Genomic DNA, 56,412 nt, shown 5'->3' on the forward strand with positions numbered 1-56,412 from the left:
GTCGTAGACATTAGCACCCGGATCGGCGTGAGGAAAAATCGAATTCCGGGCCACCGGCGAGGGCGCCGACCTGGTCACCCGCACACAGGCCCAGAGCAGTACGTCGGGGCCAGGCAGCCAGGGGCTACGGGTGTCGGGGGCGACCAGCCAGCGGGGTCCGGGCGTGGTGGAGGTGCAGGTCAGGGGTGGGACGGTCACCGCGTCCCCGGTGCCGTGACAGATCAGCGGCGGGACCTTGCCGTCGGTGTCCTCGCCGGCGGCCCCCGGGCCCATGGCGGCTCTCGGCCCGGGGCCGCCGCCCCACTCCTCCCAGTCGAGCAGCGAGGGGAGCCGCTGGGCGGTGCCGGGCGAGGCGAACAGCAGCATCCGTCCGCGGTGCGTGGCCACCGGGCCGGATCCGGGGCCGTCGGACCACAGGTGTTCCAGCATCCGACGCCCGAAGAGAGTGGGCACGTTCACCACGTCGAAGGCCGATCCGCACGGCAGGACCCCGGGCAAGGAGGGATGGGCCTCCCACTGGGCCAGCGTGCTGCGCGGATACGCGGCGGCGCCGGCGAGCCAGGCGGCGCCGGCCGCCGTGACGTGCGCCGTCTGGTTCGCGGCCTGGTTCCGCAGAACGGCGAAGAGGCCGGTGTCCTGGCGGACGTCGCCGTGGTGCAGGGTCGATTCGTCTGGCAGCCATGCGGTCATGCCGACATATCTACCGGGAGTGATCGACCGGGTTCCGAGAGTTGCCGGAAACCGGGACAGGGCGGGGTCAGGAGGAGTATCTTGCGCTCGGGCATATGCCAGTGGTTCTGCCCGGAGTGCGGGACCGGCTCTCAGGGAGCGGCACCGCCCAGCAGGCTCCGGCCGAACTCCACCATCTTCTTGGCGTAGTCCTCGGTCCACTGCGCACGCTGCGCGATGTCCGCGGTCGTGAGCCGGTCGAACCGGCGCGGATCGGCGAGCTGGGCGGCCGCGATCGCCTGGAACTCGGCCGCGCGGTCGGTCGCGGCACGGAACGCCAGGGTCAGTTCGGTGGCGCGGGACAGCAGCTCCTTCGGATCTTCCATCGACTCCAGGTCGAAGAAGTGCTCCGGATCGGCGACCGCCTCCGACGGCTCGAAGAGCAGGGGCGCGGGGCGCAGCCGCTGCTGCCCGTTCCGCTCGGGTTGTGCCATGTGGTGTTGCCTCCTTGGGTCGGCCCGATGACCACCCTCCATTGTCCAACGTCGCGCAAGGGGGCCGGGCGCACGGCAGCCGTCACCCCGGCCACCGCACCCGGTGCTCCGCCAGATGCGCCAGCACCGCGTGGTTCGCCTCCCAGCCGTCCGGGAATTTCACCGTGACACCCAACTGCACCGGCTCCGTCGACGGGTGCTCGTCCAGCAGCTCGGTGACGCCCGCCCGGCACACCACGATGCAGGCGTGCCGGTGGCGCGAGGCCAGCACGCAGAGCCGGCCCGTCTCCAGGTGGAAGGCCGTGGCGTCGGGGCGGCCGGAGAGCGGGTGCAGGACCACCGTCACATCGAACTCGCGGCCCTGGAGCCGGTTCGCCGTGTCCACCGCGACGCCCGTCACACCCAGCTCCGCGAGCGCCGCCCGCACCGCCGCGGCCTGGTCGCGATGGGCGGTGCCGACCGCGACGCGGTCCGCCGTCACCGGCACCGGGTCCGGCGAACGCTCGCTGGTCGCCGCGCCGCCGCGGTCCAGCAGCCGACGGACGACCAGGGCCACCGCGCGCACCGCCTCCGGGTCGGTGCGCGGGGTGTGCCGGGCCGGGAGCTCCAGCAGCCCCCAGCCGGAATCCGCGGCCTCGTCCAGCACCCGGTCCGGGGCCGAGCCGTCGGATGCCACACCGAAGGACAGCCGCCGGTCGCCGTGGTCCGTGCCGCTGCGGAACGGGGTGTACGGGTAGAACGCGTCCGAGACCAGCGGCGCGGCGGAGGCGGGCAGCCGCCAGGACACCGGCAGCCGGTGCTGCGGCAGCCGGGGATTGTGCGCGAGCAGCGTGGAGACGGCGCTCGCCGACGGGTCGTACGAGAGCCCCGCCCACTGGTCCGCGCCGACGATCGAGAACGGGTCCAACTGGCCCGGATCGCCGACGAACAGCGCCCGCTCGAAGAGCCCCGCGACGGCCAGCAGCGCGTCCGAACGCATCTGGTACGCCTCGTCGACGATCGCGTGGCCCCACGGCTCGACGTTCTTCACGTGCGCCCACTTCGCGGCCGTCGAGATGACGACGTCGAGCCCGGCGAGATCGGACGCCTTGGCCGACTTCCGTACGTTGGCCAGCCCGTCCAGCACCTTGTCGTACGGGTCGGTGTCGTTGCTGTGCAGCCGGCCGACCGGCAGCCCCGGATCCTTCTCGGCCAGCCGCACCACCAGGTCGTCGACCTGGGCGTTGGTCTGCGCGACCACCATCAGCGGATGCCCGGCCGCCGCGAGTTCGAGCGCGGCGCGCACCACGAGCGTCGACTTGCCCGCGCCCGGCGGGGAGTCCACCACGATGCCGCGCTCCGTACCGCCCAGGGTGTCGGCGAGGATCGCGTCGGTCGCCCGCGCGGCCTGGGCGCCCGGGTCGAATACGGCCGTCACAGAAGGTCCTCCGCGGTCACGGGGTCGGGGCTCTCGGTATGCCCGGCCGCACCCGGCGGGCCGCCGTGCGTCCAGGGCGTCTGCTCCGGGTCCGGCAGCTTCGGGCCGCCGCGCTGATCGTGCTCGAAGAGCGTCCAGACGATCCGGTCGCCCGGCTCCGGCACCGAGCCCGGGGCCGGTTCCTTGCTCCGGCCCATCCGGTCGAGGATCCGCAGCACCAGAAGGGGCGGCCCCCCGTCCTCCGGCTCGGCGTACCCTGCGAACTCGGCGGTCTGCGGCCTGCCCTCCAGCGAGCGGTACACCTTGGTGCGCTCGCCGAGATGCGGGTGCTCGTCCGTGCGGACCGTGACCAGCGGGCGCGGCGAGGGGCGCTTGGACTCGCTGTACGCCATCACCACCTCCGTCACCCCGGCGACGAACGCCTCACCGGCCAGCCGCCGCCCGGCCAGCACCAGCGGATCGTCCAGCGCCTCCTGGGCCTCCAGCTGGGCCTGTGCCGTCTCCCGCGAGGCAAGCTTCTGCGCCGCCGTCACCGCGTCGTCCCGGCGCGGCTGCGGCGGCTCGCCCGAGCGCACCCGGTCCCGATGGCCGGTGAACGACCAGCGGTCCCTGGTCCAGCGGTCCTCGGCCCTGGCACCTTCGGGAAGCTCCCTCAGCAGGTCGAGCCCGCGCCACACCGCGTCCCACGTCGGCCGGGTCACGTCGGCCAGCAGGGCTCTGATCTCCCGCTCGGCCGCAGTCAGTTCGGCGAGCCGGGCGTCGGCCGCCAGGCCGTCCTCGGCGGCCGCGAGCGAGGTGCGCGCCCGGTCGTACTTCTCGATGGCGGGCGCCAGCAGCCGGTTGTCGAACGCCGGGTCCGTGGCCGGACCGGCCGGCGGGCACAGCAGCTGTCCCTCGCCGTCGCGCTCCAGCTCCGCGCGGAGCGCGGCCGAGGCGCCCGACTCGCCCGCCGGGGCGTCGATCCAGGCCAGCAGCGCGCCCAGGTGCTGGTCCTCCAGACTGCTCTGGCCGGTCGCCCAGTGCCGGTTCAGCAGATCGGTCGCGGCGAGCAGCAGCGAGGAGCCGGGCACCCTGGCCCGCTCCCCGTAGTGCGTCAGCCAGCGGCCCAGCAGCGGGACCCGGGCGGGCGCGGGGTACGGGGTGTCGGGGTCCTCCTCGGCCGTGCGGCGGAACCGCATGGAGCGGCCCAGCAGCCGGACGAACTCGATGCCGGCCCGGCTCGGCACGATCAGCTGCGGCGCGTCCGCGCACAGCTCGACCTCGACCCTGGTCCTCTTCCCGGTCTCCGGATCGGTCTCGTTGCGCTCGGCCGGCTCGACGACGTCCTCGTACGCCTCCATGTGCGGCAGCACCGCCTCGGCCAGCTCGGCGAGGAACGCGAACCGCAGGTCCCGGTCGCGCGGCTGGGAGACCGTCAGCAGCCGGGGCGCCTCCCGGTCGGTCCCGACGAGCGCGCCCAGCGGGGCGCCCGCCTCACCGGCCGTGGTCAGCGGAACCAGGACGAGGGGCCGGTCGGTGAGATGGCGGTGCAGGACCGTGGCCGTCGGCCGGGCGCGGCCGCTCTCCACGGCCTCCAGCCGGGCCAGGGTGCTGATCAGCGACATGCCGGACCGCCCGCCAGCGCCTCGGCGCGCAGGGCCGCCGCGCGCCGCAGGGCCGCGACCGTCGGGTCCGCCGGGTCGCCCTCCTTGCCCGCGGCGGCCGCCAGCACCTCGCCCACCGTGGTCAGCCCGCCGAGCTCGCCGCGCACACTGCGCCCCAGCGTCTCCACCGCACCGGCCTCGCGCGCCTTCGCCCGGCAGTGGAAGGCCAGCTCGCAGGCGGCCAGGCACTCCGGGGCGTACGCCGCGCCGACCGATTCGACCGCGGCGTCGAGCTGCTGCCGGGGGCACTGAGGGTCGAAGGTGGTGCCCTCGGGCAGGGCTGCCGCGATCTCCTCGATCCGGGTCAGCCTGGTCAGCTGGCGGCGGGTGACCGCGCGCTGCTTGCGTACGTCGACGACCGAGGCGGTGGGCAGGTTGGAGAAGTCCTTCGGGCAGACCAGCAGCACCCGGTGGCCCACCTCGGCGCCCTCGGTCAGCTCCGCGATCCGTTCCAGCGCCAGTACGTAGACGGCGGACTGCCGGGCCGCCGCGCCGACCTTCGCCGCGTCGGCCGAGCCGTCGACCGTGGGGAAGGACTTGATCTCGACGACCGTCCAGGTGCCGTCGGGGTGCACCGCCACCGCGTCCGGCTCCAGGTAGGCGGGGGAGCCCGCCACCTCCAGGGCCAGCATCGGGTGGTCCAGCAGCGCCCAGCCGCCCGCCTCGGTCGCCTCCCGCAGCGCCAGCGCCGTACGCGCGGCGCGGCCCTCTGGGCCTGCCGCCGTCAGATCGGGCACCGAGACCTCGCGCGGCGCCCCGGCATCGCCGCCGAGGCGCTCGTACAGCAGCCGCATCAGCTCCGTGCCCCCGTCGGCCTTGACCTTGGCCTCGAAGGCGTTGCCCCGGACGAGGGCGAACTGGGACTGGCCGAAGGGGGCCGGTGAACCGAGCGCCGCGGCCAGCGCGGCCTTGTCCACCCCGGCGCCGTCGAGCAGGGCGCGGCGACGGCAGCCGGGGTTGGCGGCGAGGGCGGCCAGCGCGCGGGCGTCCAGCGGGCGGGGCGGGACGGCCGGTCCCCGCAGCTCAGCGAGCCGCTGCCGGAGTGTCGTCCCCCGCGGCTCCCGCTCCTGCGGGGGCGGCGGTGTCGGCCCGGGTTGCGCGACCGGCCGAGGCGTCTGCGTCGGCCGCTGCTGCGGCATCGGTGGAGTCTGCGGAGGTGGTCCGCTGGCCAGGGATTCGCTCACCCGCGGAAGTCTTGCATCCGGCACTGACAATCGGGGACTCCGCGGCCGGGGCGACCCGTGGGAAGCGTGCTCCGACCCGGTCCCTGATCCGGTCCGCCAGCCGCATCACGGGCCGGGTCAGCAGGGCTCCGACACCCATCACGGCGACGCCCGCGACCGCGTCGAGGAAGTAGTGGTTGGCCGTGCCCATCACCACGAAGGTGGTGATCAGGGGGTAGGCGACGCCCGCGGCCCGGATGTACGGGTTCTTGCTGTGGCGCCACAGCAGGATGCCGCACCAGAGTGCCCAGCCGACGTGCAGGCTCGGCATCGCCGCGTACTGGTTGGTCATCCCGCCCATACCGCGCGGGGCGCTGGCCTCCGTGCCCCACCAGCCGTACGAGCTGTACTGCGCCATCGTGTCCACGAAGCCGTATCGGGCCTCAAGCAGCCTGGGCGGGCAGGTCGGCAGCAGCATGAAGCCGATCAGGCCGAGCAGCGTGGAGGTCATCAGCCAGGTGCGGGCCCTGCGGTAGACCTCCTGGCGGCGGCGGAAGAGCCAGACCAGGACGGCCGGGGTGACGAGGTAGTGCAGGGACGCGTATATGAAGTCGGAGGGTATGCCTATCGTGGGGTGCGCGGTGAGCAGCCGGTTGAGCGGATGCTCCAGGTTGATGTGGAGCGTCTTCTCCAGGCTCAGGATGCTCAGGCCGTGGTCGACGGCGGTGGACACGTCGCCGCGCGCCAGCAGGCGGCCCGCCGAATAGGCCCCGTACACGAGGGCCAGCAGCGGCAGCTCGGTCCACCAACGGGGCCGCGGGCGCGGCACGGGCGCGGTGCTGGCATGCTGCATCCGGAAGCTCTCCATCATGTGTTCATGCGACCGACGGCGGGCGTTCAACCGTACGGTGCGGTTCGGTCGCGGTTCCTCCGGGGTCCTTTTCGGAGCCCCGTGCGCGCGCAGATTTCTCCGCTCAGAGTGTTGACGTCGGTCCGGGCCGGGAGGTTGCCTCGCGATCACGTGCGCGATGATGGGAAAACCGGATGATCCATATCGTCTTGATCGCCGGCCTCAGATCTCAGTTCAGGGAGAGCCGTCATGGCACCGCGTATCCTGCTCGCCCGGCACGGCCAGACGGAATGGTCCGTCAAGGGCAATCACACCGGCAGGACGGACATCCCGCTGCTCGACACCGGCCGGGCGGGCGCGAAGCTCCTCGGCGAGCGGCTGCGGCGCGGGCCGTGGGCCGGGCTGCCGCGCCTGGAAGTGCGCACCAGCCCGTTGCAGCGGGCCAGGGAGACCTGCGAGATCGCGGGATTCGCGGACCGGGCCGAGCCGTGGGACGCGCTCATGGAGTGGGACTACGGGGCGTACGAGGGGATGACTCCGGCCGAGATCCAGGCGATCCGGCCCGGCTGGCTCATCTGGCGCGACGGGGTGCCGGAGGGGGAGACCCCGGCCGAGCTGTCCGCCCGCGCCGACGAGATCGTGGCGTGGGCCCGCTCGGCCGACCGCGATGTGCTGGTCTTCGCCCACGGGCACATCCTGCGGGCGCTGGGGGCGCGGTGGCTCGGTGAGGACGTGTCGTTCGCGGCGCGGATCCGGCTCGACCCGACCTCGCTCTCGGTGCTGGGCTGGGCGTACGGAGCCCCCGCGATCGAACGCTGGAACGACACGGGCCACCTGGATCGTTAGGGCCGGACAGGTCCTACGCGGAGGCCGCGGCCTCCGCGTGCCGCTCCAGGAACTCCCGCACCTCCGCAACGCCCCGCCGGGGCGTCAGGACCCCCACCGCCTGCGCCAGCATCGCCCGGATGCGGGTCGACCGGACACGGACCAGCAGGTCGAGCACCTGATGGCCGGCCGCCGCCGCCTCCACGGCCCGGTCCGCGCGGGCGAGGTCCCAGGTCAGCTCGGCCCGGTACAGCGCCTGGTTCCGGGTGAAGTGCGGGTCCTGGAGCCGGGTGGCCCGCAGCGCGTGCCGGGCGGCCCGCGACCAGTCACCCAGCGCCGACCAGCACTGCGCCTCCAGCATCTCCAGCTCCGCCTCCCGGAAGAAGGTCATCCACTCCGGATCGGCGTCGCACGGACCGCGCCCGAACGCGGTGTGCGCCCGGCCGAGGGCCCGCTCGCAGCCCGCACGGTCCCCGAGCCCTGCCCGGCCCCCCGCCTCCCGCAGCGCGAGCAGCGCCAGCAGCCGGGGCGAGCCCAGCGGCTTCGCCGCCCGCTGCGCGGCCTCCGCCGCCCGTACCGACTCGCGGGGCCGCCCGATATCCCGGGCCAGGAACGACGTGTTGCAGAAGGCATGTGCCTCCAGCGCCGGATCAACGGCTACCCGGGCCGTGGCGAGCGCCTCCGCGTAGTGCGAGCGGGCCTCCTCGAACCGGCCCGAGTCATGGGCCAGCCAGCCCACCGAGATGGCCAGTTCGCCCGCCCCGGCATGCAGTCTGTCGGCGGTGGTGCGCTTGGTGGTGGTACCGGAGTCGAGCAGCGCGTACGCCGCCCGCAGCGGCTGGAACGCCTTGCCGTACAGGCCGTCGCCGCCGTGCCGGTCGTCGAGCAGCCGGATCTGCCGCACCGCCTTCTCGACGGCGCTCACCTCGGTCTCGCCGACCCGGCGCGGGTCGGGCGGGGTGGCGGCAGCGGCGGACGCGGAGCCGGGGCCCAGGCCCAGGGCCGCGGCCGCCATCGTGGTGGTGCCGCTCGTCATGAATACGCGACGCAGCACGTCGCTCTCCTCGTCGGGGTTGCTGTGGAGCGTGGGGGACGGTGGGGTTTCGGCGGTGGTCCGTGCCCCCCGGCCGCGTACGGTTTCGCGCGGCGAGAAGCCCAGGTCCGCCAGGGTCGCCCCGGGGAACATGTGCAGGAAGACCCGTTCGTACGCGTAGTTGGGGCAGCGGATCTCCCCCGACTCCACGCGTCCGATGTACCGGGCGTCGCACGCGACCTGCTCGCCGATCTCGCGGGCCGATCTGCGTACCGCGGCAGCGAACTCCCCGGCGGAGCGCCGACCGCGCAGCCGCCGGAAGGTGAGGTTGGGTACTGCCCCTGTCGACACCATGGGCGGGGACCTCTCTTCTGCAGCTCTTCTGCAGCCGGGCTTCCTGCTTCCGGTGTCCCGGCGGAGCAAGAACGTACCCGCTGTGACGAGGTACACACGGAACGTTTAAGAGCAAAGCGGGGCATCTCGCCCGCGATCTGCCATGAACTGCCACCCTTTGCGGCGGCGTGGCACCGTAGCCCTTGACGCCGTCGGCGCGTTGGTCCTTGCGGAGACGGAATCCGGCTCCGCCCGGCGATGAGAGGAGAGGTCCCTTGTTGCACCCCGGCACGGAGACCGAATCGCGGATGACAGCGACGACCCCGGCCGCGACGGGGGCCCCGGCGCCCACCACTGCCGCGGACGACCACGGCGGCGAACCCTGTGAACTGGTGACCGTCCCGGCCCGCCAGGGGCTGGAGGCCGTGGACATCCTGCGCCGGGACGCCGAGCAGGACGTCGGCCCGGTCGTACACGACGGCGCCTGTGACACCCTCGGCTTCCTGGTGCCGCCGGGGACCGCCGAGGCGTGGGACGTACCGGGCAGCGCCTGTACGCAGACCGCCGGCCGCGGACTGCGCATCCCCGCCGAGCCGCCCGGCACCGGCAGTGGCTGGCTGCTGCCGCCCGAGGCCGACGCCCCGGTCACCGACCCGGCGGTGCTGCGGGCCGCACTCGACCAGGCGGCCCGGCTGATCGAGGCGGCCGACAACTGCCGCTGACCGCAGCCTCCTCGCAGGCGCGCCCATAATGGGCAGGTGGGCGGGATTCCCCGGCACGGCCGGTTCCCCACCGGTCCGGAGCGAAGAGCAGTGAGCGGGCACGAGCAGCGGTGGCACGTCGAGGAGGGTCGAGCGGAGGTGCGGGCGCCCGTAAGCGGTCCGACCGCAAGACCGGGAGCAGGGCCGGGAGCACGGCCGAGGACGGGACCGGTGGCAGGGCCGAACGCGGTGCCGGGCGCGGCGGGCGCAGGGCGGAGCGCCTCGCCGAACCGGTGGACGGTTCCGTCGCCGAGCTGGTCCCCGACCGGGAGCGGCCGCGCGCCTGGACGCTGACGCTGGACGGCGCCCCGCAGTCCCATGTGGATCTCGACGACCCCACGTTCCTGTCCTTCGAGTACCAGCGCAGGATCGGTCACATCGCCGATCTCGTCGCACCCCCCGGGCAGCCCCTGCACGTGGTGCACCTGGGCGGCGGCGCCTTCACGCTCGCCCGCTACATCGCCGCTACCCGGCCCCGCTCCACCCAGCAGATCGTGGAGGTGGACGCCGCGCTCGTCCAACTCGTCCGCCGGGAGCTGCCGCTGGACCCGCAGGCCAGGATCCGGGTCAGGGCCACCGACGCCCGCGCCGGGCTGGGGAAGATCCAGGACGGCTGGGCCGATCTCGTCATCGCCGATGTGTTCAGCGGAGCCCGTACCCCCGCGCACCTCACCAGCACCGAGTTCCTCGCCGAGGTCCGCCGGGTCCTGAAGCCCGGCGGGAGTTACGTCGCCAACCTGGCGGACGGGCCGCCGCTGACCCATCTGCGCGGACAGATCGCCACCGCGGCCGCCCTCTTCCCCGAACTGGCCCTCGCCGCCGACCCGGCCGTGTGGCGAGGCCGCCGCTTCGGCAACGCCGTGCTGCTCGCCTCGGACCTGCCGCTGAAGGTCGCGGAGCTGACCCGTCGGATCGCGACCGATCCGCACCCCGGACGCGTCGAACACGGGCGGGCGCTGGCCGACTTCACCGGCGGCGCGGCGCCGGTGAGCGACGCGGACGCCAGGCCGTCCCCGGCGCCGCCCCCCTCGGTCTTCGGGTAGGCGTCGACGGCCGGTACCGGCCTGCGGCGGATGGCCGTTCCGGGCGCGGAGGGCCGACACCGGCGTACCGCCGTCCCCGGCCGTACGAGCCGGCCGATCGAGGAGCTGGGCCGCACAATGGCCCGCGTCCTGCTGAAGGAGATCGCGAGCATCAGGAGCGCCCGCAGATCGTGCTTCCTACCGAACTGGTCGTCCGTGACTCGTCGTGACGACCGTCACACGGCTGCCTGCTGAAGGAGGCTCAGACACGGGAAGGGCCCCGGTCCGAAGACCGGGGCCCTTCCTTCAGGGTGAGTAACGGGACTCGAACCCGCGACATCCTGGACCACAACCAGGTGCTCTACCATCTGAGCTATACCCACCATGCCCGGTCTTTTTCTGACCGGCCGAGAAAAAGTGTACAGGGTCCGAGAGGGTGCTCGCTCCCCTGTTGTTCAGCCGCTGATCCCACCCCCCGAAAGGGCTATGACCAGCGGCTTCACAAGGTCCTACGGTGCGGGCGGCGCGACATGCGCCGCGATGGCCTTCGCGCGCTCCGAGTCCGGGCCGGGCTGCGGCACGAAGACCGCCTCGCGGTAGTAGCGGAGCTCGGTGATCGAGTCGCGGATGTCAGCGAGCGCCCGGTGGTTGCCGTTCTTGGCCGGACTGTTGAAGTACGCCCGCGGGTACCAGCGGCGCGCCAGCTCCTTGATCGAGGAGACATCGACGATCCGGTAGTGGAGGTAGCCCTCCAGGGCCGCCATGTCCCGCGCCAGGAAACCGCGGTCGGTGGAGACGGAGTTCCCGCAGAGCGGGGCCTTGCCGGGCTCCTTCACATGCTCACGGACGTAGTTCAGCACCTGGGCCTCGGCGTCGGCCAGGGTCGTGCCCCCGGCCAGCTCGTCGAGGAGGCCCGAGGCGGTGTGCATCTGCCGCACCACCTCGGGCATGGTCTCCAGGGCCGAGTCCGGCGGGCGGATCACGATGTCCACCCCTTCGCCGAGCACGTTCAGCTCCGAGTCGGTGACCAGCGCGGCCACCTCGATGAGTGCGTCTTCCGTCAACGAGAGCCCGGTCATCTCGCAGTCGATCCACACCATGCGATCGTTCATGGTTCCACCCTACGGGGCACTCCGTTGCCCCGGCAGGGTCGGGCGGCCGGTCGTGTACGCGTCGGGGCCGGGTTTCCCCTGCTCCGACTGGACCGGGCCGGCCGTCGGCGCCGTGATGACATGCGGGCCCGGCGGTGCGGCCGTGGCCGCGGCGCGCCGGATCGCCCCGTTGCCCTGCGCGGGCACCACGGGCTCGGTCACCGCGGTCACGGGCTCCGCGCCACCGCCCTGCGGACGGCGGGCCCGGTAGGCGGCCCGGTACGCGGCGGGGGAGGAGCCCAGCTGACGCCGGAAGTGTCCGCGCAGCGCGACCGGCGAGCGGAAGCCGCAGCGGCCCGCCACCTCGTCGACCGAGTACTCGGACGTCTCCAGCAGCCGCTGCGCCTGCAGTACCCGCTGGGTGATCAGCCACTGGAGCGGTGCGCTGCCGGTGAGCGAGCGGAACCTGCGGTCGAAGGTCCGCCTGCTCATGTAGGCGCGAGCGGCCAGCGTCTCCACGTCGAACTGCTCGTGCAGATGCTCCAGTGCCCAGGCCACGACCTCGGCGAGCGGGTCGGAGCCGATCTCCTCAGGTAAAGACCTGTCGAGATAGCGCTCCTGGCCGCCACTGCGCCGCTGCGGCACGACGAGCCGACGGGCCAGTGCCCCGGCGGCCTCCGTGCCGTGGTCCGTGCGGACGATGTGCAGACAGAGGTCGATGCCTGCCGCTGTCCCGGCGGAGGTGAGCACGTCGCCGTCGTCGACGAAGAGCTCACGCGGATCGACGTGGACCGACGGGTAGCGCTTGGCCAGCGTCGGTGCGTACATCCAGTGCGTGGTCGCCGGTCGGCCGTCCAGCAGGCCGGCGGCGGCGAGCACGAACGCGCCGGTGCACAGACCGACGATGCGGGCGCCCTCCTCGTGGGCGCGGCGCAGCGCCTCCAATGCCTCGGCGGGCGGTGGCGAGGTGATCGAACGCCAGGCGGGCACCACGACGGTGCCGGCCCTGCTGATCGCCTCCAGCCCGTAGGGCGCGGTGAGTTCGAGTCCCCCTGTGGTCCGCAGGGGCCCTTCCTCCCCGCCGCAGACGAGGAGTCGGTAACGCGGAACTCCCGCGTCCTGGCGGTCGATTCCGAACACGGAGAGCGGGATCGAGCTCTCGAAGATGGGGCCGCCGCTGAACAGCAGCACGGCGACGACTTCTCGTCGTCGACGACCGCTGAGCTTCCGTACAGCCTCCGTCACGGCGGCGGAGTCCTGGCTCATGACGCTAAGCCCCCCTCGGTGTTCGCGTCTCCCTGGTCCTTACGGGCCTGTCGCACTGCACTGTTCCCCTCGGTCCTGCACGGGCTCCCCAGACTTCGATGCCCAAGATCGAATCTACTGCGTCCTGTGGTGCCGGCGTGACAAGTTCACCAACCGGCGTTATGTCGACAAGGCAACTTGGCGGGAAGCATTCGATCACGAAGCGTTTCATCCGACAGGCGTGCAGGGAAGTGCGCCTGGCGTTCATGGCCCGTCCCCATTGGGTGGAAGCGTACCGCGCGGTCTCTTCCTGCCTGGCGACAAGGGGGTTGATCGGCCAATTCGGCAAGGAATGGGTAGGGGTATGAAGTTGGCTGAAAATAGATGGTTGTGCATACGTGATTCAGTCATTGAACCGGCGCACAACCCGGGTGATCAACCGCTTCTTTGCGCCCCCTGGGCAGGTCGGACGGCTGATCGTACGGAACGGCGCGTCGGCAACCGGCAGCGACCGGATTCCGCCCGGCGGGCCGGTGTCGGTCCCCTGTCGAAAGGGATCGCCGGGAGCGGGGCGGACGGTCCGGAGCGGGTGTGGTGTGACTCCGGGGACCGGGGGGCCGGGATGCCGGCCCGGCGGTTGGTGACGGGCCGGTGATCCACTCCACGGCCGCCCCGGGGAGCCGGGCCGCGCATGCGGCCCGCAGCGGGACGGATCCGGCTCCGTCCGGTCACCGAGGGCGGCCGTGCGGGCCCGGCGGCGTCGGTGTACGGCACAAGCGGCATTGCCATACGGGTCCGCCTCGGGCATGCTCCGTGAAACGTCGCGTGCGCTTTACGCGGGTCTGGGCAGTGGAGGAGTGGCGCCGTACCCTTGGGGGTAAGGGGTTGGGAAGATGATTCCCGGACACCGCAACACCGCCCGCTGACGCACCTTCCCCAAGTCGCTCTCCTCACGAGGACTCTCTTCGCCGAGACACCGATGGCCGGTCATGAAATCCCCGAACCCGCCGACCGCAAGCAGGTAGCCGATCCCATGTCGGACCCGCAGACGGTCGAAGAAACACGTCACTCCTGCGATCCCGCGTTCCGCCACGGGGTCGTCGTCGGCTTCGACGGCTCGACCTCCAGCGAACGCGCCCTCGCCTATGCCATCGGGATGGCCCGAAGATCGGGTTCCGGCCTGATCATCGTCCATGTCGCCAACCGGCTGCCGACCACGGTCTGGGCAGGCTGCGAGCCGCCCGTCTTCGTGGACGTGCCCGACCACCGGACCGAGGTGCTCGGCCTGGAGCTCGCCTGCGCGGACTACCTCTCCGAGGTGCCCTGGGTCCTCGTCGAGCGGGGCGGGGACATCTGCCACGAGCTGGAGGAGGTCGGCCGGGAGTACTCGGCCGACGCCATTGTCGTCGGCTCCACGCACGGCATCGTCGGCCGCATCTTCGGCTCGGTGGCGGGCCGCCTTGCGCGGCGTGCGCAGCGCCCCGTCGTCGTCATCCCCTGAGAGCCTGTCGGGTGACCCTCGTTCGAAGTGGCGTCAACTCGCCTGCATAAACCGGCAATTGATGCCCTCGGTGGCGGGTTCGGGGCGCCCCGCGCACGCCGGGAAAGCGTTCCGCGCGCAGGGCCGCCCCGTACACGGGCCTACTCGACGGTGACGGACTTCGCCAGGTTGCGCGGCTTGTCGATGTCGCGGCCCATGGCCAGCGCCGTGTGGTAGGCGAAGAGCTGGAGCGGGATGCCCATCAGGATCGGGTCCAGCTCGTTCTCGTTCTTCGGCACGACGATGGTGTGGTCGGCCTTCTCCTGCACCTGGTGGGCGACGGCGAGGATCCGGCCGCTGCGGGCCTTGATCTCCTCCATCGCGGCGCGGTTCTTCTCCAGCAGGTCGTCGTCCGGCACGATCGCGACCGTCGGCATCGCGGGCTCGATCAGCGCCAGCGGCCCGTGCTTCAGCTCGGAGGCCGGGTACGCCTCGGCGTGGATGTACGAGACCTCCTTGAGCTTCAGCGAGGCCTCACGGGCGACGGGATAGCCGCGCACCCGGCCGATGAACATCATCGACTTGGCGTCCGCGTACTCGGCCGCCATCTTCTTGATCTCGTCCTCGTTCGCCAGGATCTCGCTGATCTGGGCGGGCAGCCTGCGCAGCCCCTCGATGATCCGCTTGCCGTCGGCGACCGACAGATCACGGATCCGGCCCAGGTGCAGGGCGAGCAGCGCGAACGCGACGACCGTGTTGGTGAAGCACTTGGTGGAGACGACGCAGACCTCGGGACCGGCGTGGACGTACGTACCGCCGTCCGCCTCCCGGGCGATCGCCGAACCCACCACGTTGACGACACCGAGCACCCGGGCGCCCTTGCGCTTGAGCTCCTGGACGGCGGCCAGCACGTCGTACGTCTCGCCGGACTGGGAGACCGCGACGTACAGCGTGTCCGGGTCGACGACCGGGTTGCGGTAGCGGAACTCGGAGGCGGGCTCGGCGTCCGCGGGAATGCGGGCGAGCTCCTCGATCAGCTGGGCGCCGATCTGGCCCGCGTGGTACGAGGTGCCGCAGCCCAGGATCTTGATCCGGCGGACCCCGCGCGCCTCCCGGGCGTCCAGGTTGAGGCCGCCCAGGTGCACGGTGGCGAAGCGGTCGTCGATCCGGCCGCGCAGCACCCGGTCGACCGCGTCGGCCTGCTCGGAGATCTCCTTGTGCATGTACGTGTCGTGGCCGCCCATGTCGTACGACTCGGCCTCCCACTCCACGGTGGTCGGCGTGGCCGTCGTGGACGAGCCCTCCGTGGTGTACGTACGGAAGTCGTCGGCCTTGAGGGTGGCCATCTCGCCGTCGTCCAGGGTGACGACCTGGCGCGTGTGGGCGACCAGCGCGGCGACGTCCGAGGCGACGAACATCTCCTTCTCGCCGATGCCGAGCACCACCGGGGAACCGTTGCGGGCGACCACGATGCGGTCGTTGAAGTCGGCGTGCATGACGGCGATGCCGTACGTGCCCTCGACCGAGCGCAGCGCCTCGCGGACCTTCTCCTCCAGAGTGTCCGCCTGGGCGCGGGCGATCAGGTGGACCAGCACCTCGGTGTCGGTCTCGGAGAGGAAGACGACACCGTCGGCGACGAGCTTCGCACGGAGCTCGGAGGCGTTGTCGATGATGCCGTTGTGGACGACGGCGACCTTGTTCTCGGCGTCCAGGTGCGGGTGCGCGTTCTCGTCGCTCGGGGCGCCGTGGGTGGCCCAGCGGGTGTGGGCGATACCGGTGGTGCCGGTGAAGCGCTTGGGGACGCGGGCCTCCAGCTCGCGGACCCGGCCCTTCGCCTTGACCATCCGCAGGGTGGCGGGCTTGCCGGCCGATGCCTTGCCGGTGATGACGATGCCCGCGGAGTCGTAACCCCGGTACTCCAGCCGCTGCAGCCCCTCCAGCAGCAGCGGAGCCACATCACGCTTCCCGATGTATCCGACGATTCCGCACATGAGTTCTCTGCCCCTCCATCGACGTACCTGTGGTGCTCGTTGCTCAGCCGTAGACGATGCGGCGCAGCTGGCGGAGCGAGAGCTCCGGCGGCGCGACCGCCCGGTGCGGCAGCTCGGCCGCGATCCGTTCGAAGATCTCCGCGTTGACCAGGCCGCCGGACTGCAGTTCGCGGTGGCGGCGGCGGACGAAGTCGTCGGTCGTCTCGTCGAAGTACGCCAGCACGTCGAGGATCACCCGGGCGGCTTCACCGCGCTGGAGCGCGGTGCTGCGCACCAGGTGTTCGATGAGGTCGTCATGCGACGGGCGGCGTTCGAGCACTCGTTGATATTGCGGTGGTGAGGGCGCTTACGCAACAATTCTGCCCGATATCGGGCAGGCTCGGGTGTGATTGCGGTCTCGGTCGCCTACAGGCGCTTGAGGACGGCCTGCTTGGCGGCGGTGAACTCGTCGTCGGTGAGGACCCCGGACCGGTGCAGTTCGCCGAGCTCGCGCAGTCGGCGCAGCAGTGTGTCGTGATCGTCGCCGGCCGGTGCGGGCGCCGGGGCGGGGGCCGCGATCCCGGCGGGCGCGATGCTCGCGGGGGCCGGGCCCGGTGCGTCGGGCAGCCGCACCAGGACCGCCGCCGCGACCAGGACCGCCGTGTACTCCTTCTTGGACAGCCCCCACAGGTCCAGTGAGTACGGGTCGTGCTCGGCCGCCGGGGTCGGGCCCTTGCCCCGTACGAAGCGCAGGTGCCCGTTCTCCAGACCGATGGAGGGCAGCCACCGCACGTCGGTCACCTCCGACACCGGGAATGCGACCGGACCGCCCGAGATCTTGGCCTCATTGGCCTTCCAGTTCCAGGTGAGGCGGACGGTCTCCCCGTCGAACGAGGCCGTGCCGTCCCCGCCGCCACCGGCGACCGGCACCGCGGGCCCCGGCAGCAGGAAGCCGTCCACCGCGTCGGTGGGCACCTGCTCGACCAGCAGAGCGCCGCGCACCTCGTCGACGAAGTACTCCGCCACCCCGTTCCGGTCCTTCTCCACCACCAGCTGGTAGGGGTCCGAGGCGCCCTTGAGCCGGCCGTCGGCCGCGCGCAGGACCGGGCACGCGCCGTCGCGCAGCCGCAGTCGCAGCCGACCGCCCTTGCGGTCCGGTTCGAAGGAGATGCCCGCCAATGCCCGCAGCGGGACCACGCATTCACCCAGCTCCTGCCGGAGCGGATGGATCCCCTTGCCCCGGCCCGGCACGATCCGCACCGCTTCGCCGTCGAAGGTCCAGGTCCCGTCGCGCTGGATTATTTCTGCCATGCGGCAGATTCTCTCAGCCGCAGAACGGGGGAGTGGTCTACACCTTGACCATCCGTGAGACGCGCGATACGCATGGTGATGGTTCGGTTGCTCAGGAGATCCACAGGTGTGAACCCGTCGAAAGGGACCCGGCTTGTGAGACTGCACAGGACACAGCGCACCGCACTGCCCCGCCTTCTCGGCTCGCTGCTGCTCGTCACGGCGGCCGGGATCTCCGGTGTCGGCGCGGCCCCGGGGGGAGCGGCGGCGAACAGCGGCCCCGCCGCCCCGCCCCGTCCGCTCGGCCGGCTCGTCCCCGCCCCTGCCGAGGCGAAGCCGGGCGGCTCCCCGTACACCATCACCGCGGACACCAGGATCCGCGTCGACGGTTCCCGCGAGGCCCGGAAGGTCGGCGACTACCTCGCGGGCGTGCTGCGCCCGTCCACCGGATACCCGCTGCCCGTCACCGGCGACGCAGGCAACGGCATCCGGCTGCGCCTCGACCCCCGCAACGGCGGACTGGGCGCCGAGGGCTACAGACTGAAGTCGGGCCGGGGCTCCGTCACCATCACCGCGGGCGCCCCCGCGGGACTCTTCCACGGCGTTCAGACGCTCCGTCAGCTGCTCCCGGCCGACGTGGAGAAGAAGAGCCCGCAGAAGGGCCCGTGGACGGTCGCGGGCGGCACGGTCACGGACGCGCCGCGCTACGCGTACCGCAGCGCGATGCTCGATGTCTCCCGGCACTTCTTCTCCGTCGCCGAGGTCAAGCGCTACATCGACCAGCTCGCCCTCTACAAGATGAACAAGCTCCATCTGCATCTCTCCGACGACCAGGGCTGGCGGATCGCCATCGACTCCTGGCCGCGGCTCGCCACGTACGGCGGGCAGACGGAGGTCGGCGGCGGCCCCGGCGGCTACTACACCAAGAGCGACTACAAGGAGATCGTCCGGTACGCGGCCTCCCGCTATCTGGAGGTCGTGCCGGAGATCGACCTGCCCGGCCACACCAACGCGGCACTCGCCTCGTACGCGGAGCTGAACTGCAACGGGGTCGCGCCGCCGCTGTACACCGGCACCGACGTCGGCTTCAGCTCGCTCTGCGTCCCGAAGGCCGTCACGTACGACTTCGTGGACGACGTGGTCCGTGAGCTCGCCGCGCTCACCCCCGGCAAGTACCTCCACATCGGCGGCGACGAGGCGCACTCCACCAGCCACGAGGACTACGTGGCCTTCATGGACAAGGCGCAGGCCGTCGTCGGCAAGTACGGCAAGACCGTGGTGGGCTGGCACCAGCTGACCGGGGGCACCCCGGTGAAGGGCGCCGTCGCCCAGTACTGGGGCTACGACCAAACGGGCGCTGCCGAGCGCCAGCAGGTCGCGGACGCCGCCGCGCACGGCACGAAGCTGGTGCTGTCCCCGGCCGACCGCAGCTACCTCGACATGAAGTACGACAAGGACACCGAGTTGGGCCTGGCCTGGGCCGGTTACGTCCCGGTCCAGCGCTCGTACGACTGGAACCCGGCGACGTACCTGGCCGGCGTCCCGGAGGACTCGGTCCTCGGTGTCGAGGCGCCGCTCTGGTCGGAGACCCTGACCGACAACGACGAGATCGAGCAGATGGCGTTCCCCCGGCTGCCCGGGGTCGCGGAGCTCGGCTGGTCGCCCGCGGCCACGCACGACTGGGACGCGTACAAGGTGCGGCTGGGCGCGCAGGGCCCGAGGCTCTCCGCGCTGGGCGTCAACTACTACCGGGCGCCGCAGGTCCCCTGGGCCGCCGAGTGAACCGACCGGGCCCGTCCCGGCGACCGCGCGCCTCCGGCCGCCGGACGGCCCCGGTGCTCGCGCTCCACCCTGCCCCGGCCGCCGCTCACCAGACCAGGACTCCGCCGCCCACCGATCGGGCCCGCAGCGCGGCACGGGTGATGTTGACGAGCCGGGCCGCCACGTAGTCCTCCCGGTAGCCGCTGTGTGCGGCGAGCTCCGCCGTGTGTCCGCGCAGCAGTTGGCACTCGGCGAGGAAGTCCTCGACGTCCTCCGGCTGTACGTGGAGGTCGGCGGTGGCCAGTTCGGGAAGGAACCGGGCCCCGAGCGTCCGTGCGCACTCCGAGCCCCAGAGCCTGGTCCGGCTGTTCTCGAACCCGGCCATGTCGCTGCCGTCATCGGGGTCGTCGAGAAGCTGCCGATTGCCCTGCTCGTCGTGGACGAAGGTGTGCACGAGCAGGGTCATGCCCCGAACTCCTCCCGGCAGTAGTCGAGTCCCTCGACGGTGACCTCGACGCTCCGGCACTCCTCCCAGCGCGCACGGTCCATCCGCAGCCGTTGCAGGGTGACGGGTGCTCCCCGCACGGCGGCGACCTCGATGCCGTCGGGCAGATAGCCGAGCCGGCGCGAGACGCCCAGCGAGCGCGCGTTGTCGGTCATCGCCGACGACACCGCGGACCGGGCCCCGAGGCCGTCGAAGGCGAGGTGCAGGGCGGCGGCCCGCATCTCGGTGCCGATGCCCCGGCCCTGGTGGGCGAGGCCCAGCCACGACCCGGTGGCGACCTGGCCGGTCACGGCGAAGTCCTTCGCCGTGAGGTCCTGCCGCCCGACCACCCGGCCCTCGTACAGCACGGCGAGGCTCAACGCCCAGTCCTGGACCGACCAGTCGGCGACGGTGGACAGCACGTGCTGGAACACCGCCCTGCCGCGCTCCTCGGGCGGTACGGCGGTCCAGGGGACCGTGAACGGCATCTCGCCCGGCGCGTGCACCCCGTCGGCGGCGACCGACGCGAGGTCGTTCAGCAACTCCAGGTCGGGGAGGCGGAGTTCCAGGCGGGGCGTGCGGAGGCGGAGCCCGTACAGGGGCCAGTGCTGCGGCTTCATGGACGGACTCTGCCGGGCGGTGCGGCGCGCTGTCGAACGGATTCTCCGGTCGGCCGCACCGCGGACGTCGTGGCGCCGCGGTCGTGCCGGCCGGGCACGGGCCAGGTGCCGCGAACGGTCAGGGGCGCGGCCAGGGGCGGCCGCCCAGGCGCTCGATGTCGGTGTTGAAGCGCCTCAGGTAGGCGGCGAAGCCGGAGATGTCCTCGTCCGACCAGTCGGCCATGACCCGTTCCAGGGAGCGGACGAGACCCTCGCGTTCCGCGTCGAGCATGCGGGCGCCCTCGTCGGTGATCCGGAACTTGCGGGCCATGCCGCCTTCGGGGTCCGGGATGCGTTCCACGAGTCCGGCGCGCATGGCCGCCGCGGTCTGCCGGTTGAGGGTGGAGGCGTCGAGCCCGAAGGCGTCGCTGAGCTCACCGATCGACATCGGCCCCTGGGCACGGGGACCGAAGTTCACCCTGGTGTGCGGCATCCTGGTCATCGCGGTCGGCTACGGCCTGGCGCTGGTGCTCATGGGCTCCGCGTGGGGCCTGATGGTGGTCGGCATGGTGACCAGCAGCGGTGTCGGCCTGGCGTACGGTGCGATGCCCGCACTGATCATGGGCTCGGTCCCGCTGTCCGAGACCGCCGCCGCCAACGGCTTCAACACGCTCATGCGCTCCCTCGGCACGTCGATCGGCGCTGCCGTGATCGGCGTGGTCCTCTCACAGATGACCGTCACCATGGGCGACCACACCGTCACCTCCGAGAACGGCTTCCGTACCGGCCTCCTGGCCGGCTGCGGCGTCGCCCTGGTCGCCGCGGTGATCGCCGCCGCCATCCCGGCCGCGCGCCGAGTCGAGGCCGACGCCGACGCCGACGCCACTCAGGAACAGGCCGCGGTCAAAGCCTGACCTGCCGGTCCGCGTGACGCCTTCCCTGCCCGTACCGCCCGCGCGCGGCCCCGTGGCGGCCGACGGGGGACTCAGACGGTGACCCGTGGTTGTGCCGGGCCGAGGTGGTGCACCGCGGTCCGTTCGGCGTGCGGGGCGAGCAGGCCCTGCAACTCCCCGGCCGCGGACGTGAGGAGATGGCCGTCACGGGCGGCGTGGAGGGTTTCGAGGATGAAGGCGACGCGGGTGGAGTCCTCGGTGACGCGGGTGCGGTGGGCGTCGCGGTGGTTCCAGTGGCGGGTCAGGACATCGGTGGTGTCCGCGTAGACGATCTCGCCGGGCTTCGGGTGCTCGGTGGTGTCCGGTTCGCCGAGCGGGGTGAAGGACTCCGTGCCGTCCGCCCGGCGGATGACGACCTCGCCGGTGACCCGGTCCAGGTCGAAGGCCCCGGCGGGCAGGCCGTGCCGGACGGAGACGACGTTGTAGGAGTCGACGGCCGGGTTGATGCGCGGCAGGGCGCCCTTCTTGGCGAGGCGTCGGCCGAGCGCGTCGACGCTGGGGCGGATGCGGCGCGGGTTGGTGCCGAAGGAGCGGTAGGCGGTGTGCCACGCCTCGATCCGGGGGTCGGTCTCGTCGGCGGGCTGCCAGCCCCCGTCGGCGAGCCGCTGCTCCAGGTCGGCCAGCGCGGCCGTGGTGCCGGGCCAGGGTCCGTGGCCGCGCAGGCCGGTGGCGGTGACCAGGACGATGAGGGTGTCGGGGAAGGCTTCGGCGACGGCGGGGGACAGGTGGAAGGCGGGCATGGCGGGTTCCTTGGTGCGGTGCGGTGCGGTGGAAGTGGGTTCGGGTCAGGTCAGGGCGAGGAGGCCGACGGCGACGGCGGCGGTGCCCAGGCCGACGAGCTGGCCGCGGTGGATGCGTTCGGCGAGCACCCCGCGGGCCAGCAGGACCGTGCCCGCGGGGTAGAGGGCGGTGATCACGGCGACGACGGTGAGGTCCCCGCTGCGGACGGCGAGCAGGAACAGCAGGTTCGCCAGGGAGTCCAGCACGCCCGCGGTCGCCGCCATCGCGTACGCGGGCCGCTCGGGGCCCAGCCTGCGGTGCAGCAGCCCCGCCGCGGTCAGGGTGATGGCCGAGGAGATCGCCCGGCCCACGATCAGTGGGGCCACCCCGCTGTCGGACGGCGCCTGGTGCAGGAACACGAGCTGGAGCGCGATGGCGGCGCCCGCGCCGAGGGCCAGCAGCAGCGCGGTGCGGGAGGGGCGTGCCGCCCCGGCGCCGTGCCCGGCGCTGACCAGCACCACCGCCGCCAGTGCGAGCGGCAGCCCCAGCAGTCCGGCGGCGCCCAGGTGCTCGCCCTGCGCCAGCCCCACCACGACCGGCAGCGCGGCGGAGACCAGCGCGGTGACGGGCGAGAGCACGTTCATCGGGCCGATCGCCAGGGTCCGGTAGAGCATGGCGAACGCGGCCGCCGAGGCGACCCCCGACGCGGCCCCCCAGCCGAGGGCGCCGACATCGAACGAGGCGCCGAGGAACGGCCACAGCAGCAGCTCGACCGCCAGGCTGGCCGGCGCCGCGATCATCACGGTACGCAGCACGTGTGCCTTGCGGGCGCCGAGGCCGCCGAGGAAATCGGCGCACCCGTAGGCGAGTGAGCTGCCCAGGGCGAGCAGCAGAGCGAGCACGGTGCATCCCTTACTATTCAATGGAACGACCGCACCGTACAACGGACCGACCGGGTTGTGTCAACCGAACGACCGCACGGTGCATTGAAGTGTTCCACTGGCAAGGATGGTGATCAGGTGGCCGAGACGGCCGCAGCCCTGCGGACGGTTGCGCACAATGTCCGGGCGGCCCGCACCCGCGCCGGTCTGTCGCTGGAGGAGCTCAGCCGGCGCGCCCAGGTGAGCAAGGGCGCTCTGGTGGGGCTGGAGAAGGCCCAGGGCAACCCCAACCTGGCCACCCTGGTCCGGCTCGCCGACACCCTCGGCATCTCGGTGTCCGCCCTGATGCAGGGGCCGCCCGAGGGCCGGGTCCGTGTCGTGAGCGCCGACGCCGTGGCGCCGCTGTGGACCGGAGCGAAGGGCAGCGAGGCCCGGCTCGTACTGACCACCTCCGGCCCGGCACCCGTCGAGCTCTGGCGCTGGCGGCTGCAACCGGGCGAGGAATACCCCAGCCACCCCCACCAGGCCGGGGTGGTGGAAACCGTCAGCGTCACCTCCGGCCGGATGACTCTGGTCGTCGACGGCACCGAGTACCCGCTCGAAGCCGGGCAGACCGCCACCTTCGACGGCGACACCCCGCACGCCTACCGCGGCGCGGGCACCGGGCCCTGCACCCTGATCATGACGGTCCACCTGCCGGCCGGCCCTGCTCCCACGGGCTGACCGGCCGGGCGGGTCAGCGCCCGGACAGCGGCGAGGGCGGGTCCGGGAAAACCGGATCCGCCCTCGCCGTATCTGCCGTGGGTCAGGCCGGGAGGCCCAACTCGCGGGCGATCAGCATCCGCTGGACCTCGCTCGTGCCCTCGCCGATCTCCAGGATCTTGGAGTCGCGCCACATCCTGGCGACCGGGTACTCGTTCATGAAGCCGTAGCCGCCGTGGATCTGGGTCGCCTCGCGGGCGTTGTCCACCGCCACCGTCGACGAGTACAGCTTCGCGATCGCCGCCTCCTTCTTGAACGGCTCGCCCGCCACCATGCGCGAGGCCGCGTCGCGCCAGCCGACCCGGGCCATGTGGGCGCGCATCTCCATGTCCGCGATCTTGAACTGGATCGCCTGGTTCGAGCCGATCGGCCTGCCGAACGCGTGGCGCTCGGCCGCGTACTTCACCGACTCGTCGACGCAGCCCTGCGCCAGGCCCGTGGACAGCGCGGAGATGGCGATCCGGCCCTCGTCCAGGATGCGCAGGAACTGGGCGTAGCCGCGGCCCTCCTCGCCCAGCAGGTTCGCCAGCGGGACGCGGACGTCGGAGAAGGACAGCTCACGGGTGTCCGAGGCGTTCCAGCCGACCTTGGAGTACGGGGCGGCCACCGTGAAACCGGGGGTGCCGGACGGCACGATGATCGAGGAGATGCGCGGGGCGCCGTTCTCCTTGCGGCCGGTCACCGCCGTCACCGTGACCAGCTCTGTGATGTCCGTACCGGAGTTGGTGATGAAGCACTTGGAGCCGTTGATCACCCACTCGCCGGAGGCCTCGTCGCGCACCGCCGTCGTCCGGGTGCCGCCCGCGTCCGAGCCGCCGTCGGGCTCGGTCAGGCCGAACGCACCGAGCGCCTCGCCCGAGCAGAGCTTCGGCAGCCACTGCCGCTTCTGCTCCTCGGTGCCGAAGCGATAGACGGGCATCGCGCCGAGCGAGACCCCGGCCTCCAGCGTGATCGCCACGGAGGAGTCGACCCGGGCCAGCTCCTCCAGGGCGATCCCGAGGGCGAGGTAGTCGCCGCCCATGCCGCCGTACTCCTCCGGGAACGGCAGCCCGAACAGGCCCATCCGCCCCATCTCCCGCACGATCTCGTACGGGAACTCGTGCCGTTCGTAGAAGTCGCCGATCTTCGGCGCGACGACGTCGTGCGCGAACTCCTCGACGGTGCGCCGCAGTTCCTCGTGTTCGGCGGTCAGCCGGTGGTCCAGGGACATGGCAGGGGTCACTCCTTGTGGGACGGTGTCTATCGCACCGAGAGCGCGCGGACGGTACGGGACGGGCTGGGGCGGCCCAGTTGATCGGCGAGCCACACGCTGGTGGCGGTGAGCGTGTCGAGATCGACCCCGGTTTCGATGCCGAGGCCGTCGAGCATCCACACGAGGTCCTCGGTGGCGAGATTCCCGGTCGCGCTCTTGGCGTACGGGCAGCCGCCGAGGCCGCCCGCGGAGGCGTCCACCGTGGTCACCCCGTGCTGGAGCGCGGCCAGGGTGTTGGAGAGGGCCTGCCCGTACGTGTCGTGGAAGTGCACGCCGATGGTGTCGGTGGTCACCCCCTCCTCGTTCAGTTCGGCGAGCAGGGTCTGCACATGGCCGGGCGTGGCGACGCCGATGGTGTCGCCGAGGGAGAGCTCGTCGCAGCCGAGATCCATCAGCGCCTTGGCGACCCGGACGACCTGATGGACGGGGACGGGCCCCTCCCACGGGTCGCCGAAGCACATCGACAGATAGCCGCGGACATGCACCTTGTCGGCCTTGGCGCGGGCCACCACCGGCTCGAACATGGCGAGCGACTCGTCGACGGTGCGGTTGAGATTGCGGGCGGCGAACGTCTCGGTCGCGGAACCGAACACGGCGATCCGGCGGGCACCGAGCGCCAGCGCCCGGTCCAGGCCGCGTTCGTTCGGTACGAGGACCGGCAGGGCGACGCCGTCGATGTCGGCGAGGCGGGGGAACAGGTCCTCGGCGTCGGCCAGTTGGGGCACCCACTTGGGGTGCACGAAGCTGGTCGCCTCGACGGTGGACAGGCCCGAGGCGGCCAGCCGGTGGATGAACTCCGCCTTCACCTCGGTCGGTACGACGGTCTTCTCGTTCTGCAGCCCGTCGCGGGCGCCGACCTCGTGGATGCGCACCTGGGCGGGCAGATCCTGGGCCGGCACGGTCATGGGCAGGGTGCGGGACGTCGTCATGCTTCCTCCCCGGGAGCCTCGACGGGGGCGACCACGGCCAGGATCTGGTCCATGGCGACCGTCGCACCGGCGCTGACGTCCAGTTCGGTCACGGTCCCGGCGTGCGGGGCGGAGATGACGTGTTCCATCTTCATCGCCTCGACGACGAGCAGGCTCTGCCCGGCCACGACCTCGTCCCCGACCGCCACCTTCACCACGGTGACGGTCCCGGGCATGGGCGCGGCGAGCGTGTCCGCACCGGAACGGCCCGCGCCGGCCAGCGAGGCCGCCACCGGGTCGTGGTCCTGTACGTGCCAGCTGTCGCCGTCCCGGCCGAGCCACACCCCGTCCGGGGAGGCGGCATGGGTGAACGTGTGGGTGACACCGGCGAGTTCGAGCGTGAGGCGGTGCGAGGACAGCTCGGTCGGCCTGGCCGTCTCCCTGCCGCCGGGCAGCGGGGCCAGCGGACCGCACGTCCCCGTCACGGGCTCCGGCGGCTGCGGGCCCTCCCCGACATGGCCGAACGTCAGCTCCGTACCGGCCGGGCAGGAGCGCAGCGAGACCTGCACCGGGTCGTGGCCCGGCAGCCGGAAGTCGAGCACCGTGCGGGCCGGGGTGCCGCCGAGCCGCCAGCCGCTCGCCACCGAGAACGGGTCGACCCAGCCGGAGGCGTCGGCGGGGGAGGCGGCGGGGGCCGTGGACTGCCGCAGCAGCGCCGCCGCCGCGTACACCTCCTCGGGCACCCCCTCCGGCACCAGCCCGGCCGCCTCGCGCTCCACCAGCCCGGTGTCCAGATCGCCCGCCACCACCGCCGGGTGGGCGAGCAGTCGGCGCAGGAAACCGGCGTTGGTCGGGACGCCGAGGATCACCGTGTCCGCGAGCGCCGCCCGCAGCCGGCGCAGGGCGGTGGCGCGGTCGGGGCCGTACGCGATGACCTTCGACAGCATCGGGTCGTACAGGCTGCCGACCTCGCCGCCCTCGCCGAGCCCGGAGTCCGTCCGCACCCCGTTGCCCTGCGGCTCGTGCAGTGCGAGGACCGTGCCGCCCGAGGGCAGGAAGCCGCGCCCCGGGTCCTCGGCGCAGATCCGGGCCTCGATCGCATGGCCGGTGAGCGCGATGTCCCGCTGCTCGTACGGGAGCTGTTCGCCCGCCGCGACCCTGAGCTGCCACTCGACCAGGTCCAGGCCGGTGATCAGCTCGGTGACCGGGTGCTCGACCTGGAGGCGGGTGTTCATCTCCATGAAGAAGTACGAGGCGGGGTCGTTGCCCGGGACGATGAACTCCACCGTGCCCGCGCCCACATAGCCGCAGGAGCGGGCCGCCTGGACGGCCGCCTCGCCCATCGCCGCCCGGGTCTCCTCGTCGAGCAGGACCGAGGGCGCCTCCTCGATGATCTTCTGGTGGCGGCGCTGGAGCGAGCACTCGCGCTCACCGAGGTGGACCACGTTGCCGTGGGCGTCCGCCAGCACCTGGATCTCGATGTGCCGGGGGCGGTCGATCCACCGCTCCACCAGCAGGGTGTCGTCGCCGAACGAGGCCCGCGCCTCGCGCCGGGCGGCCGCGATCTCGTCCCCGAGCAGGGTCTCGTCGCGCACCAGCCGCATGCCCTTGCCGCCGCCGCCCGCCGAGGGCTTCAGCAGCACCGGCATCCCGATCTCGCGGGCCGCGTCGACCAGCCGGTCGTCGGTGAGCCCGCTTCCCGAGGAGCCGGGCACCACCGGAACGCCGGCCGTCGCGACCGTCTCCTTGGCCCGGATCTTGTCGCCCATCAGCGTGATCGCGGAGGCGGGCGGGCCGATGAAGACCAGGCCCGCCTCGGCGCACGCCCGCGCGAAGCCCGCGTTCTCGGCGAGGAATCCGTATCCCGGGTGGACGGCCTGGGCGCCGGTGCGGCGGGCCGCGTCCAGCAGTGCGGGCACGCTCAGATAGCTCATGGCAGCCGGGGCGGGCCCGATCCGTACCGCCGTGTCGGCCTCCCTTACGTGCCGGGCGTCCGCGTCCGCGTCGCTGAAGACGGCGACGGACCGCACACCCAGCTCGCGCAGGGTCCGGATGACCCGGACCGCGATCTCGCCGCGGTTGGCGACAAGAACGGTGTCGAACATCGTCATCTGTTCCTCACATCCGGAAGACGCCGAAGCCGGGCGCTGCGGGGTCCCTTTGGGGAAGTGGAGCGTTGGCACACGCGGTCAGAGCGAGCCCCAGCACCTGCCGGGTCTCCATCGGGTCGATCACACCGTCGTCCCAGAGCCGGGCGGTGGCGTAGTACGCGTTGCCCTGCGTCTCGTACTGCTCGCGGATCGGTGCCTTGAAGGCTTCCTCGTCCTCGGCGCTCCAGTCGTCGCCCAGCTGGTCGCGCTTGACCGTCGCGAGGACGGACGCGGCCTGCTCGCCGCCCATGACGGAGATCTTCGCGTTGGGCCACATCCACAGGAAGCGCGGCGAGTAGGCCCGCCCGCACATCGAGTAGTTACCGGCCCCGTAGGACCCGCCGACCACGACGGTCAGCTTCGGCACCCGCGTGCAGGCGACGGCCGTGACCATCTTGGCGCCGTGCTTGGCGATGCCGCCGGCCTCGTAGTCCCGGCCCACCATGAAGCCGGAGATGTTCTGCAGGAAGACCAGCGGGATGCCGCGCTGGTCGCACAGCTCGATGAAGTGGGCGCCCTTCTGGGCCGACTCGGAGAACAGGATGCCGTTGTTGGCGACGATGCCGACGGGGTGGCCGTGGATGTGGGCGAAGCCGGTGATCAGCGTCGTCCCGTACTCGGCCTTGAACTCGGCGAACCGGGATCCGTCGACGACCCGGGCGATCACCTCGCGCACGTCGTACGGGGTGCGGGAGTCGACCGGAACCGCGCCGTACAGACCTGCGGGATCGACCTTCGGCTCGTCGACCGGGCGCACGGACCACGGCAGCGCGCCCCGGTCCGGCAGGGTGGCCACGATGTTCCGCACGATGCGCAGCGCGTGCGCGTCGTCCTCGGCGAGATGGTCGGTCACGCCCGACGTACGGGAGTGCACCTCGCCGCCGCCCAGCTCCTCGGCCGTCACGACCTCGCCGGTCGCGGCCTTCACCAGCGGAGGACCGCCCAGGAAGATCGTGCCCTGGTTGCGGACGATCACGGCCTCGTCGCTCATCGCGGGGACGTACGCCCCGCCGGCCGTGCACGAGCCCAGCACCGCCGCGATCTGCGGAATGCCGGCCCCGGACATCCGGGCCTGGTTGTAGAAGATCCGCCCGAAGTGCTCCCGGTCGGGGAAGACCTCGTCCTGCATCGGCAGGAACGCACCGCCCGAGTCGACGAGATAGAGGCAGGGGAGACGATTCTCCAGCGCCACTTCCTGGGCCCGGAGGTGCTTCTTCACCGTCATCGGGTAGTACGTGCCGCCCTTGACGGTCGCGTCATTGGCGACGATCACGCACTCCCGGCCGCTCACCCGGCCGATCCCGGCGATGACCCCGGCCGCCGGGGCGGCGCCCCCGTACAGCCCCTCGGCCGCCAGCGGCGCCAGCTCCAGGAACGGGGAGCCCGGATCGAGCAGGGTGTCCACCCGGTCCCTGGGCAGCAGCTTGCCGCGCGCCACATGCCGGGCGCGGGCTCTCTCACCCCCGCCGAGCCTGGCCGTGGCGAGCCGCTTGCGCAGCTCGTCGGCGAGCGCGTGATGCGCCGCCTCGTTGGCCTGCCAGGCCTCGGAGGCGGGATCGGCCGCGCTCGCCAGCACCGGTGCCTGCTGCATCGTGTCGAGCCCCCTTGCCCGTACCGCAGTGGTTAGTGACCGTTAACGTCTGACCTCAGGTTAACGAGCGCTAACAGCCTTGTCCAGGCCGGTCGGCCGGTCCCCGCAGTGGTTCCGACAGGTATCGGTCATCTGTGTCCCGCAGGGGGTGCGCGCGGTGACGCTGTGGGCGTGGCCCGTGAAGGCGGAGGGAGGTCGCTGAACCGTGAGCACGGGCGGCGTGCCGCTGCCGTGCTCCGCCGGTACGGCGACCGGATTCGTCGGCGCCGACGGGGCCGGCAGGGTGACGGCCGTCCGGGTCGTGCCGGATCCGGGTGCGTTAACGTTCGCTAACCCGACTGTCTAGAATCGAATCCATGACCACGAGGACGGACGCCCCCACCCGCCGCGAGCAGATCCTCAAGGAGGCCGCCCGCCTCTTCGCCGAGCGCGGCTTCCACGGTGTCGGTGTCGACGAGATAGGCGCCGCCGTCGGTATCAGTGGCCCCGGGCTCTACCGCCACTTCCCCGGCAAGGACGCGATGCTCGCCGAGCTGCTGGTCGGGATCAGTGAGCGGCTGCTGGCGGGCGGGCAGCTGCGCGTCTCGGAGGACGCCGCCTGCGCGGACGGCTCCCCGCAGGCCCTGCTCGACGCGCTCATCGAGGGGCACATCGACTTCGCCCTCGACGACCGTCCCCTGATCACCCTCCACGACCGCGAGCTGGACCGGCTCCGGGACGCCGACCGCAAGCGGGTCCGCCAGCTCCAGCGGCAGTACGTCGAGGTGTGGGTGGAGGTGGTCCGCGAGATGTATCCGGAGCTGCCCGAGCACGAGGCCCGGGCCGCCGTCCACGCCGTCTTCGGCCTGCTGAACTCGACCCCGCACCTGGGCCGGCCCGGTGCGCAGCCGGACCGTGCGGGCACGGCGGCACTGCTGCACCGGCTGGCGCGCGGCGCCTTCGAGGCGGCGGCCCGCGCGTAAGGGCTCGGCGGGTGCCCGGTGGGTGCCGGCGGGTGGGTCCGTGATTTCCACCCGGTATTGAATATATGAATTGATGCGAAAGGGATGAGGTGTCTCCTCATAATTCCCTTTCCCTTCCCTTTTCCTCGAAGAGCTTCGTCGGTCGCAGTTTCGCGAGGCCCCCAGGCTTATGGTTTGAGCTGTCCCGCCCACGCCTGATGGGGAATTTAAATGAAAACATGTCAGGTTTCGATCGTTGTCCCCTGTTTCAATGAGGACGAGGTCATCGAGGTGTTCCACCGTGCGTTGATCTCTGCCCTCGAACCGACGCGGCGGACCTTCGAGATCTGTTATGTCGACGACGGCAGCAGCGACCGGACCAGGCTCCGGATCGGTTCGCTCGCCACTTCGGACCGGCGGGTCCGCTACACCTCCTTCAGCCGTAATTTCGGCAAGGAGGCCGCCATGCTCGCCGGACTGCGCATGTCCCGCGGCGACGCCGTCGTCCTCATGGACGCCGACCTCCAGCACCCGCCCGAACTGCTGCCCCGCATGCTGGAGTTGCGGCAGTGCGGCTACGACCAGGTCGTCGCGCGGCGCGACCGCGCGGGAGAGGGCGCCCTGCGCACCTTTCTCAGCGCCCTTTACTACCAGGCCATGGGCCGGTGCATGGACGTCGAGGTCGTCGACGGCGACGGCGACTTCAGGCTGCTGTCGCGCACCGCCGTGGACGCCGTGCTCGCGCTGCCCGAGACCAACCGGTTCTCCAAGGGGATCTTCTCCTGGATCGGCTTCGACACCGTCGGTTTCACCTACCGGAACATCCAGCGCGCGGCAGGACGTTCGAAGTGGGGCGGCAGACGCCTGCTCAACTACGGGATCGACGGGCTGGTCTCGTTCAACAGCCATCCGCTGCGCCTGGCCATCCACATCGGTCTCGCGCTCGCGCTCGCGGCACTGGGATACGCCGTGTGGACCATCGTCGGCGTCGTGCTCCACGGTGTCGTCGTACCCGGTTACACCACCCTGCTGACCGCCGTCGTGGCGCTCGGCGGAATCCAGCTCGCCACGCTCGGCGTCATCGGCGAATACGTGGGACGGATCTATTCCGAGTCGAAACGCCGCCCGCACTACCTGGTACGGGAGACGAACGAATCTCCGCACGTCCGCCCGGCCGATGTCCCGGGAGAGGTGCGTCCGGGCCCGTCCGGCCCCGGGGGCGGGAGGCCGTCGGCGCGACGCACCGGGGCGACCGCGCTCGGGGCATCGAGGAGACGCACCCTGCGCCAGTTCATCGAATTCGGGTTGATCGGAATCATCAATACGGCGGTATATCTCGCGGTATACGCCTCACTGAATGCCTGGATTCCCTATCTGGCCGCACACGTCATCGGATACGCGGTCAGTGTCGTGGGATCATTCCTGCTCAACTCCTTCATCACCTGCCGCACGAAGCCGACCTGGCACGCCTTCGTCCGGTATCCCCTGTCGAGCGTCGTCAATCTCGTACTCACCGGAATTCTGCTCTACCTCGGCGTGAGCGGGCTGGGCATGGACAAGAACATCGCCGCCGTGGCCGCGGGGATCCTCGCCACCCCCTTCTCGTTCCTGCTCGCCCGTTGGGCCATCGACTCCGGTGCCGCCCTCGCCCGGCAGGGCGGCGGCCCGGCCGAGAGCAGTGCCGGACACACCACACCGTGAACCCACCGCATGAACTTCTCGGCACGCAGGACGCGAGCAACCTAGGAAGGGCAACCAGTGCACATGACCACGGACATGTCGAAATCCGTCGGCACACAGACGGAGGGCGAGGAATCCTCCCGGCCGGAACCACCCCCTCCGGGCACCGCGCGGCGGCGGTGGACGGCGATCGGGACATCGGGCCTCGCCCTGCTGCCGCTCGCCCTGCTCGGCGCGGCCTTCTGGATCGGTCGGCTGGTCCGTCCGGGAGGGGACGACTGGTGCTTCCTCCCGGTGGTACGGGACGGAGGCGCCTCGGGGATGATCGGAAAGTTCTTTCTCCACGACAACGGACGCATCGCCAACGCGCTGCTCGTCATCGGCTACGGATCCTTCGGCGTCCCGGGCCACCAATGGTTCGCCCTGGTCAGCGGGGTGCTCATGCTGGGCATCCTCTGGGCGCTGATCGCCTCCGCGCTCAAGCGGGCCGGGCTGACCGCGCCGCGCGGGCTGGCGCTGCTGGTGGCCGCGACGGCGGCGGCGCTCTTCTTCTTCGCGACGCCCAACCCGTACAAGGCGTTCTACTGGCCCGCCAACTCCGTCTCGCACACCGTCGCGCCGGTGCTGGCCTGCGCCGCCGTGATCCCCTTGCTGCGCGCACGGACACGGCGGGGACGCGACTTCGCGCTGGGCGTCGCGTACCTGGCGGGGATCTTCATCGGCACCCTGTCGGAGGAGACATCGGTCGTCGCGTGCGTCGTGCTCGCCACCGTCCTGCTGATGAGCCGGTGGGCCCTTCCCGGGGCGGGCCGGACCCGTACGCGCGTCTGGTGCGTGGTTGCCTTCGCCGGGGTCGCCGTCGGGACGGCCATCCTGTATCTGTCGCCCGGCGCACGCGCCCGGCGTGAACGGTTCGGCGCCGACGGCGCCTCCATGTTCGGCCCCGAGGCGCTGATCGCGTCGCTGCGGGCGTTCGGGCACGTCCTGGGGACGGTCTTCACGACCTGGCAGTACCTGGGAGCGGTCGCCGTCGGCGTGCTGCTGGGCCTGCTGGTGCGCGGAGGCGAGGGAGGAACGGACGGGCCGGACGGGTCCCTGCGCCGCAGGCCCCTCCTCCTGGTTCTCGTCGGATTCCTCGCCTTCCTGGTCTCCGGCTACCTCTGCATCGTCGTCGCCTACCCGCCCTTCGGCGCGAGCGTGGTGAGCGCGTCGCGCATCTGGGGCGACTTCCTCCTGTTCTACGTGCTGTTCCTGGTCGGCGTCGGCGCCCTGATGGGACGGGCGTTGCGGGCCCGCAGGTGGGGGATCCGCGCGGCGACGGCGGCGGCCGCCGCCGTCGTGTGCGCCGCGACCTGCGTCGGCCTCGCCGTCCCGCTGCTCCGGCTGGAACGGCAGATGGACGTGCGTGCCCAGCGGTGGGACCGGCAGGACCGCTCACTGAGGGCCGGGGCGGCGCGCGGCGCCCAGGTGCTCCCGTACACGCCGGTATCGGTCAGCGGGATGCTGGAGCCGTTCGGCAACCACGGCAAGCGGGCGTGGCCGGCGAAATGCGTCGCCCAGTACTACCACCTGGAGAAGATCACGCCTTCGACCCGGCTGCCCTGAGCGGCGGGCCGGGCCGATCGGTCCGCCGCGCGAGACATCCGGCACACTGCGCACACCTGACGGCACAATGGGTTCATGCCTATACCCAGCCGTGCCGCCCTCGTCGAACACCTCGTCCGCACGCGCATAGCCGGAGACGTCGCGACACCACGCGACAACAACCTCTCCCACTACCGCAAGCTCGCCAACGGCGACCGCCACTACTGGCTGGGGCTGGAGCTCGGGGACCGGTGGCGCGACGAGCAGGACGTGCTGGCGGTGATGGCCGAGCGCTGCGGGGTCAGTGACGACCCGGAGCACCGGTTCGGACAGGACACCATCGACCCGGAGCTGACCGTCGACGCGCTGGAGCGGATGGCGGCGCGGCTGCGGAAGGCGGTGGCGGGGTCGGAGCGGGTGCTGTTCGCGACCGGGCACCCGGGCGGGCTCCTCGATGTGCACCGGCAGACCGCCCAGGCGCTGCGGGCCGCCGGATGCGAGATCGTGACGATTCCCTCGGGGCTGATCGCCGACGAGGGCATGGTGTTCCAGTTCGCGGACGTCGCGGTGCAGGAGCGCGGCGCCACCCTCTGGCACACGCACTCGCCCGCCCCGATGGCCGCGATCCTGGACGGCCTGGAGCGCGAGGGCCGCCCGCTGCCGGACCTGGTGGTCGCCGATCACGGTTGGGCGGGGTGCGCGGCGCAGCGCGGGCTGGACGCGATGGGATACGCGGACTGCAACGACCCGGCGCTCTTCCTCGGCGAGGCGGAGGGGACGCTCCAGGTGGCCGTCCCGCTGGACGACCATGTGCTGGACCCGCGGTTCTATGACCCGATGACGGAGTACCTCCTGGACGCGGCGGGGCTGATCGGGGGCTGATCCGGGGGGCCGCACGACGGGGCGGGCCCGCAGGAACGGAGGACACCGGGCGGGTCCGCCCGATCAGGTACCGGCCCCCCGCCGCAGCCTCAGGGCCGGGGTGGGGTCCAGGTACACCCGGCGGATCGACGGATAGCGCTCCCGCAGCTGTTCCTCCGCCTCCTCGCACGCCCACTCGACCTGGCCGGCGGTCGAGGCGTCCCGGAAGTCGATCTTCGCGGCGACCAGGATCTCGGCCGGACCCTGGATGAGCGTGGTGAGTTCCAGTACGTCGATGATGTGCGGGACGGAGAGCAGTTCCTCGCGGATGCCGGCACGCATCGCCTTCGGCACCGGGCGGCCGATGAGCAGCTGGGCGTTGGACCGGCCCAGAACCCAGGCGACGTACACCAGCAGCAGACCGATCAGGACCGACGCGATGCCGTCCCAGACCCCGGACCCGGTCAGCTGGCCGCCGAGCAGGCCGCCTGCGGCGAGCAGCAGCCCCACCAGTGCCGCCGAGTCCTCCATCACCACGGCCTTGACGGCGGTGTCGGGGGTGTGGCGGAGGTAGTGCCGGAGGGGCGCTCGCAGCCGCGCGGCCTCGCCGCGGACCTGCCGGATCCCGGTGCGCAGCGAGTAGCCCTCCAGCAGGAAGGCCACCGCGAGCACGACGTACGAGACGAGCGGATCGCCGAGCTCCTCGCCCTTCGCGAGGGTGTGGACGCCGTCGTAGACGGAGAAGACCGCACCGCCGACGAACGTGGCCACGGAGGCGAGCATCGCCCAGATGTAGCGCTCCGGGCCGTAGCCCAGCGGGTGTTCCTCGTCGGCGGGCCTGTCACTGCGCTTCAGTGCGGTGAGCAGCAGCAGCTCGGTCACCGTGTCGGCGACCGAGTGCGCCGCCTCGGAGAGCATCGCGCTCGACCCGCTGATCAGCCCGGCGACGACCTTCGCCGCGGCGATGCCCAGATTGGCCGCCGCCGCGACGACGACCGTGACCATGGACTGCCCGCCCCCGGTCTTCGCGCCACTCGTGGTCTCGTCGCTCATGGTGCGGAGTATGTCCGAATCGACGGGACACGGCCCGTCGGTGCGGCGCGCGTCAGCCCCGGGGAACGCGGACCACGCCCTCCTGGATGACGGTGATCGCCAGCCGGCCGTCCTGGGTGTGGATCCGGGCCTGGCCGAGCCCGCGCCCACCGGAGGCGGACGGCGACTCCTGGTCGTACAGCAGCCATTCGTCGGCCCGGAACGGCCGGTGGAACCACATCGCGTGGTCCAGGCTCGCGCCGACCACGTCGCCGACCGCCCAGCCACCGCGCCCATGGGCCAGGAGCACCGAGTCGAGCAGCGTCATGTCGGAGACGTACGTCGCCATGCAGACATGGAGCAGCGGATCGTCCGCGAGCTTGCCGTTGGTGCGGAACCACACCTGGGAGCGGGGTTCGCGCGGTTCGCCGACGCTGCCGAAGGGCGGGGCGTCCACGTACCGCAGGTCGACCGCGGCCCGCGCCTCGATCAGCCGGTCCACTACCTCCGGCTCGCTGAAGCGGTCCGCGTACCGGGGCAGCAGCTGCTCTGCCGTGGGCAGTGTCTCCGGGTCCGGGGCGGGCGGCATCGGCGCCTGGTGCTCCAGGCCTTCCTCGTACGTCTGGAACGAGGCCGAGAGGTGGAAGATCGGCTGGCCGTGCTGGACGGCGACGACCCGGCGGGTGGTGAAGGAGCGACCGTCGCGGATGCGGTCGACGCTGTAGACGATCGGCGCGCCCGGGTCGCCCATCCGCAGGAAGTAGGAGTGCAGGGAGTGGGCGCTCCGGTCGGCGGGGACGGTGCGGCCCGCGGCGACCAGGGCCTGGGCCGCGACCTGGCCGCCGAAGACGCGGGGCACGAGGGCCGAACGGCTCGTACCCCGGAAGATGTCCCGCTCGATCTGCTCCAGGTCGAGCAGATCGAGCAGGGAGTCCAGTGCTGCGCTCATGGAAGGAACGTAGCCGCTCTCACAGACCCATGGACTTGGCGATGATCGACTTCATGACCTCGCTGGTGCCGCCGTAGATGCGGTTGACCCGGTTGTCCGCGTACAGGCGGGCGATCGGGTACTCGTTCATGTAGCCGTAGCCGCCGTGCAGCTGGAGGCAGCGGTCGATGACGCGGTGCGCGACCTCGGTGCAGAACAGCTTCGCGGAGGCGGCCTCGGCGGCGGTCAGCTCACCGGCGTCGTGGGCCTCGATGGCGCGGTCGCAGACGGCCTCGGCCGCGTCCACCTCGGCCTGGCAGGCGGCCAGCTCGAACTTGGTGTTCTGGAAGGACGCGACGGTCTTGCCGAAGACGGTGCGCTCGCTCACGTACTGCTGGGCGAACCGGACCGCCGCCTTGGCCTGGGCGTACGCGCCGACGGCGATGCCGAGGCGCTCCTGCGGCAGGTTCTGGCCGAGGTAGGAGAAGCCCTTGTTCTCCTCGCCGAGGAGGTCCTCGACCGGCACCTTGACGTCGACGAAGGACAACTCGGCGGTGTCGGAGGTGCGCAGGCCCAGCTTGTCGAGCTTGCGGCCGACCGAGTAGCCCTCGGCCTTGGTGTCGACGACGAGCAGCGAGATGCCGTGCCGGCGGTCGTCGGCCCTGGGCGCGTCGGTGCGGGCGCAGACGATGACCCGGTCGGCGTGGACGCCGCCGGTGATGAACGTCTTGGCGCCGTTGAGGACGTAGTGGGTGCCGTCCTCGGAGAGCTTGGCGGTGGTCTTCATGCCGGCCAGGTCGGAACCGGTGCCCGGCTCGGTCATCGCGATGGCGTACATCGTCCTGCCGGTGACGAAGTCCGGCAGCCAGCGCTTCTTCTGCTCTTCGGTGGCGTACGCCTTGATGTACGGCAGGCAGAGCAGCACGTGCACACCGGAGCCACCGAAGTTGACGGCCGCGCGGGCGCACTCCTCGGAGATGATCGCTTCGAACTTGAAGGACTCGACCCCGGCGCCGCCGAACTCCTCCGGCACCTCGATGCCGAATATGCCCAGCTCGGCGAGCTTGTAGTAGAAGTCGCGGGGCACCTGCCCGGCCGCGAACCACTCGTCGTAGACGGGGGCGACCTCGGCCTCGATGAAGGCGCGGATGGTCTCCCGGAACGCCTCGTGGTCCTCGTTGAATACCGTACGGCGCACGGGGTGCCTCCTTGGTCAGCTTCGGGCGAGCTTCGGCCAGCCTGGCTAAGCGCTTGCTCAGATGTGTTTAGAAGTTACCCGGCAGTCACCGAGGCTGTCCAGGGTGATGCGCAGCACGCCCGCGCAGACGCGCAGGAGCCTCCCCGGCCCACCGGGGAGGCCCTGCGTTCCTTGTGGCCTACTGGGGCTTGAAGGAGCGGATCTGGTAATTCCCCTGGAGATTGCCGCCCTTTCCGGCGGGGGTGGAGCCGACCCGGGCGTTGTAGTTGGTCTGTGTGTAGTACTGGACGCGGTGGTCGGTCGCGTTCCACACGGAGCGGACGTTCTGGCCGCGCTGGATGAAGGAACAGTTGTCGGCGGTATTCGCCCGCTGCTTGTCCGACCACTGGCAACGGGTACCACCTCCGTTCCAGTCGCTGTAGATACAGAAATATCCGGGGCTGCAGCTGTAGGAAGCCCTGGCGCTCTCGACGGCGGCGTTCTCCGCCGCCGCGACCGCGACGGGTCCGGTGCCGAGTCCCAGGGCCAAGGCGATCGAGGCGACGGTGAGCGCGCTGATGCGATGCATGACGAAAACCCCTTCTCCTGACGGTGAGCAGGGCTCCGCGCCCTGGTCAGCAGCAGCGTGGCACGGCTGCGACCTGCGCAGACAGGCGGAAACAGGGGCGCTCGAAGCCCGCTTCGAAGATCGCGGCACTCCTGTGCGCACCGGCGCGAACACCTGCCGGGGTGATCGACGGCGGACGCCCCGCGTCCTCCTCCCGAACCGTGCGTCGTAGGGTGGGCTCCTCCGGGGGAGGATCATGTTCGAGGGCGTACGCACCGTGATGGTGTTCGCGGAAGACCCCGAATCGTCCGCGCGGTGGTACGGAGAGCTGCTCGGTGTCCCGGTGCGGGTCGACGTCGGTGACACGGGCGCGGTCTACGCCTGGGTCGAGACCGGTGGGGTCGAACTCGGCTTCCACCCCGCCGACGACGCGCGCAACCCGAGGGGCGGCAGCCCGGTCGTGTACTGGAGCGTGGGCGACGTGGCCGCGGTCCGGGAGCGACTGCTGGCGGCCGGCTGCGCGCACCACCGAGGCCCCCTGACGATCGAGCCGGGCCGCCGCATCGCGCAGCTCCGCGACCCGTTCGGCACGGTCATCGGCATCGAAGGCCCGTAGGGCCTCTCGTCCGGGGCCCCGGCGGGCCCATCGCGCGGCTCACACGGTGGCCACCGCTCACCGCTGCCGCAACGCGAACCACAACTCCGTCCGTACGTCCATGTCGTCCAGGTCCGCGTCCAGCAGGGCCGCGCAGCGGGCGATGCGCTGGCGGACGGTGTTGCGGTGGATGCGCAGGGCCGTGGCCGTGCGGTCCCAGTTGCCGTGCAGGCTCAGCCAGCAGCGCAGGGTCTCCGCCAGCGGCTCGGTGAGCGGGGCGAGCAGGGCGCGGGCGTGCGCCTCGGCGTGCTCGGCGGGGACCAGGGCCGCCAGGCCGGCCGCGGTGTCGGTGCGGTGGTGGGCCAGCGGGGTGCGGGTGGCGACGGCGCGGCCCAGGGCGCGGGAGGCCTGGCCGTCGGCGAGGTCGAGGGCGGCGATGGGGGTGGGGGCGGACGCGCCGAGGGTCCAGCCCGGCTGCGGGGTGATCCGGTCGGCGCCGGGGACCAGTACCCGTACGGCGTCGCCGCCCCGGCCCGCGTCGACCAGGGCCGAACCGAGCGCGGCGCCCAGCGCCCCGGCGGTGAGCGGGTCGACCGGGCCGTCGCCGCTGCGGCGCGCGTGCACCACCGTCCACTGCTCGGCGCCGCCGAGCAGCGGCGCGACCTCCTGCGGGTCCGCACCCAGCAGCATCCGGACCAGGGCCGCGGACCGGCCGGCCGCGTCGGCGCCCTGGTGCGGGGCGGCCAGCAACGAGAGCAGGACGACCGCGACCCCGGCGATGGTGTGGTCGCCGGCCCCGCGCCGGTCCGTCGCCAGCGCCAGGACGAGCCCCTGCCCGCCGCCCAGCGCGTACGCGGACAGACGACTGTCCCGCAGGGTGTCGGTGGCGGACATCGGGGCGGGGCGCGTCCCGGCGGCGACCACCCGGCTGAGCCTGGCCAGCGCCGCCGCGACGTCGGGAGCGGGGCGGCGGCCCGAGGCGTGCAGTTCCTCGCCGTCGGCGGCGAGCAGCGCCGCCCGGCCCCCCAGCTGAGCCGCCAGCTGGTGCAGCACCGCCGGGACCGGGTCCGGCCGGGCCGCCGCCGTGGCCAGCGCCTGCTGGGCGCGGGTCACCCGGCGCAGCTCGCGGTGCCGGGCCTCGGCCATCAGCCGCCACACCGCACGGGCGATCGCCGTGAACGGGGTCTCGGGCGGCACCTCCACCAGCGGCAGGCCGTGCCGGTCGCACGCCTCGATCAGCTCCTGCGGCACCGTGTCGAAGACCGGCGTCACGCCGAACCCGAGCGCCGCCGCCCCCGCCTCCACCAGCCGGGCCACGAACGCGTCCGGGTCCTTCAGCAGCACCCCGGCGCTCAGCAGCAGCTCACCGCCGAGCAGATACGGATACGGGTCGGCCATCTCCGAGGTGTGCACCCACAGCAGATCCGCCTCGGCCGGACCCGCGATCCGTCGCAGCCCGAGCTCCTCGTGGGCGAGCAACTCGCCGAGCGGGATCGGGGGAGTGGGCGGCGGGGGCGGCCCGCCCGGGGTTTCCGGCATGGACGATCCATCCATCAGGGGCTTCGATGATGGATGAAACGTACTCTTCAGCGTCGCCTGCGAGCCACCTACCGTCTTCTTCACGTAAGGCATGCGTACGCGTGACCGAGACGGAGGAAGCCCATGACCCCGAACGGCGCGGCCGTACTCGCGGTCCGGCGCGAGCGGCCGGCGGGACGCGGCGCGCAGACGGAGGAGCCGGTGAGCGAACCGGTCACCGCCTGAAGGCGACCCGGCCACCACCCGAGGGCTGTCCCGCTCCCGATCGCCCCCGCACACCGAACAACGTACGAAACCCGAAGGAAAGGCACCTCACATGAGCAGCAACGAAACGCCGCGCGGCCCCGTCGACTCCTCCCGCGTCCCGCGGTACGCCGGACCCGCGACCTTCGCCCGGCTGCCCCGCCTCGACGAGGTCGGCACGACCGATGTCGCCGTCGTCGGCGTGCCCTTCGACACCGGTGTCTCCTACCGCCCCGGTGCCCGCTTCGGCGGCAACGCGATCCGTGAGGCCTCGCGCCTGCTGCGCCCGTACAACCCGGCGCAGGACGCCTCGCCCTTCGCGCTCTCACAGGTCGCCGACGCCGGAGACATCGCCGCGAACCCCTTCAACATCAACGAGGCCGTCGAGACGATCGAGGCCGCGGCCGACGACCTGCTCGCCACCGGCGCCCGCCTGATGACGCTCGGCGGCGACCACACCATCGCGCTGCCGCTGCTGCGCTCCGTCGCCAAGAAGCACGGCCCGGTCGCCCTGCTCCACTTCGACGCGCACCTCGACACCTGGGACACCTACTTCGGCGCCGAGTACACCCACGGCACCCCGTTCCGCCGCGCCGTCGAGGAGGGCATCCTCGACACCTCCGCGCTCTCCCACGTCGGCACCCGCGGCCCGCTCTACGGCAAGCAGGACCTGGACGACGACGCGAAGATGGGCTTCGGCATCGTCACCTCCGCCGACGTCATGCGGCGCGGCGTCGACGAGGTCGCCGACCAGCTGCGCCAGCGCATCGGCGACCGCCCGCTCTACATCTCCATCGACATCGACGTGCTGGACCCGGCGCACGCCCCCGGCACCGGCACCCCCGAGGCCGGCGGTCTGACCTCCCGCGAGCTCCTCGAAATCGTCCGCGGTCTGTCCTCCTGCAACCTCGTCTCCGCCGACCTGGTCGAGGTCGCCCCCGCGTACGACCACGCCGAGATCACCTCCGTCGCCGCCTCCCACACGGCCTACGAGCTGACGACGGTGATGTCCCGTCAGATCGCGGAGGCCCGTACGAAGTGAGCCCCGACCGCGACGAGCGGTTTCGGTGAACTCTCCTCGAATTACCACACGTTCTCCCTGCGCGGCCGGGTCATCCGGATCGAGGCCGACGCCGGGAAGCCGGAGTCCGACAACCCCGCGCCCGGCGTCCATGACGATCCTCGCCCGCCGGGCCTGGTCCGCCTTCGACGCCCGCCACCCGAACCCGGTGTACTCGGCCCGGGGCACGGGCGGCCTCGGCCACGGCTTCCCGGCCGCCCGCGGCGCGGCGGCGGCCGACCGTACGAGGCCGGTGCTCGCGGTCTTCGGCGACGGCGGCGCGATGTGCTCGGTCCCCGGTGGATCGTCTGCGTAGTGTGGGCAGAACAGCGGGAATTCGATCAAGCTGCCGTCCGCATGCGCCGGGCGGGGGACTGGGCACATGAGTACGCAGGACGACGGCGGGCGCGATATGCGCCGCAAACTGATCACCGGCGCGGCCCCCGCCAGGCTGCTCGGCATGCTGCGGCGCGAGAGTCCGCACCTCGGCGGAACGCTGATGTCCCCGGTCGGCAACGGCCGTCCGGCGGTGCTGAAGACGTTCGCGGAGAACTCGGCGCAACGCCACGGCTGTCCGTCCCCCCGACCGCTCCCGGCCGGCTGAACCGCGTGCACGGCATGCATTCCGGGCTCCGCCTCGGCGCCGGGCGGAGCGTCGGCGACGTCCCGGGCGTCACAAACCCGTCACATGACCCGTGCCTCGTACAACTTTTCGTACGTCAGGCGGTCATTCCTTTCGGGCGTGCAGGGGGTGCGCCCGCATCGGATGACTCAGGGGACGGGGAAAGCCTCATGACTGGATCCCACACATCCCGCCGTGCGCGCGGCGCGCTGTCCGTCGCGCTCGCCGCGGGCGTGCTCGTACCGGTGGCGCTCGCCACCGCGCCCGCCGCCGCGGCGGCTACACCGACGGTGAGCTGCACATCGGGGAAGGCGGGGCTCGCCGCCCAGCTGTCGAAGGACATCACCGCCGCGCTCAAGGGCCGGAAGTCGACGACGGCCGTGGCGCTCTACGACCGTACGACCAGGACCCACTGCACCCTGCGGGCGACCACCAAGTACGACTCCGCCAGTGTCGTGAAGGCGACCGTGCTGGCGACGCTGCTCTGGGACAACAAGAAGCACAACCGCTATCTCACCCAGCGCGAGATAAACCTCACCACCGCCATGATCACCAGGTCCGACAACAACGCGACCACCAGCCTGTGGAAGCAGCTCGGGGTGACCAAGGTCAAGGCGTTCCTCAAGGCCGCCGGGATGACGCACACCGTGCCCGGCTCCCATGGCTACTGGGGGCTGACCCAGATCACCGCCCAGGACGAGCTGCGGCTGCTGACACTGCTGACCACCAAGAACTCCGTGCTGAGCGACAGCTCGCGCGCCTACGAGCTGGGCCTGATGCGCAAGGTCGTCTCCTCGCAGCGCTGGGGCACGCCCGCCGGAGCCCCGTCCGGGGCGACCGTCCAGGTCAAGAACGGCTGGCTGCCGCGCGCCACCCACGGCTGGCGGGTGCACAGCATCGGCGCCTTCACCGGCAAGGGGCACGACTACGGGATCACCGTGCTCACCCAGGACAACAAGACGATGAACGACGGCATCAACACCATTCAGGCCGTCGCCCGCGCCGTGCACAAGGACCTCAACCCGGCCGTCGCCGCGAGGACGACCACGACCGTCGCTCCGCCCGCCGCCCCGCAGGAAGCGGTGCCCGCGGTGCCGGAGGCCCCGGCGGTACGCATGCTCACCGCGACGCCGCGGTCGTAGGTCCTGTCGGCGGGGCCGGGCCGGACAGGCCCTGCCCCGCACCGGGGCCGCCCCGCTTCGAAGTGCTGGTGAAGTCGCCAGGACGAGTGGGCGGGGTGCACAGGGGTGACGAAGCCGGCCGCGAGCCGGACCTCGGCCCCTGGTCGCATGCCTCTACGACCAGGGGCCCGCCTTTTGTGACAGCGGGATGAAATCCGCTGCCCATCGCGTTGGTGCCTTCCGGTAGAGCAGGTCTGACGGGAGGCACCGGTGACGGACGCACGGGACGTGGAGAGCGTGGCGCAGGCCCCGGGGTGGGCTCGGCGGCTGTGCGGTTACGCATGGCGCTACCGGCGCAATGTGCTGCTGGCGCTCGGTTCGTCGCTCGCCGGCATGGCGGTGATGGCGCTCGTCCCGCTGATCACCAAGGTGATCATCGACGACGTGGTCGTCGGCCACACCCGGTCCCTCGCCGTCTGGACCGGGCTCCTCATAGCCGCCGCGGCCCTGGTGTACGTGGCCACGTACATCCGCCGGTACTACGGCGGCCGGCTCGCCCTCGACGTTCAGCACGACCTCCGTACCGAGATGTACGGAACGATCACCCGCCTCGACGGGAAGCGGCAGGACGAGCTGTCCACCGGCCAGGTCGTCGGGCGCGCCACCAGCGACCTCCAGCTGATCCAGGGACTCCTGTTCATGCTCCCGATGACGATCGGGAACGTACTGCTCTTCCTCATCTCGCTGGCGATCATGGCGTGGCTCTCGCCGCTGCTCACCCTGATCGCGATCGCCGTCGCCCCCGCCCTCTGGTTCATCGCCCGCCACTCCCGCGCCCGGCTCTTCCCCGCCACCTGGTACGCCCAGGGGCAGGCCGCCGCCGTCGCCGGGGTCGTCGACGGGGCCGTCTCCGGGGTCCGGGTCGTCAAGGGGTTCGGGCAGGAGGAACAGGAGACCGGCAAACTGCGCGAGGTCGGGCGGAAGCTGTTCGCCGGGCGGCTGCGGACCATCCGGCTGAACGCCCGCTACACCCCCGCCCTCCAGGCCGTCCCCGCGCTCGGCCAGGTCGCGATGCTGGCCCTCGGCGGCTGGCTCGCCACCCGGGGCGAGATCACCCTCGGCACCTTCGTCGCGTTCTCCACCTACCTCGCCCAGCTCGTCGGCCCGGTCCGGATGCTCGCCATGGTCCTCACCGTCGGACAGCAGGCCAGGGCCGGTGTCGAGCGCGTACTGGAACTCATCGACACCGAGCCGACCATGAAGGACGGCACCAAGGAACTCCCGGCCGACGCCCCCGCGAGCGTCGAGTTCGAGGACGTACGGTTCGGCTACGACGAGGAGCGCCCCGTCCTCGACGGGTTCTCGCTGACCATCGAGCCCGGCGAGACCGTCGCCGTCGTCGGCGCGTCCGGCAGCGGGAAGTCCACCGTCTCGCTGCTGCTGCCCCGCTTCTACGACGTGACGCACGGCGCCGTCCTGGTCGGCGGCCACGACGTCCGCGAGCTGACCCACGAGTCCCTGCGTGCCGCCATCGGCCTCGTGCCGGAGGACAGCTTCCTGTTCTCCGACACCGTCCGCGCCAACATCGCCTACGGCCTCCCCGACGCCACCCAGGAACAGATCGAGCAGGCCGCCCGCGCCGCCCAGGCCGACCGATTCATCGCCGAGCTGCCCGAGGGCTACGACACCAAGGTGGGCGAGCACGGACTCACCCTCTCCGGCGGCCAGCGCCAGCGCGTCGCGCTCGCCCGCGCCATCCTCACCGACCCCCGGCTGCTCCTCCTCGACGACGCCACCTCCGCCGTCGACGCCCGCGTCGAGCACGAGATCCACGAGGCGCTGCGCCAGGTGATGGCCGGGCGCACCACCCTGCTGATCGCCCACCGCCGCTCCACCCTGGGCCTCGCCGACCGGATCGCCGTCCTGGAGCACGGCCGGCTCGCCGACATCGGTACCCACGAGGAGCTGGAGCGCCGCTCCCCGCTCTACCGGCGGCTGCTCACCGACCCGGACGAGCTGGGCGGCACCTCGCCCGGACACCAGCGGCCGGCCCCCGCCGCCGACACCACCCCCGAGGACGAGCGCGCGCTCCAGGAGGAGCTGGACGCCGAGTTCGACGCCGAGCGCGGCATCAGCCCCCACCTGTGGGTCCGCAAGGAGGAGCCGCGCGACACCGGGGCGGCCGGCATGCCCGCCACCCCCGAGCTGCTCGCCCAGGTCGCGGCGCTGCCGCCCGCCACCGACACCCCCGGCATCGACGAGGCGCGGGCCGTCCGCGCCGAGGGCTCCTACGGGCTGCGCAGGCTGCTGAGCGGCTTCGGGCTGCCGCTGCTGGTGAGCCTGGTACTGGTCGCGGCCGACGCGGGCGCCGGTCTGCTGCTGCCGGTGCTGATCCGGCACGGCATCGACCAGGGCGTCTCGCAGCTGGCGCTCGGCGCCGTCTGGGCGGCCTCCGCGCTGGCCCTCGTCGTCGTCCTCGTGCAGTGGGCCGCCCAGATCGGCGAGACCCGCATGACGGGCCGCACCGGCGAACGGGTGCTGTACGCACTGCGGTTGAAGATCTTCGCGCAGCTCCAGCGGCTCGGCCTGGACTACTACGAGCGTGAGCTGACCGGCCGGATCATGACCCGGATGACGACGGACGTGGACGCGCTGTCGACGTTCCTGCAGACCGGACTGGTCACGGCCTTCGTCTCCGTCGTCACCTTCTTCGGCATCATGGTCGCGCTGCTCGTCCTCGACGTGCAGCTGGCCCTCGTCGTCTTCGCGACACTGCCGGCCCTGGTCATCGGTACGTTCTTCTTCCGCCGCAAGAGCGTGAAGGCGTACGAGCTGGCCCGCGAACGCATCGGCGTCGTCAACGCCGACCTCCAGGAGTCCGTCTCCGGGCTGCGGATCGTGCAGGCCTTCCGCCGCGAGGCCGACGGCGCCGACCGGTTCGCGGAGCGCAGCGACCACTACCGCGAGGCCAGGGTCCGCGGCCAGTGGCTGATATCGGTCTACTTCCCGTTCGTGCAGCTGCTGTCCTCGGTGGCCGCGGCCGCCGTCCTGATCGTCGGCGCGGGCCGGGTCGACAACGGCACGCTCACCACCGGTGCGCTGGTCGCGTACCTCCTCTACATCGACCTGTTCTTCGCCCCGGTGCAGCAGCTCTCCCAGGTCTTCGACGGCTACCAGCAGGCCACCGTCTCCCTCGGCCGCATCCAGGAGCTGCTGCGCGAGCCGACCTCCACCGACGCCGCGGACGAACCGCTGGACGTGCCGTCGCTGCGCGGCGAGATCGCCTTCGAGGACGTGTCCTTCGCGTACGGGAGCGGCGACGACGCCGAGGAGGCGCTCGTCGGCGTCGACCTGCGGATACCGGCCGGGCAGACGGTCGCGTTCGTCGGTGAGACCGGCGCGGGGAAGTCCACCCTCGTCAAGCTCGTCGCCCGGTTCTACGATCCGACCGGCGGTCGGGTCACCGCGGACGGCACCGATCTGCGCCGCCTCGACCTCACCGCGTACCGGCACCGGCTCGGAGTCGTCCCGCAGGAGGCGTACCTCTTCGCGGGTACGGTCCGCGACGCGATCGCCTACGGGCGGCCCGAGGCCACCGACGCCGAGGTGGAGGCGGCGGCGCGGGCCGTCGGCGCCCACGACATGATCGCCACCCTGGACGGCGGCTATCTGCACGAGGTCGCCGAGAGGGGCCGCAACCTCTCGGCCGGCCAGCGCCAGCTGATCGCGCTGGCCCGCGCCGAACTCGTCGACCCGGACGTCCTGTTGCTCGACGAGGCGACCGCCTCTCTGGACCTGGCCAGCGAGGCCCTGGTCAACCAGGCGACCGACCGTCTCACCGGCCGCCGCACCACCCTGGTCGTCGCCCACCGGCTGACCACGGCGGCCCGCGCCGACCGGGTGGTGGTGATGGACCACGGCCGGGTCGTCGAGGACGGCACGCATGACGAACTCCTGGCCAGGGAAGGGCAGTACGCCGTGCTGTGGCGCACCTTCATCGGGGAGGACGAGCCCGCCGGGGTGTGAGCGGCGAAACCGCCCGCCGGGTCACCGGCCGATGCCGGAGATCTTCCCGGTCCGCAGGTCCGAGCGCACGGTCAGGTACGAGTACGTGGGGTGCTTGCCGCCGCTCCAGGTGAGCCGCACCGTCGACCAGGTGTGGCCGGCGGCGCTGTCTCCCGGGGTGACCCGGAAGGCGAGCGGGGTGTTCTGGGCGCGGAGCACCCCGTCCGCGTGGTTGCGCTGCTCCCAGGTCTTCAGCTCGGAGCGCAGGTGAGGGGTCAGATAGAAGGTTCTCAGGGCGGTGGCGAGCCGGCCGCCGTCCTCGGCGGCGACGGCGTCGATGTAGGCGCCGTAGAAGTGGGCGACCTGCTGGTAGGCGGGGGAGGCGATGTCGCTGCGTACCGGCACCGGGGTCCGCGGCGCCTGCGGGGCCGCCGCGACCGCCGGGACCGCGGCGACGGAGGTGAGGAGAGCGGAGGCGAGCAGCGTCCGGCCGGTGAGGCGTCGGCTGCGCGGGCCCTGTGCATTGCGGTCTCGAAGCATGGCAGTTCCTGCCTTTCGTGTGGCTCCGTCCAGTTGGAGTCATGCTGTGGCGATTCGGTTGCGCAGGGTGCGGAGCGCGCCGAATGCAACCTTCGGATGGCCTCCTGCGTCGTACGCATGTATGCGTATGCGCCGAGTAAGGGTGCAAGTGTTCGACCGGGCGATGGGGTTGTCGGTGATCAGAGGGACGGGAAAGTCCGGAAAGGCTGAATGGCCCGGCGGGGGTGGTGGCAGAGGCGGAAGCGGGAACGGTTCTCGTGCCGGCCGCCGGATGCTGGTGCGCTCGGTCGTTCTGCCGCTGGTGGCCGCCCTCGGCCTGGTGCTCGGCGGTCCCGCGGTCGGCCGCGCCGACGCCGCGTCGGTCTGCGCCGGGCGCCCCGCGAAGACGGTCCCGTTCAAGACCGGCGAGCTGCGCGTCTACAAGAACCGTTCCTACGCCTGCGCGACAGCCGTCGCCAAGAAGCCGGGCCGGCCCCGGCCGATGTCCGTGACGATCCAGGCGCGCGGCGGCAGCCCCGTCGTCGACAGCGGCAGATTCACCAAGCAGGCAGGCCCGGTGACGGTCCATGCGCTCAACCGGTGCGTCAGGGCCTCGGCCGCGATCTCGGGGAAGTCGGGCTCCACGGGCTGGATCCTCTGCTGAGCCGCGGGCCCGGACACGTGGTTCTGCCGCGCCGACCGGGTCTGGCGGCACAGGTGTCGCCCCGCTAGGTTCACGACGACTGTTGTGACTCCCGGGGAGGGCGTATGCGCAAGGCGTTCAGAGGGTTCCTGTCGCTCGCGATGCTCATCGGCACAGTGGGTGCGACCGGCGCCTCGGCCGGGGCGGCCACCGCCGCGGAACCGTCCGCGTACCGGAGCACGGCCGGTGAGAGCGGTACGAGCACGGACATCAAGGACCGCATCCTGGCCATCCCGGGAATGAGCCTCATCGAGGAGAAGCCCTACCCGGGCTACCGCTTCTTCGTCCTCAACTACACCCAGCCGGTCGATCACCAGAACCCGTCCAAGGGCACCTTTCAGCAGCGCATCACCCTGCTGCACAAGGACACGTCCCGCCCGACGGTCTTCAGCACCAGTGGATACAACGTCTCCACGAACCCCGGCCGCGCAGAGCCGACCCGGATCACCGACGGCAACCAGGTCTCCCTGGAATACCGCTACTTCACCCCTTCGCGTCCCGCGCCCGCCGACTGGTCCAAGCTCGACATCCGGCAGGCCGCCAGTGACCAGCACCGCGTCTTCACCGCGCTGAAGCAGATCTACCCCGAGAACTGGCTGACCACCGGCGTCTCCAAGGGCGGCATGACGGCCACGTACTACGAGCGCTACTACCCCGGGGACATGGACGGCGTGGTCGCGTACGTCGCGCCCAACGACGTGGTCGACAAGGAGGATTCGGCCTACGACCGGTTCTTCGAGCACGTGGGCACCAAGGAGTGCCGCGACCGGGTGAACGCCGTCCAGCGCGAGGCGCTGGTCCGCCGCGAGCCGCTGGAGAAGAAGTACCGGGAGTACGCCGCCGACGGCGGATACACCTTCGCCACCACCGGCTCGCTGGACAAGGCGTACGAGGCCGTCGTCCTGGACTACGCCTGGGCCTACTGGCAGTACAGCCTGCTGTCCGACTGCGACACGATCCCGGCCGACGCCGCCTCGGCCACCGACCAGGCGATCTGGGACTCCGTCGACTCGGTCTCCGGCTTCTCCACCTACACCGACCAGGGCCTGGAGCGGTACACCCCGTACTACTACCAGGCGGGCACCCAGCTCGGTTCGCCCGACATCCGCCAGCCGTGGCTCGGCGGACTCAGCCGGTACGGATACCAGCCGCCGCGCACCTTCGTACCGCGCTCCATCCCGATGAAGTTCCAGCCGTCGGTGATGCGCGACGTCGACACGTGGGTGCGGCGCCACGCCGACCGGATGCTGTACGTGTACGGGGAGAACGACCCGTGGGGCGCGGAGCGCTTCCGGCCCGGTGCGGGCTCCCGTGACAGCTATGTCATGACCGTGCCCGGCGGCAACCACGGCGCCGCCGTGGCCGGGCTCGCCGAGGCCGACCGGGCGAAGGCCACCGCGGCCGTCCTGCGCTGGGCGGGCGTCGCCCCGGCCGCCGTCCGGGACGACCCGGCGAAGGCGAAGCCGCTCGCGAAGTTCGACGCGCGGCTCGACGAGCGGGACGTGCTGAACGAGCACGGGCCGCGGTTGTAGCGGTTCCGGGTGCCGGGGCGGGGGCTGTGCGCGCGGCGCACAGCCCCCGCGTGCTTCTTCGGCTAGTACGTCAGCCCGTAGCCGACCGGGTGCAGCACCCGGGCCGGATCGTCCGCGCGCTGCACCGGGACCGGCAGGGTGCCCCGCGGCTCGGCGCGGCCCGCGATCACCCGGGCGGCGGCCCGCAGTTCGACATCGGTCCAGGAGTACGTGGCCAGGTTCGCCGCGAACCCGGTCCCGGCCAGCTGGGCGATGTCGTACGGATTGCGGATCGCGACCGTGATCACCGGGACACCGGTGGCCGCCAGGGCGCTCACCAGGGTGCGCTGCGAGCTGGTCGCCGAGACGTTGTACGTCGCCACGACCACCGCGTCCTTGCCTCGCGCGGCCGCCACCGCCTCGTCGATCTTCGCCCTGGCGGGGGCGGTGCCGGTGGACAGCGCGGTCGCCGCGTACCCCAGTTCGCCGAAGGCGGTGGCCAGCGTGGTGGTCGGCGGTCCGGTGGTGCCGGACGGGGAGGCCGGGTCGGCGCCGACCACCAGCAGGTTCTTGTGGGAGCGGCGGGAGAGCGGCAGCACCGCGCCGTCGTTGGCGAGCAGGGTGGTGGTGCGCTCGGCGATCCGGTCGGCGGCGGCGAGGTGCGCCCGGGTGCCGACGGTGCGGTCCACCCCCGAGTGGCTGACAAAGGGGTTGTCGAACAGCCCGAGCTTCGTCTTCAGCCGCAGGATGCGCAGGATCGATTCATCAATCCGGGCCTCGCTGATCTCACCGCTCTTCACGGCCGCCAGGACGGCGTTCCAGGAGACGTCCAGGCTCGGCGGGTTGAGCAGCTGGTCGACGCCGGCCTTGAGGGCGAGGACCGGCACGCGGTCGTCGCCGTACTTCGTGCGCACCCCCTCCATGCCGAGCGAGTCGGTCACCACGACACCGTCGTAGCCGAGCTCCTCGCGCAGGATGCCGGTGAGGATCGGGTGGGACAGCGTCGCCGGGTCCTCGGCGGGGTCCAGCGCCGGGACCACGATGTGCGCGGTCATGATCGAGTCGATGCCCGCCGCGATCGCGGCCCGGAACGGCGGCTCGTCCAGCTCGGCCCACTGCTCCCGGGTGTGGTTGATGACGGGCAGACCGGTGTGGCTGTCGGTGCTGGTGTCGCCGTGGCCCGGGAAGTGCTTGGCCGTCGAGGCGATCCTGCTGCTCTGATACCCCTTCACCTGCGCGGCGACCATGGCGGCCACGGACTGCGGGTCGGAGCCGAAGGAACGTACGCCGATCACCGGGTTGGCCGGGTTGACGTTGACGTCGGCGTCCGGGGCGTAGTTCTGGTTGATGCCGATCGCGGCCAGTTCGGCGCCCGCGATCTGTCCGGCCCGGCGGGCGTCGGAGCGCGAACCGCCCGCGCCCAGCGCCATCGCGCCCGGCATCAGGGTGGCGGGCTCGCCGACCCGGCAGACGATGCCGTGCTCCTGGTCGGTGGAGACGAGCAGCGGCAGCGGGGTGGGACCGGCGAGACCGGCGCGCTGGATGCCGTTGGAGAGGTCGGCGATCTGGTGCGGGTCGCGGGTGTTGTGCGCCCAGGCGAAGTAGATGATTCCGCCGACGTGGTACTTGCCGATCATCTCGGCGGCCGTGCGGACCCCGATCTCGGCCATGTTGGCGTCGATGTCGGCCTGGTCGGGGGCGGTGGCGGAATGCCCGTACACCCGCATCACGAAGAGCTGCCCGACCTTCTCCTCCAGGGTCATCCCGGAGATGATCCGCTTGAGGCGTTCGGTGGTGGCGGCTGAATCGTGCTGTCCGCTGCTCGCGGATCGCTGGGCGGCGAGCGCGCCGGGCGCGAGGCCCGCGCCCGTGACGGTGGCGACTGCCGTCGCGGCGGTAGCGGTGAGGAGGGTGCGTCTGGAGGGGCGGTGGTGCACGTGAGCTCCTTCGGCCGTACTCGGGGACGAGGGGGTGAAAGAAACTTCCAAGGAGCACGGATATCCAGAAAATAACTTCCGGTCAAGGGTTCGGACCGTTTTGAGCGCCTCCGGCGTGGCAGGCGTCCGCCCCGTCCCCGCCCCAGTCCTGACCCAGCCCCACCGCGGCGCCGTGCGCCCGCAGCGCGGAGACCGCCGCCGTGATCGCGGGCCGCCTCCGTACGCCACAGCGCGTACAGCCGCCGCACCGGTACGGGATCGAGCGGCACCGCCACCACCCCCGGCGGCAGTTGCCCCCGGCCCAGGCGCGGGATCATCGCGACCCCGAGGCCGGCGGCCAGCAGCGCCAGCTGGGTGTGGTTCTCCTCCGCCCGGTGCCGGATGTCCGGCTCGTGGCCCGCCGCCCGCAAGGTCCGCACGAGCCAGTCGTGGCAGACCGTCCCCGGCGGCTGGCAGATCCACCGCTCGCCCGCCAGTTCCTCGCGCCGCACCGCCTCCCGCCCGGCCAGGCGATGCCCCTCGGGCACCAGCAGATCGCAGTGGTCGTCGCCGATCACCGCCTGCGCCACGCCCTCGGGGGCGGGCAGCGGGGCGATGTCCCAGTCGTGCGCGACCGCCAGATCGATCACGCCCTTGGCCACCAGGTCGACCGAGAGATGCGGATCGACCTCGGTCATCCGGACGTCCAGGGCCGTGTGGTCCCGGCCCAGCTCCGCCAGCACCCCGGGCAGCAGCCCGCGCGCCGCGGAGGCGAACGCGCCGATCGACAGCCGTCCGGTCGGCCGCCCCCTGCGCTCCTCCAGCGAGGTCTCGGCGCGCTCCACGATGGCCAGCAACTGCTGGGCCGTCGCGGCCAGATGGAGTGCCTCCTCGGTCAGCGCGACACCGCGCCCGCGCCGTTCGAGCAGCGTCGTACGGGTCTCCCGCTCCAGCTTGGTGATCTGCTGCGAGACCGCCGACGGGGTGTAGCCGAGCGCGGCGGCGGCCCCCGCGACGGAGCCATGGACGGAGACGGCGTGCAGGGCGCGCAGCCGGGCCAGATCGAGCACCGGACCTCCCGGACCTCGGTGGTGTGTCGACGACGCGCCGACTGATCCGTCGGCCGATCGTCGCGTGATTCATTAGCAGCACTCAATTCCACCATGAAGAAATCCGCGCTGGTGCTACATGGTCGGCGCGGGTGATCCTCGATCCATGCGTCCCCTCCACATCGCCCTGGCCGCCCTGGTTGCCGCCGTCTGGGGTGTGAATTTCGTCGTCATCGAGGTCGGCCTCGGGCACTTCCCACCGCTGCTCTTCTCCGCCCTGCGCTTCCTGGTCGCCGCGCTGCCCGCGGTCTTCTTCGTCGGCCGGCCCAAGGTCGCCTGGAAGTGGATCGTGGGCGTCGGGCTCGCCCTCGGGGTGGCGAAGTTCGGTCTGCTCTTCATCGGCATGGACCGCGGAATGCCCGCCGGCCTCTCGTCCCTCGTGCTCCAGATCCAGGCGGTCTTCACGGCCCTCTTCGCCGCCGTCGCCCTCGGCGAACGCCCGGGAAGGGTACGGGTACTGGGGATGGGAGTGGCCCTCGCCGGCATCGGGGTCGCGGCGGTCGACGAGGGCGCGGGCGGCCCCGTGCTCGCCTTCGTCCTGGTGATCGCGGCGGCGGCCTGCTGGGGCGTGTCCAACGTACTGACCCGCAAGGCCGCCCCGCCCGACTCGCTCAACTTCATGGTGTGGGTCTCGACCGTGCCGGTGCTTCCGCTGCTCGGTCTCTCCCTCCTCTTCGAGGGCTGGGACCGCGACAAGGAGGCGCTGGCCGCGCTGGACTGGAGCGGCGCCGGGATCATCGTCTACGTCGCCTGGATCACCACCGTCTTCGGCTTCGGTGCCTGGGGCTTCCTGCTGCGCCACCACCCGGCCTCCTCGGTGGCCCCGTTCACCCTGCTCGTCCCGGTCTTCGGGATGTCGTCGGCCGCTCTGCTGCTGGGCGAGTCGGTGAGCCCGCTGCGGTGGTGCGCGGCGGCGCTGCTGGTCGGCGGAGTGGCCCTCACGTCGCTGGCGGGGACGCGCCGGACCGGGCCGACGACGGTGGCGGCGGGCCCGGAGGCCGAGGCGGGGGTACTGGCGGTTGCGGGAGAGCGCGGGCCCGGTGCGGCGGGCCGGTGACGTGGCCGGATGACGGGCCGGGCAATGGCAGCGTACCTACCTCCGCTAGAGCTCCCGCCGGAAGCGCCCGCATGAGCACTTCACAGCCCGCGCGGCAGGGTGCCCGGATGGGTCGGCGTTGTGGTGGCCGACCCCATCCGTCATGTGGCTGCGGAGCCGCACTTGTACCACTTCGCCATGTGCGGGCGTGCAGCGTTGCACGCTTCCGTACGACCTGGCAGCGCACGCATGTGGGCATGCCGAGGAGGGGGCCTCTGGCCGGTACCCGCAGCGAACGGCCTGCTGTGTCCTACCGCCCGGCCGCACCCAGCCGCAGCAGATGCTCGCGCCCGGCGTCCAGCAGTCCGGGCAGTTCCGCCGCCTGCGGGTGCCAGCGCTTCTCGTACTCCCAGCAGACCCAGCTGTCCGGGTCCAGCGTGTCCAGGCAGGCCCCCAGCGGCAGCACCCCGGCCCCCAGCGCCAACGGCCCGGTGTCCTCGGCCGACGCGATGTCCTTCACCTGTACGTATCCCAGGTGCGGGGCCAGCACCGCATGGCTGGCGGCCGGTTCCTCGCCCGCCAGCCAGGTGTGCATGATGTCCCACAGCGCGCCGATCTGCCCGTGCCCGACCGTCCCGACGACCCGGGCCACATCGGCGCCGGCCCGGTGCGAGTCATGGGTCTCCAGCAGGATGCGTACGCCCTTGTCGGCGGCGTGCGGGGCGGCGGCGGCCAGCCGCCGGGCGGCGGTCGCGTCGGCCGCGGCGGGGTCCTGGCCACCGCCGCCCGGGAAGACCCGGACGTTCTGCGCGCCCAGGTCGTGCGCCAGGTCCACCAGTCCGGCCAGCTCCTCCAGCACGGGCGCGTCGTCCCCCTCGGCGGCGGCCCGGACGTACCCGGCGACGGTCAGGATCTCGACGCCGCCGTCGCGGAACTCCTCGACGACGGCGGCCCGTTCGGCCGCGGTCAGGCCCGGGTGTACCGGCTCCTCGGGATGGGCGCGCAGCTCCACTCCCTGGTAGCCGTGCCCGGCGGCGAGCCGGACGACATCGGCGACCGGCATCCCCGGGACTCCGAGGGTCGAGAAAGCGAGCTTCACGTGCGTGGTCCTTCCGTCGTCGTCCGGCCGCCCTGCCGGCCCGGCCTCAGCAGGGCTCCCGGAGCAGCTGCTCCAGACTATCCAGCAGTCTCAGCGCGTCCGCCCGCTGCCGGGGCCCCAGCCGCCCGCCCGGCTCCGGCGCACCGGACCCGGCCGGGACGCACGCCGCCACCCGCAGCGCCGCGGCGGCCTGCCGGGCGAACATGGCGAGCAGGTCCAGTTCCCGGATGTCCGTGCGGGCACGGGGCGAAGGGTCGAGCACCTCCAGCACACCGAGCACCCGGCCGTCGCTGATCAGCGGGGCCGCCATCAGGGCATGGGGCACGAACTCGGTGGACTCGGCGAGCGCACGGTCGAACGAGGAGTCCGTGGTGAGGTCGTCCACCACCATCGGCTCGCCGGACGTCGCCACCCAGCCCGCGATCCCGCGGCCGGCCGGGAACCTGCGGCCCACCAGGAACTCCTCGCCCTGGCCGGAGACCGCCTGGAAGACCAGCTCGTCCGCCTCCTCGTCCAGCAGGAAGACCGAGCTCGCCGCCGCTCCGAAGATCGCGCGGGCCACGTCGACAATGGACTGGAGGAGTTCGCGCCGCTGCGGATCGGCCGAAGGCACCGTGCCCGCGGCGGACACTGATTCAGTTCTCGGAGTCATCACAGACCTCTCCTGCCGGGGTGGAATGCCGCGGACCGAACCGCACGTTGGCCGCGGAGAGATAGAGGGCGTTCTTGAGCTGGAAAGCCGTCATCCTCGGATGGACCGAGAGCAGCCGCGCGCACAGTCCGCTGATGTACGGGGTCGCGAAGCTGTTCCCGGTGGTACGTATCGAGGTCCCGCCCAGCCAGGGCACCGTCACGTTCTGGCCGGGGGCGAAGAACTCCACCGGCGGGTCGGGGTTGTAGAGGTGCAGGTCCGGGTCCGCCTCCTGGTGGCTGCCCACGGAGATCACCGAGGCGAACCGCCACGGATAGCTCTCCACCGGGGAGTTGTGCGCCGAGGCGACGACGACCGTGCGGTTGAAGTAGGCGTGGTCGGCCAGCGCGTGCAGTTCCTCGGCGAACCGGGCACGGGTGGTGGACAGTGACAGGTTCACCACGTCGAAACCCTGCTCCACCGCCCAGCGCAGCCCGGCCAGCAGCACGTCCCCGGTGCCGGAGAACCGCTCGCCCAGCACCCGCACGCTGTGCAGTTCGCACTCCGGGGCGGTCCGCCGGATGA

At 72.0% G+C, this 56,412-nt stretch carries 49 protein-coding genes, 1 tRNA gene and 3 pseudogenes (1 of these 53 cut by a window edge); 20 read left to right on the forward strand and 33 right to left on the reverse strand.

The annotated features are described in order from the left end of the window. The 6 genes from IE107_RS27545 to IE107_RS27570 form a co-directional block, all read right to left on the reverse strand. Positions 1–690: hypothetical protein (locus IE107_RS27545; RefSeq protein WP_189547046.1), on the reverse strand; the 690-nt coding region annotated here is incomplete at its 3' end. Positions 691–821: 131 nt separating this feature from the next. Then, positions 822–1,163: a DUF8844 domain-containing protein gene (locus IE107_RS27550; protein WP_189547047.1), complete on the reverse strand. Its 342-nt coding sequence runs from the start codon at positions 1,161–1,163 to the stop codon at positions 822–824. 82 nt (positions 1,164–1,245) lie between these two features. After that, entirely contained in the window at positions 1,246–2,580 is a 1,335-nt protein-coding gene (locus IE107_RS27555; RefSeq protein ID WP_189547048.1) for an AAA domain-containing protein, read from the reverse strand. Further along, on the reverse strand, positions 2,577–4,184 hold the full coding sequence (locus IE107_RS27560; RefSeq protein WP_189547049.1) for a hypothetical protein: 1,608 nt from the start codon (positions 4,182–4,184) through the stop codon (positions 2,577–2,579). Before IE107_RS27560 ends, IE107_RS27555 begins: the two co-directional genes overlap by 4 nt. Next, complete coding sequence (locus IE107_RS27565) at positions 4,175–5,362, reverse strand: hypothetical protein (protein ID WP_189547050.1); 1,188 nt, start codon at positions 5,360–5,362, stop codon at positions 4,175–4,177. Before IE107_RS27565 ends, IE107_RS27560 begins: the two co-directional genes overlap by 10 nt. Beyond that, positions 5,247–6,239 carry a phosphatase PAP2 family protein gene (locus IE107_RS27570; RefSeq protein ID WP_229867281.1) on the reverse strand — a complete coding sequence of 331 codons (993 nt, stop codon included), beginning with the start codon at positions 6,237–6,239 and terminating at the stop codon, positions 5,247–5,249. The genes IE107_RS27565 and IE107_RS27570 overlap by 116 nt, the downstream gene beginning before the upstream one ends. A 246-nt stretch (positions 6,240–6,485) precedes the next feature. On the opposite strand from IE107_RS27570, the gene IE107_RS27575 reads away from it, so the two are divergent. After that, entirely contained in the window at positions 6,486–7,082 is a 597-nt protein-coding gene (locus IE107_RS27575) for a histidine phosphatase family protein (protein WP_189547051.1), read from the forward strand. A 13-nt stretch (positions 7,083–7,095) separates the two neighbouring features. On the opposite strand, the gene IE107_RS27580 is transcribed toward IE107_RS27575, so the two are convergent. After that, a complete protein-coding gene (locus IE107_RS27580) occupies positions 7,096–8,448 on the reverse strand; it encodes an NsdA family TPR-like regulatory protein (RefSeq protein WP_189547052.1) in 1,353 nt (450 codons plus the stop codon). 287 nt (positions 8,449–8,735) lie between these two features. Here IE107_RS27580 and IE107_RS27585 point away from each other — a divergent pair, with 287 nt between their 5' ends. Together IE107_RS27585 and IE107_RS27590 are read left to right on the forward strand one after the other, a co-directional pair. Then, entirely contained in the window at positions 8,736–9,149 is a 414-nt protein-coding gene (locus IE107_RS27585; RefSeq protein WP_229867282.1) for a hypothetical protein, read from the forward strand. Between the two features lie 110 nt (positions 9,150–9,259). Beyond that, positions 9,260–10,231 carry a spermidine synthase gene (locus tag IE107_RS27590; RefSeq protein ID WP_373302513.1) on the forward strand — a complete coding sequence of 324 codons (972 nt, stop codon included), beginning with the start codon at positions 9,260–9,262 and terminating at the stop codon, positions 10,229–10,231. Positions 10,232–10,520: 289 nt separating this feature from the next. Here the strand turns inward: IE107_RS27590 and IE107_RS27595 are convergent. The 3 genes from IE107_RS27595 to IE107_RS27605 all read right to left on the reverse strand — a co-directional run bounded on the left by IE107_RS27595 (position 10,521) and on the right by IE107_RS27605 (position 12,567). Then, positions 10,521–10,593: transfer RNA gene (locus tag IE107_RS27595), tRNA-His, on the reverse strand. A gap of 126 nt (positions 10,594–10,719) precedes the next feature. Continuing rightward, complete coding sequence (gene orn, locus IE107_RS27600) at positions 10,720–11,322, reverse strand: oligoribonuclease (RefSeq protein WP_189547054.1); 603 nt, start codon at positions 11,320–11,322, stop codon at positions 10,720–10,722. A gap of 9 nt (positions 11,323–11,331) precedes the next feature. Continuing rightward, positions 11,332–12,567, reverse strand: a complete 1,236-nt coding sequence (locus tag IE107_RS27605; RefSeq protein ID WP_189547055.1) for a helix-turn-helix domain-containing protein — start codon at positions 12,565–12,567, stop codon at positions 11,332–11,334. 958 nt (positions 12,568–13,525) lie between these two features. On the opposite strand from IE107_RS27605, the gene IE107_RS27610 reads away from it, so the two are divergent. Beyond that, a complete protein-coding gene (locus IE107_RS27610) occupies positions 13,526–14,047 on the forward strand; it encodes a universal stress protein (RefSeq protein ID WP_189547056.1) in 522 nt (173 codons plus the stop codon). Between the two features lie 140 nt (positions 14,048–14,187). Here the strand turns inward: IE107_RS27610 and glmS are convergent, their stop codons facing one another. The 3 genes from glmS to IE107_RS27625 all read right to left on the reverse strand — a co-directional run bounded on the left by glmS (position 14,188) and on the right by IE107_RS27625 (position 17,307). Continuing rightward, positions 14,188–16,017, reverse strand: a complete 1,830-nt coding sequence (gene glmS / locus IE107_RS27615; protein ID WP_189547057.1) for a glutamine--fructose-6-phosphate transaminase (isomerizing) — start codon at positions 16,015–16,017, stop codon at positions 14,188–14,190. Positions 16,018–16,060: 43 nt separating this feature from the next. Then, positions 16,061–16,336 (reverse strand): hypothetical protein, encoded by a 276-nt coding sequence (locus IE107_RS27620; RefSeq protein WP_189547058.1) that lies wholly within the window; start codon positions 16,334–16,336, stop codon positions 16,061–16,063. Between the two features lie 86 nt (positions 16,337–16,422). After that, a complete protein-coding gene (locus tag IE107_RS27625; RefSeq protein WP_189547059.1) occupies positions 16,423–17,307 on the reverse strand; it encodes a DUF4429 domain-containing protein in 885 nt (294 codons plus the stop codon). Positions 17,308–17,385: 78 nt separating this feature from the next. On the opposite strand from IE107_RS27625, the gene IE107_RS27630 reads away from it, so the two are divergent. Then, positions 17,386–19,068: a beta-N-acetylhexosaminidase gene (locus IE107_RS27630; RefSeq protein ID WP_189547113.1), complete on the forward strand. Its 1,683-nt coding sequence runs from the start codon at positions 17,386–17,388 to the stop codon at positions 19,066–19,068. An 85-nt stretch (positions 19,069–19,153) separates the two neighbouring features. On the opposite strand, the gene IE107_RS27635 is transcribed toward IE107_RS27630, so the two are convergent. The 3 genes from IE107_RS27635 to IE107_RS27645 all read right to left on the reverse strand — a co-directional run bounded on the left by IE107_RS27635 (position 19,154) and on the right by IE107_RS27645 (position 20,623). Further along, positions 19,154–19,513, reverse strand: a complete 360-nt coding sequence (locus tag IE107_RS27635; RefSeq protein WP_189547060.1) for a hypothetical protein — start codon at positions 19,511–19,513, stop codon at positions 19,154–19,156. Further along, positions 19,510–20,151, reverse strand: coding sequence for a GNAT family N-acetyltransferase (locus IE107_RS27640; RefSeq protein WP_189547061.1), 642 nt, complete (start codon positions 20,149–20,151; stop codon positions 19,510–19,512). The genes IE107_RS27635 and IE107_RS27640 overlap by 4 nt, the downstream gene beginning before the upstream one ends. 118 nt (positions 20,152–20,269) lie before the next feature. Beyond that, entirely contained in the window at positions 20,270–20,623 is a 354-nt protein-coding gene (locus tag IE107_RS27645; RefSeq protein WP_229867284.1) for a MarR family winged helix-turn-helix transcriptional regulator, read from the reverse strand. Between IE107_RS27645 and IE107_RS27650 the strand changes: the two are divergent. Continuing rightward, positions 20,589–21,044, forward strand: a pseudogene (locus tag IE107_RS27650) (MFS transporter); the annotation flags it as partial. The gene IE107_RS27645 and the pseudogene IE107_RS27650 sit on opposite strands and share 35 nt — an antisense overlap. A 71-nt stretch (positions 21,045–21,115) precedes the next feature. On the opposite strand, the gene IE107_RS27655 reads toward IE107_RS27650, so the two are convergent. Both IE107_RS27655 and IE107_RS27660 read right to left on the reverse strand, forming a co-directional pair. Continuing rightward, positions 21,116–21,823 carry a B3/B4 domain-containing protein gene (locus IE107_RS27655; protein ID WP_189547062.1) on the reverse strand — a complete coding sequence of 236 codons (708 nt, stop codon included), beginning with the start codon at positions 21,821–21,823 and terminating at the stop codon, positions 21,116–21,118. Positions 21,824–21,868: 45 nt separating this feature from the next. Then, positions 21,869–22,705, reverse strand: coding sequence for an EamA family transporter (locus IE107_RS27660; protein WP_189547063.1), 837 nt, complete (start codon positions 22,703–22,705; stop codon positions 21,869–21,871). A gap of 117 nt (positions 22,706–22,822) precedes the next feature. Here IE107_RS27660 and IE107_RS27665 point away from each other — a divergent pair, with 117 nt between their 5' ends. Continuing rightward, complete coding sequence (locus IE107_RS27665) at positions 22,823–23,407, forward strand: helix-turn-helix domain-containing protein (RefSeq protein WP_189547064.1); 585 nt, start codon at positions 22,823–22,825, stop codon at positions 23,405–23,407. An 82-nt stretch (positions 23,408–23,489) separates the two neighbouring features. On the opposite strand, the gene IE107_RS27670 is transcribed toward IE107_RS27665, so the two are convergent. From IE107_RS27670 to IE107_RS27685, 4 genes are read right to left on the reverse strand one after another with little or no spacing between them, the layout of a single operon-like run. Next, positions 23,490–24,656 (reverse strand): acyl-CoA dehydrogenase family protein, encoded by a 1,167-nt coding sequence (locus IE107_RS27670; protein WP_189547065.1) that lies wholly within the window; start codon positions 24,654–24,656, stop codon positions 23,490–23,492. A 29-nt stretch (positions 24,657–24,685) separates the two neighbouring features. Further along, positions 24,686–25,627, reverse strand: coding sequence for a hydroxymethylglutaryl-CoA lyase (locus tag IE107_RS27675; RefSeq protein WP_189547066.1), 942 nt, complete (start codon positions 25,625–25,627; stop codon positions 24,686–24,688). Then, positions 25,624–27,717: an acetyl/propionyl/methylcrotonyl-CoA carboxylase subunit alpha gene (locus IE107_RS27680; protein WP_189547067.1), complete on the reverse strand. Its 2,094-nt coding sequence runs from the start codon at positions 27,715–27,717 to the stop codon at positions 25,624–25,626. Before IE107_RS27680 ends, IE107_RS27675 begins: the two co-directional genes overlap by 4 nt. A 7-nt stretch (positions 27,718–27,724) precedes the next feature. Continuing rightward, positions 27,725–29,347, reverse strand: a complete 1,623-nt coding sequence (locus IE107_RS27685) for a carboxyl transferase domain-containing protein (RefSeq protein ID WP_189547068.1) — start codon at positions 29,345–29,347, stop codon at positions 27,725–27,727. 356 nt (positions 29,348–29,703) lie between these two features. Between IE107_RS27685 and IE107_RS27690 the strand changes: the two genes are divergently transcribed. From IE107_RS27690 to IE107_RS27705, 4 genes are all read left to right on the forward strand, one after another. After that, a complete protein-coding gene (locus IE107_RS27690; protein WP_072489146.1) occupies positions 29,704–30,309 on the forward strand; it encodes an SACE_7040 family transcriptional regulator in 606 nt (201 codons plus the stop codon). 210 nt (positions 30,310–30,519) lie between these two features. Continuing rightward, entirely contained in the window at positions 30,520–31,989 is a 1,470-nt protein-coding gene (locus IE107_RS27695) for a glycosyltransferase (RefSeq protein ID WP_189547069.1), read from the forward strand. Between the two features lie 63 nt (positions 31,990–32,052). Beyond that, a complete protein-coding gene (locus IE107_RS27700) occupies positions 32,053–33,573 on the forward strand; it encodes a DUF6056 family protein (protein WP_189547070.1) in 1,521 nt (506 codons plus the stop codon). 75 nt (positions 33,574–33,648) lie between these two features. Next, complete coding sequence (locus tag IE107_RS27705) at positions 33,649–34,434, forward strand: phosphatase (RefSeq protein WP_189547071.1); 786 nt, start codon at positions 33,649–33,651, stop codon at positions 34,432–34,434. Positions 34,435–34,497: 63 nt separating this feature from the next. On the opposite strand, the gene IE107_RS27710 is transcribed toward IE107_RS27705, so the two are convergent. The 4 genes from IE107_RS27710 to IE107_RS27725 all read right to left on the reverse strand — a co-directional run bounded on the left by IE107_RS27710 (position 34,498) and on the right by IE107_RS27725 (position 38,139). Further along, positions 34,498–35,466, reverse strand: a complete 969-nt coding sequence (locus IE107_RS27710) for a cation diffusion facilitator family transporter (RefSeq protein WP_189547072.1) — start codon at positions 35,464–35,466, stop codon at positions 34,498–34,500. Between the two features lie 52 nt (positions 35,467–35,518). Continuing rightward, entirely contained in the window at positions 35,519–36,394 is an 876-nt protein-coding gene (locus IE107_RS27715) for an acyl-CoA thioesterase (protein WP_189547073.1), read from the reverse strand. Between the two features lie 19 nt (positions 36,395–36,413). Then, positions 36,414–37,571, reverse strand: a complete 1,158-nt coding sequence (locus tag IE107_RS27720; RefSeq protein ID WP_189547074.1) for an acyl-CoA dehydrogenase family protein — start codon at positions 37,569–37,571, stop codon at positions 36,414–36,416. A gap of 178 nt (positions 37,572–37,749) precedes the next feature. Further along, complete coding sequence (locus IE107_RS27725; RefSeq protein ID WP_189547075.1) at positions 37,750–38,139, reverse strand: peptidase inhibitor family I36 protein; 390 nt, start codon at positions 38,137–38,139, stop codon at positions 37,750–37,752. A gap of 235 nt (positions 38,140–38,374) precedes the next feature. On the opposite strand from IE107_RS27725, the gene IE107_RS27730 reads away from it, so the two are divergent. Then, complete coding sequence (locus IE107_RS27730) at positions 38,375–38,734, forward strand: VOC family protein (RefSeq protein WP_189547076.1); 360 nt, start codon at positions 38,375–38,377, stop codon at positions 38,732–38,734. A 57-nt stretch (positions 38,735–38,791) separates the two neighbouring features. On the opposite strand, the gene IE107_RS27735 is transcribed toward IE107_RS27730, so the two are convergent. Continuing rightward, the gene (locus IE107_RS27735; protein WP_189547077.1) at positions 38,792–40,252 is read right to left on the reverse strand and encodes a PucR family transcriptional regulator; all 1,461 of its coding nucleotides are present in this window, start codon (positions 40,250–40,252) and stop codon (positions 38,792–38,794) included. Positions 40,253–40,568: 316 nt separating this feature from the next. Between IE107_RS27735 and speB the strand changes: the two genes are divergently transcribed. The 5 genes and pseudogenes from speB (at position 40,569) to IE107_RS27760 (ending at position 47,324) form a co-directional block, all read left to right on the forward strand. Further along, complete coding sequence (gene speB, locus IE107_RS27740; RefSeq protein WP_189547078.1) at positions 40,569–41,537, forward strand: agmatinase; 969 nt, start codon at positions 40,569–40,571, stop codon at positions 41,535–41,537. A 15-nt stretch (positions 41,538–41,552) separates the two neighbouring features. Beyond that, a pseudogene (locus IE107_RS27745) lies at positions 41,553–41,850 on the forward strand (thiamine pyrophosphate-dependent enzyme); the annotation flags it as partial. An 87-nt stretch (positions 41,851–41,937) separates the two neighbouring features. Beyond that, positions 41,938–42,159 (forward strand): hypothetical protein, encoded by a 222-nt coding sequence (locus IE107_RS27750; protein ID WP_189547079.1) that lies wholly within the window; start codon positions 41,938–41,940, stop codon positions 42,157–42,159. 188 nt (positions 42,160–42,347) lie between these two features. Beyond that, a complete protein-coding gene (locus IE107_RS27755; RefSeq protein WP_189547080.1) occupies positions 42,348–43,319 on the forward strand; it encodes a serine hydrolase in 972 nt (323 codons plus the stop codon). Between the two features lie 249 nt (positions 43,320–43,568). Beyond that, positions 43,569–47,324, forward strand: coding sequence for an ABC transporter ATP-binding protein (locus IE107_RS27760; RefSeq protein WP_229867285.1), 3,756 nt, complete (start codon positions 43,569–43,571; stop codon positions 47,322–47,324). 21 nt (positions 47,325–47,345) lie between these two features. Here the strand turns inward: IE107_RS27760 and IE107_RS27765 are convergent, their stop codons facing one another. Further along, entirely contained in the window at positions 47,346–47,843 is a 498-nt protein-coding gene (locus tag IE107_RS27765) for a hypothetical protein (protein ID WP_189547081.1), read from the reverse strand. A gap of 271 nt (positions 47,844–48,114) precedes the next feature. Here IE107_RS27765 and IE107_RS27770 point away from each other — a divergent pair, with 271 nt between their 5' ends. Continuing rightward, complete coding sequence (locus tag IE107_RS27770; protein ID WP_189547082.1) at positions 48,115–48,486, forward strand: hypothetical protein; 372 nt, start codon at positions 48,115–48,117, stop codon at positions 48,484–48,486. A 104-nt stretch (positions 48,487–48,590) separates the two neighbouring features. Beyond that, entirely contained in the window at positions 48,591–50,057 is a 1,467-nt protein-coding gene (locus IE107_RS27775; protein WP_189547083.1) for a S28 family serine protease, read from the forward strand. Between the two features lie 62 nt (positions 50,058–50,119). Here the strand turns inward: IE107_RS27775 and IE107_RS27780 are convergent, their stop codons facing one another. Together IE107_RS27780 and IE107_RS27785 are read right to left on the reverse strand one after the other, a co-directional pair. Then, positions 50,120–51,973: a glycoside hydrolase family 3 protein gene (locus IE107_RS27780; RefSeq protein WP_189547084.1), complete on the reverse strand. Its 1,854-nt coding sequence runs from the start codon at positions 51,971–51,973 to the stop codon at positions 50,120–50,122. 82 nt (positions 51,974–52,055) lie between these two features. Then, positions 52,056–53,022: pseudogene (locus tag IE107_RS27785) on the reverse strand (LysR family transcriptional regulator). Positions 53,023–53,167: 145 nt separating this feature from the next. On the opposite strand from IE107_RS27785, the gene IE107_RS27790 reads away from it, so the two are divergent. Further along, positions 53,168–54,118 (forward strand): EamA family transporter, encoded by a 951-nt coding sequence (locus IE107_RS27790; protein ID WP_229867287.1) that lies wholly within the window; start codon positions 53,168–53,170, stop codon positions 54,116–54,118. 289 nt (positions 54,119–54,407) lie between these two features. On the opposite strand, the gene IE107_RS27795 is transcribed toward IE107_RS27790, so the two are convergent. The 3 genes in view from IE107_RS27795 to IE107_RS27805 are tightly spaced (at most 46 nt apart) and all read right to left on the reverse strand, a layout consistent with a single transcriptional unit that may run on beyond the window. Then, entirely contained in the window at positions 54,408–55,196 is a 789-nt protein-coding gene (locus IE107_RS27795; protein ID WP_189547085.1) for a sugar phosphate isomerase/epimerase family protein, read from the reverse strand. Between the two features lie 46 nt (positions 55,197–55,242). Next, a complete protein-coding gene (locus IE107_RS27800) occupies positions 55,243–55,848 on the reverse strand; it encodes a GAF domain-containing protein (protein WP_189547086.1) in 606 nt (201 codons plus the stop codon). After that, on the reverse strand, positions 55,832–56,412 hold the 3' portion of the coding sequence (locus IE107_RS27805) for a S8 family peptidase (RefSeq protein WP_189547087.1). Its footprint extends 298 nt past the window's final position; 581 of the gene's 879 nt are visible here — the last part of the coding sequence; the start codon falls outside the window, past its right edge; the stop codon is at positions 55,832–55,834. Before IE107_RS27805 ends, IE107_RS27800 begins: the two co-directional genes overlap by 17 nt.

Source organism: Streptomyces gelaticus (genome assembly GCF_014649535.1).
Lineage (GTDB): Bacteria > Actinomycetota > Actinomycetes > Streptomycetales > Streptomycetaceae > Streptomyces > Streptomyces gelaticus.

Excerpts from the sequence above, each read along its gene's own strand:
- IE107_RS27775 (WP_189547083.1), top strand. The coding sequence starts at position 48,591 with ATGCGCAAGGCGTTCAGAGGGTTCCTGTCGCTCGCGATGCTCATCGGC.
- IE107_RS27735 (WP_189547077.1), bottom strand. The coding sequence starts at position 40,252 with ATGCCGGAAACCCCGGGCGGGCCGCCCCCGCCGCCCACTCCCCCGATC.
- IE107_RS27705 (WP_189547071.1), top strand. The coding sequence starts at position 33,649 with ATGCCTATACCCAGCCGTGCCGCCCTCGTCGAACACCTCGTCCGCACG.
- IE107_RS27560 (WP_189547049.1), bottom strand. The coding sequence starts at position 4,184 with ATGTCGCTGATCAGCACCCTGGCCCGGCTGGAGGCCGTGGAGAGCGGC.
- IE107_RS27655 (WP_189547062.1), bottom strand. The coding sequence starts at position 21,823 with ATGCCCGCCTTCCACCTGTCCCCCGCCGTCGCCGAAGCCTTCCCCGAC.
- IE107_RS27680 (WP_189547067.1), bottom strand. The coding sequence starts at position 27,717 with ATGACGATGTTCGACACCGTTCTTGTCGCCAACCGCGGCGAGATCGCG.
- IE107_RS27685 (WP_189547068.1), bottom strand. The coding sequence starts at position 29,347 with ATGCAGCAGGCACCGGTGCTGGCGAGCGCGGCCGATCCCGCCTCCGAG.
- IE107_RS27675 (WP_189547066.1), bottom strand. The coding sequence starts at position 25,627 with ATGACGACGTCCCGCACCCTGCCCATGACCGTGCCGGCCCAGGATCTG.
- IE107_RS27710 (WP_189547072.1), bottom strand. The coding sequence starts at position 35,466 with ATGAGCGACGAGACCACGAGTGGCGCGAAGACCGGGGGCGGGCAGTCC.
- IE107_RS27625 (WP_189547059.1), bottom strand. The coding sequence starts at position 17,307 with ATGGCAGAAATAATCCAGCGCGACGGGACCTGGACCTTCGACGGCGAA.
- IE107_RS27690 (WP_072489146.1), top strand. The coding sequence starts at position 29,704 with ATGACCACGAGGACGGACGCCCCCACCCGCCGCGAGCAGATCCTCAAG.
- IE107_RS27570 (WP_229867281.1), bottom strand. The coding sequence starts at position 6,239 with ATGCAGCATGCCAGCACCGCGCCCGTGCCGCGCCCGCGGCCCCGTTGG.
- IE107_RS27575 (WP_189547051.1), top strand. The coding sequence starts at position 6,486 with ATGGCACCGCGTATCCTGCTCGCCCGGCACGGCCAGACGGAATGGTCC.
- IE107_RS27630 (WP_189547113.1), top strand. The coding sequence starts at position 17,386 with ATGGTTCGGTTGCTCAGGAGATCCACAGGTGTGAACCCGTCGAAAGGG.
- orn (WP_189547054.1), bottom strand. The coding sequence starts at position 11,322 with ATGAACGATCGCATGGTGTGGATCGACTGCGAGATGACCGGGCTCTCG.
- speB (WP_189547078.1), top strand. The coding sequence starts at position 40,569 with ATGAGCAGCAACGAAACGCCGCGCGGCCCCGTCGACTCCTCCCGCGTC.
- IE107_RS27670 (WP_189547065.1), bottom strand. The coding sequence starts at position 24,656 with ATGTCCCTGGACCACCGGCTGACCGCCGAACACGAGGAACTGCGGCGC.
- IE107_RS27550 (WP_189547047.1), bottom strand. The coding sequence starts at position 1,163 with ATGGCACAACCCGAGCGGAACGGGCAGCAGCGGCTGCGCCCCGCGCCC.
- IE107_RS27765 (WP_189547081.1), bottom strand. The coding sequence starts at position 47,843 with ATGCTTCGAGACCGCAATGCACAGGGCCCGCGCAGCCGACGCCTCACC.
- IE107_RS27790 (WP_229867287.1), top strand. The coding sequence starts at position 53,168 with ATGCGTCCCCTCCACATCGCCCTGGCCGCCCTGGTTGCCGCCGTCTGG.
- IE107_RS27730 (WP_189547076.1), top strand. The coding sequence starts at position 38,375 with ATGTTCGAGGGCGTACGCACCGTGATGGTGTTCGCGGAAGACCCCGAA.
- IE107_RS27610 (WP_189547056.1), top strand. The coding sequence starts at position 13,526 with ATGGCCGGTCATGAAATCCCCGAACCCGCCGACCGCAAGCAGGTAGCC.
- IE107_RS27715 (WP_189547073.1), bottom strand. The coding sequence starts at position 36,394 with ATGAGCGCAGCACTGGACTCCCTGCTCGATCTGCTCGACCTGGAGCAG.
- IE107_RS27580 (WP_189547052.1), bottom strand. The coding sequence starts at position 8,448 with ATGGTGTCGACAGGGGCAGTACCCAACCTCACCTTCCGGCGGCTGCGC.
- IE107_RS27800 (WP_189547086.1), bottom strand. The coding sequence starts at position 55,848 with ATGACTCCGAGAACTGAATCAGTGTCCGCCGCGGGCACGGTGCCTTCG.
- IE107_RS27565 (WP_189547050.1), bottom strand. The coding sequence starts at position 5,362 with ATGCCGCAGCAGCGGCCGACGCAGACGCCTCGGCCGGTCGCGCAACCC.
- IE107_RS27645 (WP_229867284.1), bottom strand. The coding sequence starts at position 20,623 with ATGCCGCACACCAGGGTGAACTTCGGTCCCCGTGCCCAGGGGCCGATG.
- IE107_RS27725 (WP_189547075.1), bottom strand. The coding sequence starts at position 38,139 with ATGCATCGCATCAGCGCGCTCACCGTCGCCTCGATCGCCTTGGCCCTG.
- IE107_RS27605 (WP_189547055.1), bottom strand. The coding sequence starts at position 12,567 with ATGAGCCAGGACTCCGCCGCCGTGACGGAGGCTGTACGGAAGCTCAGC.
- IE107_RS27585 (WP_229867282.1), top strand. The coding sequence starts at position 8,736 with ATGACAGCGACGACCCCGGCCGCGACGGGGGCCCCGGCGCCCACCACT.
- IE107_RS27755 (WP_189547080.1), top strand. The coding sequence starts at position 42,348 with ATGACTGGATCCCACACATCCCGCCGTGCGCGCGGCGCGCTGTCCGTC.
- IE107_RS27700 (WP_189547070.1), top strand. The coding sequence starts at position 32,053 with ATGACCACGGACATGTCGAAATCCGTCGGCACACAGACGGAGGGCGAG.
- IE107_RS27750 (WP_189547079.1), top strand. The coding sequence starts at position 41,938 with ATGAGTACGCAGGACGACGGCGGGCGCGATATGCGCCGCAAACTGATC.
- IE107_RS27640 (WP_189547061.1), bottom strand. The coding sequence starts at position 20,151 with ATGAAGCCGCAGCACTGGCCCCTGTACGGGCTCCGCCTCCGCACGCCC.
- IE107_RS27635 (WP_189547060.1), bottom strand. The coding sequence starts at position 19,513 with ATGACCCTGCTCGTGCACACCTTCGTCCACGACGAGCAGGGCAATCGG.
- IE107_RS27770 (WP_189547082.1), top strand. The coding sequence starts at position 48,115 with ATGCTGGTGCGCTCGGTCGTTCTGCCGCTGGTGGCCGCCCTCGGCCTG.
- IE107_RS27695 (WP_189547069.1), top strand. The coding sequence starts at position 30,520 with ATGAAAACATGTCAGGTTTCGATCGTTGTCCCCTGTTTCAATGAGGAC.
- glmS (WP_189547057.1), bottom strand. The coding sequence starts at position 16,017 with ATGTGCGGAATCGTCGGATACATCGGGAAGCGTGATGTGGCTCCGCTG.